General features: G+C 62.1%; 52 protein-coding genes and 1 tRNA gene (1 of these 53 only partly in view). 33 read left to right on the top strand and 20 right to left on the bottom strand.

What is annotated here, in order from left to right; genetic code table 11:
- The first annotated feature begins 137 nt into the window (after nucleotides 1-137).
- From ACI7M0_RS03310 to ACI7M0_RS03320, 3 genes are all read left to right on the top strand, one after another.
- The gene (locus tag ACI7M0_RS03310) at nucleotides 138-593 is read left to right on the top strand and encodes a GFA family protein (RefSeq protein ID WP_010951906.1); all 456 of its coding nucleotides are present in this window, start codon (nucleotides 138-140) and stop codon (nucleotides 591-593) included.
- Nucleotides 594-680: 87 nt separating this feature from the next.
- Complete coding sequence (locus ACI7M0_RS03315; RefSeq protein WP_010951907.1) at nucleotides 681-1,091, top strand: NUDIX domain-containing protein; 411 nt, start codon at nucleotides 681-683, stop codon at nucleotides 1,089-1,091.
- Nucleotides 1,092-1,569: 478 nt separating this feature from the next.
- Nucleotides 1,570-1,797, top strand: coding sequence for a hypothetical protein (locus tag ACI7M0_RS03320; RefSeq protein WP_014755271.1), 228 nt, complete (start codon nucleotides 1,570-1,572; stop codon nucleotides 1,795-1,797).
- A 64-nt stretch (nucleotides 1,798-1,861) separates the two neighbouring features.
- Here the strand turns inward: ACI7M0_RS03320 and ACI7M0_RS03325 are convergent, their stop codons facing one another.
- Nucleotides 1,862-3,247, bottom strand: coding sequence for a GntP family permease (locus ACI7M0_RS03325; RefSeq protein ID WP_129932810.1), 1,386 nt, complete (start codon nucleotides 3,245-3,247; stop codon nucleotides 1,862-1,864).
- 433 nt (nucleotides 3,248-3,680) lie between these two features.
- Here ACI7M0_RS03325 and ACI7M0_RS03330 point away from each other — a divergent pair, with 433 nt between their 5' ends.
- The gene (locus ACI7M0_RS03330; protein WP_060538640.1) at nucleotides 3,681-4,610 is read left to right on the top strand and encodes a malate dehydrogenase; all 930 of its coding nucleotides are present in this window, start codon (nucleotides 3,681-3,683) and stop codon (nucleotides 4,608-4,610) included.
- Between the two features lie 105 nt (nucleotides 4,611-4,715).
- On the opposite strand, the gene ACI7M0_RS03335 is transcribed toward ACI7M0_RS03330, so the two are convergent.
- Together ACI7M0_RS03335 and ACI7M0_RS03340 are read right to left on the bottom strand one after the other, a co-directional pair.
- The gene (locus tag ACI7M0_RS03335) at nucleotides 4,716-5,537 is read right to left on the bottom strand and encodes an amino acid ABC transporter permease (protein ID WP_019437930.1); all 822 of its coding nucleotides are present in this window, start codon (nucleotides 5,535-5,537) and stop codon (nucleotides 4,716-4,718) included.
- Nucleotides 5,534-6,355, bottom strand: coding sequence for an ABC transporter substrate-binding protein (locus ACI7M0_RS03340; protein WP_003247511.1), 822 nt, complete (start codon nucleotides 6,353-6,355; stop codon nucleotides 5,534-5,536). The genes ACI7M0_RS03335 and ACI7M0_RS03340 overlap by 4 nt, the downstream gene beginning before the upstream one ends.
- A gap of 118 nt (nucleotides 6,356-6,473) precedes the next feature.
- Between ACI7M0_RS03340 and ACI7M0_RS03345 the strand changes: the two genes are divergently transcribed.
- The 9 genes from ACI7M0_RS03345 (at nucleotide 6,474) to ACI7M0_RS03385 (ending at nucleotide 16,193) form a co-directional block, all read left to right on the top strand.
- Nucleotides 6,474-7,358, top strand: a complete 885-nt coding sequence (locus ACI7M0_RS03345) for a homocysteine S-methyltransferase family protein (protein ID WP_177413603.1) — start codon at nucleotides 6,474-6,476, stop codon at nucleotides 7,356-7,358.
- 167 nt (nucleotides 7,359-7,525) lie between these two features.
- On the top strand, nucleotides 7,526-8,797 hold the full coding sequence (locus ACI7M0_RS03350; protein WP_129932807.1) for a cystathionine gamma-synthase family protein: 1,272 nt from the start codon (nucleotides 7,526-7,528) through the stop codon (nucleotides 8,795-8,797).
- 142 nt (nucleotides 8,798-8,939) lie between these two features.
- Nucleotides 8,940-10,379: an amino acid permease gene (locus ACI7M0_RS03355; protein ID WP_014589617.1), complete on the top strand. Its 1,440-nt coding sequence runs from the start codon at nucleotides 8,940-8,942 to the stop codon at nucleotides 10,377-10,379.
- A gap of 45 nt (nucleotides 10,380-10,424) precedes the next feature.
- Nucleotides 10,425-11,309: a LysR substrate-binding domain-containing protein gene (locus tag ACI7M0_RS03360; protein WP_129932806.1), complete on the top strand. Its 885-nt coding sequence runs from the start codon at nucleotides 10,425-10,427 to the stop codon at nucleotides 11,307-11,309.
- Between the two features lie 24 nt (nucleotides 11,310-11,333).
- Nucleotides 11,334-12,722, top strand: a complete 1,389-nt coding sequence (locus tag ACI7M0_RS03365; protein ID WP_129932805.1) for a threonine synthase — start codon at nucleotides 11,334-11,336, stop codon at nucleotides 12,720-12,722.
- The gene (locus tag ACI7M0_RS03370; protein ID WP_014589620.1) at nucleotides 12,719-13,156 is read left to right on the top strand and encodes an Lrp/AsnC family transcriptional regulator; all 438 of its coding nucleotides are present in this window, start codon (nucleotides 12,719-12,721) and stop codon (nucleotides 13,154-13,156) included. Before ACI7M0_RS03365 ends, ACI7M0_RS03370 begins: the two co-directional genes overlap by 4 nt.
- A 198-nt stretch (nucleotides 13,157-13,354) precedes the next feature.
- Nucleotides 13,355-14,398 (top strand): homoserine dehydrogenase, encoded by a 1,044-nt coding sequence (locus ACI7M0_RS03375; RefSeq protein ID WP_064492828.1) that lies wholly within the window; start codon nucleotides 13,355-13,357, stop codon nucleotides 14,396-14,398.
- A gap of 12 nt (nucleotides 14,399-14,410) precedes the next feature.
- Nucleotides 14,411-15,829, top strand: a complete 1,419-nt coding sequence (locus tag ACI7M0_RS03380; RefSeq protein WP_129932804.1) for an aldehyde dehydrogenase family protein — start codon at nucleotides 14,411-14,413, stop codon at nucleotides 15,827-15,829.
- A gap of 46 nt (nucleotides 15,830-15,875) precedes the next feature.
- Nucleotides 15,876-16,193, top strand: a complete 318-nt coding sequence (locus ACI7M0_RS03385; RefSeq protein WP_129932827.1) for a RidA family protein — start codon at nucleotides 15,876-15,878, stop codon at nucleotides 16,191-16,193.
- A gap of 28 nt (nucleotides 16,194-16,221) precedes the next feature.
- On the opposite strand, the gene ACI7M0_RS03390 is transcribed toward ACI7M0_RS03385, so the two are convergent.
- From ACI7M0_RS03390 to ACI7M0_RS03400, 3 genes are all read right to left on the bottom strand, one after another.
- Nucleotides 16,222-17,175: an arsenic resistance protein gene (locus ACI7M0_RS03390; RefSeq protein WP_129932803.1), complete on the bottom strand. Its 954-nt coding sequence runs from the start codon at nucleotides 17,173-17,175 to the stop codon at nucleotides 16,222-16,224.
- A 248-nt stretch (nucleotides 17,176-17,423) separates the two neighbouring features.
- Nucleotides 17,424-18,677 (bottom strand): serine hydroxymethyltransferase, encoded by a 1,254-nt coding sequence (gene glyA / locus ACI7M0_RS03395; protein WP_003247505.1) that lies wholly within the window; start codon nucleotides 18,675-18,677, stop codon nucleotides 17,424-17,426.
- 249 nt (nucleotides 18,678-18,926) lie between these two features.
- Complete coding sequence (locus ACI7M0_RS03400) at nucleotides 18,927-22,757, bottom strand: EAL domain-containing protein (protein ID WP_129932802.1); 3,831 nt, start codon at nucleotides 22,755-22,757, stop codon at nucleotides 18,927-18,929.
- A 248-nt stretch (nucleotides 22,758-23,005) separates the two neighbouring features.
- Here ACI7M0_RS03400 and ACI7M0_RS03405 point away from each other — a divergent pair, with 248 nt between their 5' ends.
- From ACI7M0_RS03405 to gdhA, 3 genes are all read left to right on the top strand, one after another.
- Nucleotides 23,006-23,410, top strand: a complete 405-nt coding sequence (locus tag ACI7M0_RS03405) for a hypothetical protein (RefSeq protein ID WP_047605096.1) — start codon at nucleotides 23,006-23,008, stop codon at nucleotides 23,408-23,410.
- Between the two features lie 304 nt (nucleotides 23,411-23,714).
- Nucleotides 23,715-25,382, top strand: a complete 1,668-nt coding sequence (gene ettA / locus ACI7M0_RS03410) for an energy-dependent translational throttle protein EttA (RefSeq protein WP_010951931.1) — start codon at nucleotides 23,715-23,717, stop codon at nucleotides 25,380-25,382.
- A gap of 221 nt (nucleotides 25,383-25,603) precedes the next feature.
- Nucleotides 25,604-26,944: an NADP-specific glutamate dehydrogenase gene (gdhA, locus tag ACI7M0_RS03415; RefSeq protein ID WP_003247498.1), complete on the top strand. Its 1,341-nt coding sequence runs from the start codon at nucleotides 25,604-25,606 to the stop codon at nucleotides 26,942-26,944.
- A 135-nt stretch (nucleotides 26,945-27,079) separates the two neighbouring features.
- Here gdhA and ACI7M0_RS03420 read toward each other — a convergent pair whose 3' ends face one another.
- The 5 genes from ACI7M0_RS03420 to ACI7M0_RS03440 form a co-directional block, all read right to left on the bottom strand.
- Nucleotides 27,080-28,033, bottom strand: a complete 954-nt coding sequence (locus tag ACI7M0_RS03420) for an IS110 family transposase (RefSeq protein WP_392523497.1) — start codon at nucleotides 28,031-28,033, stop codon at nucleotides 27,080-27,082.
- Between the two features lie 248 nt (nucleotides 28,034-28,281).
- Nucleotides 28,282-28,779 (bottom strand): GreA/GreB family elongation factor, encoded by a 498-nt coding sequence (locus tag ACI7M0_RS03425; protein ID WP_060538637.1) that lies wholly within the window; start codon nucleotides 28,777-28,779, stop codon nucleotides 28,282-28,284.
- Nucleotides 28,780-28,846: 67 nt separating this feature from the next.
- Nucleotides 28,847-29,203 carry a hypothetical protein gene (locus ACI7M0_RS03430; protein ID WP_121160999.1) on the bottom strand — a complete coding sequence of 119 codons (357 nt, stop codon included), beginning with the start codon at nucleotides 29,201-29,203 and terminating at the stop codon, nucleotides 28,847-28,849.
- A 215-nt stretch (nucleotides 29,204-29,418) separates the two neighbouring features.
- Nucleotides 29,419-31,272, bottom strand: coding sequence for a DUF4105 domain-containing protein (locus tag ACI7M0_RS03435; RefSeq protein WP_049586363.1), 1,854 nt, complete (start codon nucleotides 31,270-31,272; stop codon nucleotides 29,419-29,421).
- Between the two features lie 71 nt (nucleotides 31,273-31,343).
- Nucleotides 31,344-31,832, bottom strand: a complete 489-nt coding sequence (locus ACI7M0_RS03440) for a DUF3015 domain-containing protein (protein WP_003247492.1) — start codon at nucleotides 31,830-31,832, stop codon at nucleotides 31,344-31,346.
- Between the two features lie 250 nt (nucleotides 31,833-32,082).
- Between ACI7M0_RS03440 and ACI7M0_RS03445 the strand changes: the two genes are divergently transcribed.
- From ACI7M0_RS03445 to ACI7M0_RS03465, 5 genes are all read left to right on the top strand, one after another.
- Entirely contained in the window at nucleotides 32,083-34,521 is a 2,439-nt protein-coding gene (locus ACI7M0_RS03445; protein WP_004575710.1) for a Lon protease family protein, read from the top strand.
- A 162-nt stretch (nucleotides 34,522-34,683) separates the two neighbouring features.
- Nucleotides 34,684-35,022: a hypothetical protein gene (locus ACI7M0_RS03450; protein WP_010951936.1), complete on the top strand. Its 339-nt coding sequence runs from the start codon at nucleotides 34,684-34,686 to the stop codon at nucleotides 35,020-35,022.
- Between the two features lie 189 nt (nucleotides 35,023-35,211).
- The gene (locus ACI7M0_RS03455; protein ID WP_003247486.1) at nucleotides 35,212-35,700 is read left to right on the top strand and encodes a TIGR00645 family protein; all 489 of its coding nucleotides are present in this window, start codon (nucleotides 35,212-35,214) and stop codon (nucleotides 35,698-35,700) included.
- A 264-nt stretch (nucleotides 35,701-35,964) separates the two neighbouring features.
- A complete protein-coding gene (locus tag ACI7M0_RS03460; RefSeq protein ID WP_014589631.1) occupies nucleotides 35,965-36,270 on the top strand; it encodes a DUF6482 family protein in 306 nt (101 codons plus the stop codon).
- Nucleotides 36,271-36,355: 85 nt separating this feature from the next.
- Entirely contained in the window at nucleotides 36,356-36,973 is a 618-nt protein-coding gene (locus ACI7M0_RS03465; RefSeq protein WP_003247482.1) for an FKBP-type peptidyl-prolyl cis-trans isomerase, read from the top strand.
- A gap of 26 nt (nucleotides 36,974-36,999) precedes the next feature.
- Here the strand turns inward: ACI7M0_RS03465 and ACI7M0_RS03470 are convergent, their stop codons facing one another.
- From ACI7M0_RS03470 to ACI7M0_RS03480, 3 genes are all read right to left on the bottom strand, one after another.
- Entirely contained in the window at nucleotides 37,000-37,245 is a 246-nt protein-coding gene (locus tag ACI7M0_RS03470; protein ID WP_010951938.1) for a hypothetical protein, read from the bottom strand.
- 84 nt (nucleotides 37,246-37,329) lie between these two features.
- Nucleotides 37,330-37,671 (bottom strand): zinc ribbon domain-containing protein YjdM, encoded by a 342-nt coding sequence (locus tag ACI7M0_RS03475; RefSeq protein WP_010951939.1) that lies wholly within the window; start codon nucleotides 37,669-37,671, stop codon nucleotides 37,330-37,332.
- 160 nt (nucleotides 37,672-37,831) lie between these two features.
- On the bottom strand, nucleotides 37,832-38,800 hold the full coding sequence (locus ACI7M0_RS03480; RefSeq protein WP_129933898.1) for a polyprenyl synthetase family protein: 969 nt from the start codon (nucleotides 38,798-38,800) through the stop codon (nucleotides 37,832-37,834).
- Nucleotides 38,801-39,044: 244 nt separating this feature from the next.
- Between ACI7M0_RS03480 and rplU the strand changes: the two genes are divergently transcribed.
- From rplU to ACI7M0_RS03505, 5 genes are all read left to right on the top strand, one after another.
- Nucleotides 39,045-39,359, top strand: a complete 315-nt coding sequence (rplU, locus tag ACI7M0_RS03485) for a 50S ribosomal protein L21 (RefSeq protein WP_003247466.1) — start codon at nucleotides 39,045-39,047, stop codon at nucleotides 39,357-39,359.
- Between the two features lie 38 nt (nucleotides 39,360-39,397).
- Nucleotides 39,398-39,655: a 50S ribosomal protein L27 gene (gene rpmA, locus ACI7M0_RS03490; RefSeq protein WP_003247464.1), complete on the top strand. Its 258-nt coding sequence runs from the start codon at nucleotides 39,398-39,400 to the stop codon at nucleotides 39,653-39,655.
- Nucleotides 39,656-39,843: 188 nt separating this feature from the next.
- Nucleotides 39,844-41,070 carry an Obg family GTPase CgtA gene (gene cgtA, locus ACI7M0_RS03495; RefSeq protein WP_003247460.1) on the top strand — a complete coding sequence of 409 codons (1,227 nt, stop codon included), beginning with the start codon at nucleotides 39,844-39,846 and terminating at the stop codon, nucleotides 41,068-41,070.
- 85 nt (nucleotides 41,071-41,155) lie between these two features.
- The gene (gene proB / locus ACI7M0_RS03500) at nucleotides 41,156-42,274 is read left to right on the top strand and encodes a glutamate 5-kinase (RefSeq protein WP_003247458.1); all 1,119 of its coding nucleotides are present in this window, start codon (nucleotides 41,156-41,158) and stop codon (nucleotides 42,272-42,274) included.
- Nucleotides 42,271-42,732, top strand: coding sequence for a CreA family protein (locus tag ACI7M0_RS03505; protein WP_010951941.1), 462 nt, complete (start codon nucleotides 42,271-42,273; stop codon nucleotides 42,730-42,732). Before proB ends, ACI7M0_RS03505 begins: the two co-directional genes overlap by 4 nt.
- Nucleotides 42,733-42,989: 257 nt before the next feature.
- Here the strand turns inward: ACI7M0_RS03505 and mksF are convergent, their stop codons facing one another.
- From mksF to mksB, 3 genes are read right to left on the bottom strand one after another with little or no spacing between them, the layout of a single operon-like run.
- On the bottom strand, nucleotides 42,990-45,821 hold the full coding sequence (gene mksF, locus ACI7M0_RS03510; RefSeq protein WP_041168289.1) for an Mks condensin complex protein MksF: 2,832 nt from the start codon (nucleotides 45,819-45,821) through the stop codon (nucleotides 42,990-42,992).
- Complete coding sequence (mksE, locus tag ACI7M0_RS03515; protein ID WP_003247452.1) at nucleotides 45,818-46,525, bottom strand: Mks condensin complex protein MksE; 708 nt, start codon at nucleotides 46,523-46,525, stop codon at nucleotides 45,818-45,820. The genes mksF and mksE overlap by 4 nt, the downstream gene beginning before the upstream one ends.
- Nucleotides 46,515-47,804 carry an Mks condensin complex protein MksB gene (gene mksB / locus ACI7M0_RS03520; protein ID WP_003247449.1) on the bottom strand — a complete coding sequence of 430 codons (1,290 nt, stop codon included), beginning with the start codon at nucleotides 47,802-47,804 and terminating at the stop codon, nucleotides 46,515-46,517. Before mksB ends, mksE begins: the two co-directional genes overlap by 11 nt.
- A 211-nt stretch (nucleotides 47,805-48,015) precedes the next feature.
- Between mksB and ACI7M0_RS03525 the strand changes: the two genes are divergently transcribed.
- Genes ACI7M0_RS03525 through ACI7M0_RS03535 form a run of 3 tightly spaced genes read left to right on the top strand, consistent with a single transcriptional unit; the run spans nucleotide 48,016 to nucleotide 49,886 of the window.
- Nucleotides 48,016-48,801, top strand: a complete 786-nt coding sequence (locus ACI7M0_RS03525) for a hypothetical protein (RefSeq protein ID WP_064491211.1) — start codon at nucleotides 48,016-48,018, stop codon at nucleotides 48,799-48,801.
- A complete protein-coding gene (rimI, locus tag ACI7M0_RS03530) occupies nucleotides 48,798-49,253 on the top strand; it encodes a ribosomal protein S18-alanine N-acetyltransferase (RefSeq protein ID WP_010951945.1) in 456 nt (151 codons plus the stop codon). Before ACI7M0_RS03525 ends, rimI begins: the two co-directional genes overlap by 4 nt.
- A gap of 57 nt (nucleotides 49,254-49,310) precedes the next feature.
- Nucleotides 49,311-49,886, top strand: coding sequence for a D-Ala-D-Ala carboxypeptidase family metallohydrolase (locus tag ACI7M0_RS03535; protein ID WP_177413616.1), 576 nt, complete (start codon nucleotides 49,311-49,313; stop codon nucleotides 49,884-49,886).
- On the opposite strand, the gene ACI7M0_RS03540 is transcribed toward ACI7M0_RS03535, so the two are convergent.
- Entirely contained in the window at nucleotides 49,826-50,743 is a 918-nt protein-coding gene (locus ACI7M0_RS03540) for a LysR substrate-binding domain-containing protein (RefSeq protein ID WP_129933723.1), read from the bottom strand. The genes ACI7M0_RS03535 and ACI7M0_RS03540 overlap by 61 nt on opposite strands.
- Nucleotides 50,744-50,970: 227 nt before the next feature.
- Here ACI7M0_RS03540 and ACI7M0_RS03545 point away from each other — a divergent pair, with 227 nt between their 5' ends.
- Nucleotides 50,971-51,585: a LysE family translocator gene (locus tag ACI7M0_RS03545; protein ID WP_014589638.1), complete on the top strand. Its 615-nt coding sequence runs from the start codon at nucleotides 50,971-50,973 to the stop codon at nucleotides 51,583-51,585.
- Between the two features lie 130 nt (nucleotides 51,586-51,715).
- Here ACI7M0_RS03545 and ACI7M0_RS03550 read toward each other — a convergent pair.
- A tRNA-Met gene (locus tag ACI7M0_RS03550) sits at nucleotides 51,716-51,792 on the bottom strand.
- A gap of 95 nt (nucleotides 51,793-51,887) precedes the next feature.
- The gene (locus tag ACI7M0_RS03555) at nucleotides 51,888-52,811 is read right to left on the bottom strand and encodes a FecR domain-containing protein (RefSeq protein WP_104886696.1); all 924 of its coding nucleotides are present in this window, start codon (nucleotides 52,809-52,811) and stop codon (nucleotides 51,888-51,890) included.
- Nucleotides 52,812-53,004: 193 nt separating this feature from the next.
- On the opposite strand from ACI7M0_RS03555, the gene ACI7M0_RS03560 reads away from it, so the two are divergent.
- The 3 genes from ACI7M0_RS03560 to ACI7M0_RS03570 form a co-directional block, all read left to right on the top strand.
- On the top strand, nucleotides 53,005-54,219 hold the full coding sequence (locus tag ACI7M0_RS03560) for an MFS transporter (protein ID WP_129933724.1): 1,215 nt from the start codon (nucleotides 53,005-53,007) through the stop codon (nucleotides 54,217-54,219).
- A 103-nt stretch (nucleotides 54,220-54,322) separates the two neighbouring features.
- A complete protein-coding gene (locus ACI7M0_RS03565; RefSeq protein WP_003247435.1) occupies nucleotides 54,323-54,460 on the top strand; it encodes a hypothetical protein in 138 nt (45 codons plus the stop codon).
- Between the two features lie 83 nt (nucleotides 54,461-54,543).
- Nucleotides 54,544-55,697: the 5' portion of an MFS transporter gene (locus ACI7M0_RS03570; RefSeq protein WP_129933725.1), read on the top strand. It continues 4 nt past the right edge of the window; the window shows 1,154 of its 1,158 coding nt (coding positions 1-1,154); it begins with the start codon at nucleotides 54,544-54,546; its stop codon lies beyond the right edge, outside the window.

Consider the following 55,697-nt stretch of genomic DNA (forward strand, 5'->3'; position numbering starts at 1 on the left):
CGATTCCACTGAAAGCCATAAGTCTGGTTCAGTTACACCACTTCCCGGGAGGCAATCATAGTGTCAGGCTAAAGTACATAGATTTGGGCCTTTGTCTCGTGGATATCCAGGTTGCCTTCTCAGGCCAGGGAAACGTTATGACTGATGAAAAAAAGGATGATCGCCCTGTTTACCAAGCAGCCTGCCATTGCGGGACTGTACGGTTTGAACTGCGTTTGACCGATGGTCTGCGTACCGCGCGCAGGTGCAACTGTTCGCTCTGCCGCATGCGCGGGGCCGTGGCCGTGTCAGCCAATCTAGGCGATATCACTGTGACGCAAGGGGAGGAGGCACTGACCCTTTATCAGTTCCATACACGGGAAGCTAAGCATTACTTCTGCTCGAGGTGCGGCATCTATACCTTCCACCAGCGGCGTTCTGCGCCGGATCAGTATGGTGTGAATGTTGCGTGTATTGAGGGGATGAGTCCGTTTGATTTTGCAGATGTGCCGGTTAGTGAAGGGCGTGTTCATCCTAAGGATCGGGTAGATGGGGGAGTGGGGGTTGCGGGGTGGCTGCGGTATGAAGGTAACCCGGAGTGGGGTCAAGGGTGAGGTCAAGATGAAGGCGGGCTCATCGGTCAGGCAGCTTGCTTCGCTTATGCTTCCCAACTCACGTGTAAGGATCGGAGGTGTGACGGCATGGAAGCAGAAAAATCTTGTCCTGTAGTCCTGCGAGGCCGAGAAACGCTGGAAATTTTAGCGTTCGAGCATCCATTAGCAGGCTTTCAGCTGGTCAAAGGCAGTGTCGAGCCAGGTGAGGCAACCGACCTGGCTGCGGTTCGAGAGCTGAAAGAAGAAGCAGGTATTCCGTCGACAGTTGGGCGACATTTGGGGGAGCGGCGTTTCATCGTAACTGGACACACATGGGCATTTCATGAATGTCATGTTGCCCAAGACCTTCCTGATACTTGGGTGCATTTTGCAGAAGATGATGGAGGCCATGAATTCAGATTCTTTTGGCATCCTCTCATGAGCGAGCCCTCTGAAAATTGGCATCAGGTTTTCAAGGATGCTTTGAGCTTTATTCGGAAAAGGCTCACTGAAGCCTAAGTGCGCTTCAACTAGATCTTGATACCAATCCGTTTTGGCCGACTTTTCCTACAACTCCCAGCGTCCATTCACATCCCCCCAAACCTTGCATTGCAGCCCCCACGACGCTACCGTGCTCCAGTCGCGGCCAACTCCGCGACCGGGTTTGGCGACCCGAACGAAAAGGCGCATCGGCGCCCCCGACCACGATTGCAGGCGGTTTTTTTGCGTCCGCAGTTTCGTGTAATGGCGGCTGTGCGTGGGAGACCTTCGGGTCTGCCGAGTTCCTTTTCCTCGGTTCGCCAACCTGCGTACAGCTGCCACCCTAATCGTTTGGCGACGGTCAGCGTGGTGCTTCAATCGAAAAGGACCGCATGCATGCTCATCTCAAGTCCATACAGGATCCTCGCATCCGTTCTCCTCCGCCGTTCCGCAACGGCCCTCAGCTATTTCACCCTCAACCAACCCCGCTGCGTCTCCACCCAACCGGAGGCCCGCCATGTCTGACCAAGAACGCCTCTCCACCATCCAAAGCTACGCCTGGACCCTCGAACTGCTAGGCGAGGCCCTGGTCCAGCACGACGAAATGCTGGAATGCGAACACAACCCGCGGCTGAGTTTTCGCAACACGGCCGGTATCCATCAGGCGATCCGGATCATCAGCCGGTTGGCCAGTGAGCAGTGTGGGAAGGTAATGGAACGAAGCGAGCAGGATCTGCAGCGTTAGGCCAGATCGTTGCTCGAGGGGGGGGCCAGATTGGGGCTGCTGCGCAGCCCCCGTTGACTCGAGTTCAACCTATGGTGATGGCCGCATTCAACATCAACACCACCATCAGCCCGACCACCGCCACAATCGACTGCACCACCGAAATGGTCTTGGTGGCTTCGCCCATGGTCATGCCAAACGACTCCTTCACCATCCAGAAGCCCGCATGGTTCGCATAGTTGAAAAACAGCGAACCGCAGCCGATGGACAAGGCCAGCAAAGGCAGGTTGAGGCTGGGGTCTGCACCTGCCAGCGGTGCCAGCAAGCCGGCAGCCCCTACGATACCGACCGTGGCGGAACCGGTAGACACCGAGAGCAACATCGCGATCAGCCACCCCAGGATCAGGGGGGGGAAGGCAGATTGCTGGGTCAGGTGCACAATGGCATCGCCAACCTTGGCGCTGGTCAGCATTTCCTGAAAGGCACCGCCACCGGCAATGATCATGATGATCGAGGCAATCGGCTTGAGGCTTTTGCCCAGTGCATCGCGCAGCTGTTCGGCGTCGCCGCCGCGCGCAAGCACCAGGCTGGCGCCGGCGAACAGCACGCCCAGCAGCATGGCGATCAGCGGGTTGCCCAGGAAGCTGGCCATCTCCAGCAGCGCATTGCCTTTGGGCAGCAGCATCTCGGCGACGGCATGCACCAGCATCAGGATGGCCGGCAGCAATGCGGCCAGCATGCCGACCATTACCCCGGGGCGGGGTTGGCCGTCGGCTTTTTCAGCCAGTGTGAACTGGTCCAGCAATGCCTGATCGGGCCGCGTGGTCATGCGCGGTGAAATGAACATGCCGTACAGCGGGCCGCCCAGGATCATTGCCGGAATGGCGGCAAGGAAGCCATAGAGCATGGTGGGCCCAACCGAGGTCTTGAGCACGGCGATGGCGGTCAGGGGGCCTGGGTGCGGCGGTACCATGCCGTGCATGGCGGCAAGCGCCGAAATGACCGGCACACCTACATACACATACGCCGAGCCTTTGAAGCGCGCCTTGCTTTCCAGTTTGCGCGCCACGCTGAATATCAGCGGCAGCATGATCACCAGGCCGACTTCGAAAAACATGGGGATGCCAATGACGAAGGCAACCAGCATCATGGCCCAAGGGATCATGCGGTCGGAGGTGCGCTTGAGGATGACATCCGCGACCTGTTCCGTGACGCCAGCGTCAGCCAGGATCTTGCCGAGCATCGCACCCAGCGCAATCACCACCCCCACTGCGCCCAGTGTCTTGCCGGCGCCGGTGAGCAGGTGGGAGACGATGCTGCCTGGCGCCATATGCGTCGCGAAGCCCACACCAATGGACACCACCAGCAAGGCCAACAGCGGGTGCATTTTCAGGCGCGAAACGATGAGCGCCACCAGCACCAGAACACTGGCCAGTGCTGTCAGTAATAGCTGTATATCTAAGGGAGTCATTCAAGGAGTCTCGGTTGGGCTGGCGCTCGGGCTGCACTCAGGGTTTGAAGGCGTGACGGGTGTTTCCACGGGGCATGCCCAGGTGGCTGCCGTTGCGGCTGCTGCTGCGGTTTCGAGGAAGGGAACGCGGCTTTGCGCTAGCTGCCGCTCACAGGCGGCCGCCTGGCAACGGAAGATGGGCAGCAGGGAGGCGTGGCGCTGAGGCCGGTGGGCGGCGGTGTGGCGACGGGGCGCTTGGGCAGCATGGTCATCGGTTGATTCACCTTGTTGTATGGTCATATATATGAATCTGGCCAAAGTATTTGCGCTCCCGTGGAATACTGTCAAGTGAAGGTAGTCGCATCATCTTGGGTGGCCATTTAGCCCCGGCAGGCAATACTTCTCTCTATACGCAGGCGTGTTCCTGGTGGCGCGCGCCGCTGGGAGGTGTCTGGTGAACAAATTAACGATTGTGGGTGCCGGCCTGGTCGGCGAGGCGGCGGCGCAGATCATCGCCCGGGATGAGTTGTGCCGTGAGCTGGTGTTGATGGACGTGCAGGGTGAACTGGCGCAGGGCAAGGCGCTGGACGTTTGGCAGGCGGCTGTGGATTCAGGGTCCGATACCCATGTTCACGGCGGGGCCAAAGCCGAGATGCTGGAGGGGTCCGAGCTGGTGGTGATCACGGCGGGCGTGCCGCGCAAGCCCGGCCAGTCGCGCCAGGATGTATTGAGTACCAACCTGCCAATCCTCGACAGCATCATGGCGGATATCAAGCACCACGCGCCGACAGCGACGGTGCTGGTGGTGTCCAACCCGGTCGATGTGCTCACCTACCGCGCCTGGAGCGTGAGCGGTCAGGGGCGCGACAAGGTGTTCGGGCAGGCGGGGGTGCTGGATACCGCGCGCATGAAGTGCTTCATCGCCGAGCAAACCGGGTTTTCTGCACGGGATATCACGGCGTTGGTGCTGGGCGGGCATGGCGACAGCATGGTGCCGCTGATGCGCTACTGCCAGATTGGCTCGGTGCCATTGTCGCACTTCCTGTCCAGCGAGCAGATCGAACAGATTGTCGAGCGCACCCGTAAGGGCGGCGGCGAGATTCTGGGGTTGAAGAAGACGGGGAGCGCCTGCGATGCACCGGGCGTGGCCATTGCGCAGATGGTCGATGCGATCGCCAATGGGCGGAACCGTATTTTGCCGGCGGTGGCGATTCTTGAGGGCGAGTATGGGCGAACGGATATCGCCATGGGGGTGCCCTGCGTACTGGCAGAGAAGGGGCTTGAGCGGATTATCGAGTTGCCGCTGGATGCGCAGGAACAGGCGATGTTCGACCACTCGGCAGACCAGGTGGCGCGGGATATTGCCGAGATGAAAGCTTTGTGAGCAGCAAAGCGGCTTCAGTTGACGCGGTCGATGCAGGAGCGCCCTGGTGGCGCTCCTGCACGTCGTGCCTGCATAGATGATTCTGCAAGGGGCCGGGTGCAGCCCTCAGCGCTGATAAGCCTTGCCAAAATGCCGTTCCAGGCGCGCCTGCAGCAGTTCCAGCAGTATCGACAGCACCCAGTAGATCACGGCGGCGGTGGTCAGCATTTCCAGGTAGCGATAGCTCGAACGCCCATACGACTGCGCCAGAAACATCACCTCCCAAACCCCCATCACGGATATCAGCGACGAGTCCTTGAGCATCGAAATAAACTGGTTGGCGGTGGGCGGAATGATCACCCGCATGGCTTGGGGCAGGATGATGTGGCAGAAGATCTGCGGCGTGCGCATGCCCAGCGCCAATGCTGCTTCACGCTGCCCACGGGCCACGCCGAGGATGCCGGCGCGGAAGATCTCGCTCAGGTAGGCCCCGTAGTTCAGCGACAAGGCAATGATGCCGGCGCTGATGGCGCCGGGTACCAGGCCCACCTGCGGCAGCCCCAGGTAGATCAGCAGAATCTGGATCAGCAGCGGTGTGCCACGGAAGAACGAGGTGTAGAAGCTGGCCACACCTACCAGCACCGCGCTGTTGGATAACCGTGCCAGCGCGGCGGCAAAGCCGAGCAGCACGGATACCACCATCGAGCACAGGCACAGGAACAGGGTCAGTGCGGCGCCTTGCAGAAAACCATTGGGCCCCAGCTTGAAACCGGCCAGGTTGGGAAACTTCTCCAGAATGATGGCGAACTTCAGGTCAAAGCTGAGGAAGAAGGCGACAAACAGCCCGAACAGCGCCAGCCAGGTCAGCAGTAACCGGGTGCGAAAGCCGAACAGGCCGGTGCCCGCAGGCTTTGCCACGGGCTTGGGGGAGGGGGGGAAGGTGCTCATTTGCTGATGTCGGCGCCAATCCATTTCTGCGACAGCTTGGCCAGGGTGCCATCAGCCTTCAGCTCGGCGAACACCTGGCGTACCTTGGCATCCCACTCAGGGTCGCCTTTTTCGATGGCCACCGCGTTGGGCTCTTCATACAGCGGCGCACCGGCCAGCTTGAAGCGCTTGTCTTGCTGCAGGCGCGGCTGCGCGGTCACCAGGTTGGTAATGATGGCGTCCAGGCGCACGCCAGTGCCCAGGCCCAAGTCCTGGAAGGCGACGTTTTCAGTGTCGTAGGGCGCAGCCTGCACGAAGTCGAACGGGTAATCGATCTTCTGGTCTTCCTTGCCTTCAATGACCAGGTTCTTGTTCAGGTAGCTTTCGTAGCTCGATGCACTGATCGAACCCACCTTGCGGCCTTCCAGGTCTTTGGCGCCATGGATGCGCTCATCCGAGGCATTGACCACGATCACGGCGGGCGATGCGTAGTACTCCACGGGGAAGTCGAACACTTCGGCTCGCGCCTTGCTCGGGGTCATCGAGCAAATGCAGATGTCGTAGCGCCCGCTCCAGCGGCCAGCGGCAATCACGTCCCAGGACGGTGTTTCCAGGCGCAGTTTGACGCCGAGTTTGTCGGCCACTGCCTTGGCCACGTCCACGTCGTAACCGTCGAGCTGGTTGTGGTCATTGAGGAAGGAAAACGGCGGGTAGCTTTCCATCAGCACGTTGACCATTTCCTTGCGCGATTCAACCCGCTCCAACGTGGCGCCAGCAAAGGCTTGGGTGGCAGTTGCGAGCAGTACAAGGCCCGCACCCAGCAGAGAAGAAAATCGCATGTACATACCTGATATGTTGGGCAAATGGGTGATAGGGTATTTAATAGTTATAACCCTAATCCCCATAATGAATTTTATTCATAAGAACCTTCAGAGAAGTTATATGGCAGAGCGAACGATGGTAATTCTGGACGGTGGCATGGGCCGAGAGCTGCAGCGCAGCGGTGCACCGTTTCGCCAGCCCGAGTGGTCGGCGCTGGCGCTGAGCGAGGCGCCGGAGGCGGTCGTGGGCGTGCACGCAGCCTTCATCGATGCGGGTGCGCAGGTCATCACCAGCAACAGCTATGCAGTAGTGCCGTTCCACATCGGTGAAGAACGCTTTGCCGCCGAAGGGCGACAGCTGGCCCATATCGCAGGCCAGCTTGCGCGGCATGCGGCAGATAGCGGCGCGCACCCGGTCAGGGTGGCAGGTTCGTTGCCGCCGCTGTTCGGGTCCTACCGCCCCGACCTGTTCCAGCCCGAGCGTGTGGCAGAGGTGCTGTCCCCGCTGCTCCAGGGCCTGGCCCCGCATGTTGACCTGTGGCTGGCCGAAACCCAGAGTTCCGTGGCCGAAGTGCGGGCCATTCAGAGCCATTTGCCGGTAGACGGCAGGCCGTTCTGGGTGTCCTTCACCCTGCAGGACGAGGACGTTGACGAGGTTCCGCGCCTGCGTTCCGGTGAACCGGTGGCCGAAGCCATCGAGGCCGCAGTCAGCCTGGGGGTGGCTGCGGTGTTGTTCAACTGCAGTCAGCCTGAGGTGATCGGCGCCGCCATTGATGTCGCGCGCTCGGTCATTGAGCGACACAACGCCGAGATTGCCATCGGTGCCTATGCCAACGCCTTCCCGCCGCAACCCAAGGAAGCCACTGCCAACGATGGCCTGGACGAACTGCGCGAAGACCTCGATCCGCCGGGTTACCTGGCATGGGCCAAGGACTGGCGTGCGCGGGGTGCCAGCATGGTCGGCGGTTGCTGTGGCATCGGCCCGGAGCACATCGCCGAGCTGAAGCGCAACCTGGCCTAAGCGCCCACGTGACCGGGCGGCTTTTGCAGCGCCCGGTCCGCAGCCATTAAAAAAAACGCCAGTCAGACCCGGATTCCATCGTTTTTCAGGCCCCCGCCATCTCCCTATAGTCCGCTGAAGGCCGATGCTGCATCGGTGTACACAACTCAGCTGGGCGGGAAGCGGATATGAACAACAACGAAAAATTCGAGGGCAATGCTGCGGCCGGTGTGGGGACGCGGGTCGTGTGGAGCGGGGAGCAGGTACAGCACCCGTACAACGCCACGCAGACCCCGATCGTGGTCAGCGCCGCTTATGGCTACAACGATATCGATGCCTGGTACGACGTGGCGCAGGGCAAGCAGCCTGGCTTCATCTACAGCCGCATGAGCAACCCCACGGTCGCCACGCTGGAAGCAAAACTGGCCGAGCTGGAGCAAGCCGAGTCGGCAGTCGCCTTCAGCAGCGGCATGGCGGCCATCAGTGCCGTGCTGCACACCTTCCTGTCCAACGGCAAACGCGTGGTGTCGACCCGCGACAGCTATGGCGGCACCAACAAGATCTTCGAAGAGTTCCTGCCGCGCATGGGCGTGCAAGTGTGCCTGTGCGATACCCTGGACACTGAAGCGCTGGAGCGCGAGATTGCCGCCGGTTGCGACCTGCTGTACCTGGAAACGCCCACCAACCCGACACTGAAGGTGCTGGACATTCGTCGGCTGAGCGCCGCTGCGCACAAGGTGGGGGCGCTGGTGGTGGCTGACAACACCTTTGCCACGCCACTGAACCAGAACCCGCTGGCGCTGGGCGTGGATGTGGTGGTTCACAGCGCAACAAAGTTTCTGTCCGGGCATGGTGACGTGCTGGGTGGCGTGGTGTGCGGTGCGGAGGCGTTGATGGCCCAGGTGCGGCACTACCGGGAAATCAACGGTGCGGCGCTGGACCCGTTCTCGGCCTACCTGATCATCCGCGGTATCAAGACCCTGGCAGTGCGCCTGCGCCAGCAGCAAGCCAGTGCCATGGCGTTGGCCCTTTACCTGAGCACCGAGCCGCTGGTTGAAGCGGTGAACTACCCAGGTTTGCCGGCGCATGCCGGGCATGCCATTGCCAAGGCGCAAATGCGCGGGTTTGGCGCCATTGTCAGCTTCGTGCTGAAGGGCGGCATGCCGACCGTGGCCCGTTTGCTGCCGCGGCTGAAGTATGCCCACCGGGCCGGCAACCTCGGCGCGGTAGAGACCATCTATGGCCCGGCGCGCACCACCAGCCATGTCGAGAACACTTTGGAAGAGCGCCTGGCGCTGGGCATTTCCGAAGGGCTGGTGCGCATTTCAGTGGGTATCGAGGAAACCGATGACCTGCTGGCGGACCTGGCACAGGCCTGTGCGTCGGTGCGTGAGGAACTGGCCGCAGCAAAGGAATTGCACGCTGACGCAGACGCCTGCCAGAGCCCGGTGCAGGCCTGAGGCTGGCGCGTAGCACCCACCTGTGTGGTGGGTGCCACTTCATGAAGTCGAACAAAAACAATATGCAAGGCAACTCGATTCGCTCTGCCAAGACGAGGTCGTTGCTACGTCCTTGCCCGCCAACTTTCATGAGTAACCCACAATGTCCGTGCAGACAACCACAACTAGAAATGCCTCGGCGCATACCTTCAAGCAGGATATGCAAACCCGCCACATCGTCATGCTGGCACTGGGCGGTGTGATAGGCACCGGCCTGTTTCTCACGTCGGGCTACACCGTTAACCAGGCTGGCCCGTTGGGCGCGGTCATCGCCTACATACTCGGCGCAATCATGGTGTACCTGGTCATGATGTGCCTGGGTGAGCTGGCGGTACACATGCCGGAAGTCGGCTCGTTCAGCAGTTACGCCACGCGTTACCTCGGCCCTGGCACCGGTTACATGGTGGCCTGGATGTACTGGCTGACCTGGACGGTGGCCATCGGCTCCGAATTCACCGCCGCGGGCATCCTGATGGTGCGCTGGTTCCCCGACACGCCGGTATGGATGTGGAGTGCGCTGTTCGGCGCTGCGGTGTTCATCAGCAATATCATTTCGGTGCGATCGTTCGCCGAAACCGAATTCTGGTTGTCACTGGTCAAGGTGTTGGCCGTCATCGCCTTTCTGGTGGTGGGCGGCGGGGCCATTCTGGGTGGCTTCGAGATCCAGCAGGCGCACAGTGCAGGGCTGGGCAATTTCACCCGTGAAGGGTTGTTCCCCACCGGTTTCTGGTCCATTGCAATGACCCTGCTGGCAGTGGCCTTCGCGTTCTCGGGTACCGAGCTGATCGGCATCGCTGCCGGCGAAACCAAAGACCCGGAAAAGAACGTGCCCAAGGCCATTCGCACCACGGTCCTGCGCCTGGCGCTGTTCTTCATCGGCACCATCTTTGTACTGGCCACCTTGCTGCCGCGTGAACAGGCCGGGGTTATTGAAAGCCCGTTCGTGATGGTCTTTGCGATGATTGGTATCCCGTACGCGGCCGATATCATGAACTTCGTCATCATCACCGCGCTGCTGTCTGCCGCCAACTCCGGCCTCTACGCCGCTTCGCGCATGCTCTGGACCCTCAGCGACCAAGGCAACATGCCCCGCCGTTACGCCACGCTGTCGCGCCGCGGCACTCCCTTCAATGCGATCGTGCTGAGCATGGCTGGCGGCATGGCTTCGCTGTTGAGCAGTGTGTTTGCCCCCGACACCATCTACCTGGCGCTGGTGTCGATTTCAGGGTTGGCCGTGGTAGTGGTGTGGATCAGCATCGCGGCCAGCCAGATCGCATTCCGCCGTCATTACATCGCCAGCGGCGGCAAGCTCGAGGACCTCAAGTTCCGGGTGCGTGGCTACCCGTTCGTACCACTGGGGGCCATTTTCTGCTGCGTACTGGCCTGCGTCGGCATTGCCTTCGACCCAGCTCAGCGGGTTGCCCTGTACTTCGGCTTGCCCTTCATTGCCTGGTGCTACCTGGCCTATTGGCTGACGTGCAAGTACCGCAGCCGCCGTACGGGCCCGGTGGAAATTGTCGCCCCAGGTTCCGAGGCTGCCTGAGCAGGTGATACTAGGCCACCGGAACCTAGCCACGAGAAGCCGCCGATGACTCAGAAAACCTTGCCCCCCCTGAACTGGCTGAGAGCCTTCGAAGTGTCGGCGCGTTACTTGAACTTCACCCATGCGGCAGAAGAGCTGCACCTTACCCAAGGGGCCGTGAGCCAGCAGATTCGTCACCTGGAAAGCCAATTGGGTGTGGCGCTGTTCAAGCGCCTGCCGCGCGGGTTGGGGCTGACCGAAGAAGGGCAGTCCTACCTGCCGGTGGTGCAGGACGCCATCAGCCGCCTTGCCGTTGGCACCAATGAAATCTTCGGGCAACGCCAGCGTCGGCCCCTGAAGGTACGGGGCAGCCTGTCGTTCCTGCACTTCTGGCTGGCCCCTCGGCTGGCCGATTTTCGGCGTTCGCACCCGCAGGTGGACATCCGCTACATCAGCAACCTGTGGGTCAAGGAGCTGGATGCCGAAGATGATCTGGAAATCCGCTGGGGCAGCGGGCAGTGGGCTGGCGTAGAGGCGCAGCGCCTGACCCGCGACGTGCTGGTGCCGGTGTGCGCACCCGCGCTGCTGGCCAGCTGCCCGCTGCGAGATCCGCGCGACCTGGCCCGTGTGCCGTTGCTGCATGTGCTGGGTTACGAGGAGGGGTGGGGCTACTGGCTGGAGCGGGTCGGTGCCGATCAGGTCGATTCTTCCAGCGGCCTGCAGTTCGACACGCTGGTGTCGACCCTGCGCATGGCGGAGCTGGGGCTGGGGGTGGCGCTGGCACGCTCGTCGCTGGTAGAGGACCTGCTGCAGGAAGGGCGGCTGGTTGCTCCCTTTACCCAGCGCATCGAAGCAAGCGAGTCGTTTTTCCTGGTACGCGGCCTGGGTGAAGCGTTGTCCCCCGATGCCCAGGCGTTCAGCCATTGGCTGGTGGCCATGGCGCATCGTTAATTTACGTAGCTATCTGGAGCACCGATGCAGTACACATCCACGCGCGGCAACGAGACACGGGTCGATTTCCGCACGGCATTGCTTTCTGGCCTGGCCGACGATGGCGGGCTTTATGTGCCCACCTCGGTGCCGGTGTTCAGCCCACAGGAAATTGCCAGCTGGTCGTGGTTGCCCTTCGACGAACTGGCCTGGCGGGTAGTGGCACCGTTTGTCGGCGATACCCTCGACGAGCCTACCCTCAGGGCGCTGGTCAGCGACAGCTATCGCGGGTTCCGCCACCGCGGCATTGCGCCGTTGCAGCAGCTTGGCCATAACGAATGGATCCTGCAGCTTTTCCATGGGCCTACCCGGTCCTCCAAGGACTTTGCCGCGCAGTTGCAGGCGCGTTTTGTCCGGCACTTTCTGGGGGCGGAGTGCGAGCGGGTCATGCTGGTCGGTGCCAGCAACGGCGATACCGCAGTAGCGGCTATCGAAGCGTTGCGGCATTGCCCTGCAGCAGGCTTGCTGGCGCTATACCCCAGCGCAGGCACGCCCGCCGACCGCGCGGCAGTGATGCGCAGCGCCGCGTCCGACAGCGTGAGCTGCGTGGCCGTGGATGGCAGCTTTGACGATTGCCAGTCGCTGGTGTCGGCGCTGCTGCGTGACTGGCCATGCCCCGGGCTGATTCCGGTCAGCTTCAACTCCACCAACTGGGTCGGTGTGCTGGCGCAGATCGTGTTCTATTTCCATGCGGCGCTGCAGCTCGGTGGCGGCATACGCCCGGTCGGGTTCAGCATCCCCACGGCCAGTTTTGCCGAGATCTACGCGGGGTTCATTGCCCAGAAAATGGGCCTGCCGATCAACCAGATCATCGTCTCCACCAACCGCAACGATGCCTTGCACCGGTTCATCCACTGCAACCGCTACAGCCGTGGCTCAACCAGCCAGACCTTGTCACCGGTCATGGACTTTTCGCTGTTCTCCAACCTGGAGCGCTTCGTCTGGGAACTGTATGACCGCGATGGTGGGGCGACCCGGGCACTGATGGAGCACTTCGAGGCGTGCGGCGAGCTGAGCATCGGCAACCGCCAGTGGTTGCATGCGCGCATGCTGTTCGACTCCTATGCCGTGGACGACGCGCTGATTCGCGAAGAAATTGTCACGCTGTTCCACGAAACGGGCAGCGCAGTAGACCCTCATGCCGCGACAGGGGTATTCGCCGGGCGCCTGCACCGGCGCAACATCGGTGCGCCCATCGTCACGCTGGGGCAGTTTGCCCCCGAAAAGTCTGCCGGGCTGCTGGCGGAGCTGGGGGCCTGGCACGGTGAGGTGCCCGCCGGCGCGGTCGGCACAGCGGGCGATGGGCCGCTGTTGGCAGCTGACGACCTGGCCGGTGTTCATGCCTTGTTGACCCGGTTGCAGGCTGGGCGATGAAGCGCATCCTCGACCCCCTGGACGAGCGCATTCTCGCCGAGCTCACCGCCAATGCGCGTATCGCCCACGCCGAATTGGGGTTGAAGGTGAACCTGTCGCGCAATGCGGTACGCCAGCGCATCGAGCGCCTGGAGCGCGACGGCGCCATTCAGGGTTATACCCTGCGCATCGGTGAGGGCAGACGGCCGGCGTCGTTGATCAACGCGGTGATCTTCGTCTACCGCTATGACCGCATGCGCGGTGACGCGGTACTCGATGCACTGCGCCAGATCCCCGAGGTCATCCAGTGTGAAGTGCTCAGCGGCGAGTTCGACCTGATGTTGCGCGTCGAGGCCTCCAGCCCGGAGCGGGTGCACCATGTGTGGAAGGAAATCGCTGCCATGCCCGGGGTGGAGAACACGGTGACTTCGTTCGTCCTGGCCGCGGTGGTCTGAACCGCGTCTTTGCATTGGCTAGCACAACGCCGCCTGGGTTCGCGCCCAGGCGGCGTTGTGCGTTTTGCCCTGGCGCAGGTGCGCGCTTTGCACTGGCCAGATTGGCCAATAAATACAGCGGATTGCCATATTCAACTGGCAGTGCACGGCTCTTACGCTAGTCCTCATCGACCCACTGCCTGGACAGGACAGCAAACCATGACCGAATACAAAATTGCACTCGTTGGCTTTGGTGGCGTTAACCGCGCGCTTGCCCAACTGATCGCCGAACGCAATGCGCGCTGGCAGCAAGAGTTGGGCTTTGGCCTGAAAATCGTTGGTGTCACCGACTTGTTCCTGGGGTCGGTGATCGACCGCGACGGCCTGGATGCCGCCATGCTGGCCGCGCTGCCGGCCCAGAAGGGCGCGCTGGCGCAAATCCCTCAAGGTTCGGCCGAGGCGTTCAATGAGGCGGTGATCAAGCAATCAGGCGCCGACATCATCGCCGAGGCGACATTCACCAACCCCAAGGACGGTGAGCCGGCGGCAACCTTCTGCCGCTGGGCGCTGGAGGCGGGCAAGCACGTGGTCACCACCAACAAGGGGCCGATTGCCTTGCATGCCCAGGCGCTCAAGGCCTTGGCCAAGGCCAACAATGTGTCGTTCGAATACGAAGGCGCCGTGATGAGCGGCACACCGGTGCTGCGCATGGCGCGCCAGACCCTGGCGGGCGCGGGCCTGGTGGGTTTCGAGGGCATTCTCAACGGGACTTCGAACTATGTGCTCACGCGCATGGAGGAAGGGCTTGGCTTCAACGAGGCAGTGGCCCAGGCACAAGCGCTTGGCTTTGCCGAGGCTGACCCGACCGCCGATGTGGAAGGCCATGACGTACGCCTGAAGGTGGTGATCCTCGCCAATGAGTTGCTCGGCGCCTGTCTGCAGGTGGGTGATGTGGCCTGCAGCGGTATCAGTGCCATCGACAGCGCGGCTATCGAGCGGGCACGGGCGGCGGGCGAGCGCTGGAAGCTGATCGGCAGCGCCCGCCGTGAAGCCGATGGTTCGGTGCGAGCCAGCGTCGAAGCGAAGCTGCTGCCTGGCCATCACCCCTTGGCGGGTATTTCGGGCGCCACCAATGCGCTGGCGTTCGACACCGAGTTGCTGGGGGCTGTAACCGTGTCCGGCCCGGGGGCGGGGCGCATCGAAACGGCTTTTGCCCTGCTGTCGGACATTGTCGCCATTCACGCGGCCGGCCATTCGGCCTGAGGAGCAACGTTCATGAGCCTGACTTCCATATCGCGGGCGCTTGTTCAGCAACCCGCCTTGATCGATGTGTACAACCCCTTCGATGGCAGCCTGGTTGGCAGCGTCGACAACCTCGGCGCAGAAGCGGTGCCTGCCTTGCTCGCCCTTGCCCGTCAGGGTATGCGTGAAAGTGCGGCGCTGCCCCGGCACCGTCGGGCAGCTATTTTGGAACACGCCGCTCAGCTCATTGAACGGGATGCGGCAGACTTTGCCGGCCTGATCGTCGATGAAGCGGGCAAGACCCTGCGCCAGGCCGAAAAAGAGGTCAAACGCTGCATCAACACGCTCAAGCTGTCTGCCGAAGAGGCGCGGCGCAACGCCGGTGAGGTGGTGCCGTTCGATGCCTATGAAGGCTCCGAATCGCGTCAGGGCTGGTTCACCCGCGAGCCGTTGGGGTTGATCCTGGCCATTACCCCGTACAACGACCCGCTCAACCTTGTGGCGCACAAGCTGGGGCCAGCACTTGCAGGGGGCAATGCGGTCATTCTGAAACCTTCGGAACTGGCCCCGCTTTCTGCCCTGAAACTGGTGCAGTACCTGGTGGAGGCAGGGTTGCCGGAGGCCGTCGTCACCGTAGCCACAGGGGGCGCCGAACTGGGCAAGGCGCTGGTGGCTGTGCGTGAGGTGCGCATGGTTTCCTTTACGGGCGGTTTCGCGACGGGCGAACAGATTGCGCACGGGGCTGGCTTGAAAAAGCTTGCCATGGACCTTGGCGGCAATGCCCCGGTGCTGGTGCTCAAGGACTGCGACCTTGAGGCCACGGTCGAGTCGTGTGTGTCGGGCGCGTTCTGGGCGGCCGGGCAGAACTGCATCGGCACCCAGCGCATTCTCGTAGATGCCTCGATCTATGAGGCGTTCCGCGAACGCTTCGTGGCATTGACCCAGGCGATGGTCTGGGGCGATCCGGGCCGGCGCGAAACGGATATGGGGCCGATGATCACCGAAGCGGCTGCCCGGCAGATCGAAGAACGCGTCAACCAGGCGCTTGAGGGCGGTGCCCGCCTGCTCTGCGGCCACCAGCGTCAGGGGGCGGTCTATGCGCCGACAGTGCTCGAAAGCGTGGACCACGTCAGCCGGCTGTGGCTTGAGGAGGTTTTTGCACCGGTGGTGATGCTGGCGCCCTTCGAGACTGTCGAGCAGGCGATAGCGCTGGCCAATGCCCCGGAGTACAGCTTGCATGCCGGTGTGTTCACCCGCGACCTGTCGCTGGCGTTGAGCCTGGCCCGGCGTATCGAGGCCGGCGGTGTAATGATCAACGACTCTTCCGACTACCGCTTCGATGCCATGCCATTTGGTGGCGCCAAGTATGGGAGTCTTGGGCGTGAGGGAGTGCGGTTCGCCTACGAGGACATGACCCAACCCAAAGTCGTCTGCTTCAACCAGATGGGTTGAGGGGGAGGGTACCTCGATGATCACTCGCTACGGATCAAGCGCGCGGATGTCACTGGCGGTCAGTTACAGGGGCCTGTTCGAAACGGCAGGCATCGTGGCCGATGACCTGCAACAGGATGTGCAGGGGCAGTTGCGTCAGGCGCTGAGCGTGATCGACGGCCTGATGGTGCAGGCCAACGTCGGCAAGGCGCAGCTGACGCGGGTTCAGATGTGGCTTGCCGACTACCGCCACTTCGACCAGGTCAACGAAGTGTACGACGCCTGGTTGCAAGGCTGTGCAAAACCGGTGCGGGCCTGCGTGGGTGCCGACCTGGGGGCTGGCTACCTGGTAGAGGTGCAGGTGTTCGCCGTTTGCCCCGAATAGTCCTTTTCTCTATGACGAGTACCACGGGTCAACGCACAAACCGTGGTATCGCCCGTACATAGATCAGTTCGCTCACCAGCTCTACCAGGGTTTGCGTGATCACGGCTGCCGCCGCCAACCCGCGCATCTCTTCTGGCAACGCCAGCGCCAGCGGCAGCACCACCAGCGAGTTGCGCGTGGCTGCACTGAAGGTTACCGAGCGTGCCTCGCTGGCCGGCAGGCGCAGCAGGCGCGCACAGATGAAGCCGAGCACCGGGGCCAGCAGCATGAAGCCGATGTATACCGGAACCACCGGCAGCAGACGGTCGAAATCACGCAGTACCACGACAATCTGCGAAGCGATCACCACCATCAGCACCAAGGCCATCGCCGGCACCGGCAACCACGCCCAGGCGTCGTTCCAGGTCGCGACTGCGCGCGAGCGCCGGGCACCGGCGCTGGTGAGCACCGCGAGGGCCATCGGCAACACGATCAACAGCACGAAGGCTTCCACGAACGGGGTGATGGAGATTGCCACCTGGCTGCTGCCACCCAGCATCAGGGCCAGGTACACCGGCAGCAGCACCAGTTGCGCCAGCAATAACACGGGGGTTGCGGCCAGGGTCAGGCGTGAGTCGCCTTTGCCAATGTGGGTGAACACCACCACGTAGTCGATGCAGGGCGTAAGCAGCACCAGCAAGGCACCGACGATGATCGCCGGGTGTTCCACCAGCCCGCGGGTGATGGCCCAGACAAGCAGCGGAACGAGAATGAAATTGGCCAGTAGCAGGGCCGTGATGAAGCGGCGGTTACCCAGGCCCTGGCGCAGGTCGAGGAAGGGTATTTGCAGGAACATCGCGTACATCAGCACGGCGATGGCGGGGGTGATCAGGGCTTCAAGCTGGCGCGCAGTGTCGCTGGCCAGCAGGCCGAAAACGATCGCGGCCAGTACGGCGGCGAAGTAGATGGGGATCTGCCGGGTTTCGAGTTGCTCTCTGGTCAAGGTGTGGCCTGTGGTTGGTGGTGTCAAACAGGGTAATACGTGATGGCACGTGGCTGCTCGAAATCATTCCCTGTGGGAGCGGGCGTGCCCGCGAACACCGGCGCAGCCGGTGCCATCCACCGCGTAGCCTTCTTCGCGGGTCCGCCCGCTCCCACAGGATGTGTATCAGGCCTGCGAACGTGTTTCATGGTCCGTTCACGAAAAAGCCCGGCACTGGGCCGGGCTCTTTCACTTCAGGCAAGCGCCAATCAGTTGCCGTAAACCGGCAGCTTCTTGCAGATGGCCTTGACCTTCTCACGGACGGCGTCGATCACCGCTTCGTTGTTCAGGTCGGCCAGGATGTCGCAGATCCAGCCGGCCAGTTCCTTGCACTCGGCTTCCTTGAAACCACGGGTGGTAACGGCTGGGGTGCCGAAACGCAGGCCCGAAGTGACGAACGGCGAACGCGGGTCGTTCGGTACCGAGTTCTTGTTGACGGTGATGAAGGCTTTGCCCAGGGCGGCGTCAGCATCCTTACCGGAGATTTCCTGCTTGATCAGCGACAGCAGGAACAGGTGGTTCTGGGTGCCACCGGAAACCACGTCGAAACCGCGCTCGATGAACACGCTGGCCATGGCCTGGGCGTTCTTCACGACCTGCTGCTGGTAAGCCTTGAACTCTGGCTGCAGGGCTTCCTTGAAGCAGATGGCCTTGGCCGCGATGACGTGCTCCAGCGGGCCGCCCTGGGCGCCCGGGAAGACGGCGGAGTTCAGCTTCTTCTCGATGTCGGCGTTGGCACGGGCCAGGATCAGGCCGCCGCGCGGGCCGCGCAGGGTCTTGTGGGTGGTGGTGGTGACCACGTCGGCGAACGGAACAGGGTTCGGATACACGCCAGCGGCAACCAGGCCGGCAACGTGGGCCATGTCGACGAACAGGTAGGCACCGACCTTGTCGGCGATGGCGCGGAAGCGGGCGAAGTCCAGAACCTGCGAGTAGGCCGAGAAGCCGGCAACGATCATCTTGGGCTTGTGCTCGACAGCCAGGCGCTCGACTTCGTCGTAGTCGATCAGGCCATTGCCGTCGATGCCGTACTGGATGGCGTTGTACAGCTTGCCCGAGGAGCTTACCGAAGCACCGTGGGTCAGGTGGCCACCGTGGGCCAGGCTCATGCCCAGGATGGTGTCACCGGCCGACAGCAGGGCCAGGTAGACGGCAGCGTTGGCCTGGGAGCCAGCGTGCGGCTGTACGTTGGCGTAGTCGGCGCCGAACAGCTCCTTGGCACGGTCGATGGCCAGTTGCTCGACGACGTCGACGTACTCGCAACCGCCGTAGTAGCGCTTGCCTGGGTAGCCTTCGGCGTACTTGTTGGTCAGGACCGAGCCCTGGGCTTCCATGACTGCCGGGCTGGTGTAGTTTTCCGAAGCGATCAGCTCGATATGCTCTTCCTGGCGCAGAGCTTCTTGCTGCATGGCTTCGAAGAGCTCGGCGTCGTACTTGGCAATGGTCAAATCACGGCTGAACATGGCGGTCCTCAAGGATCGGGGTAATTTGGGTGTGCATTCTAACCGATTGATTCGCGGCTGGCATATGAAGTGGCGTCAAGTCGCAGACCAATGGGCTTCATCTTGCATCCCGCGCCGTTTCTGGGCTGGGCGGGGGCGGGAGTTGACCTGGAAGTCCGCTTTTTTATGCAGGAATGCGGCGCGGTGGATGGCACCGGCTTGGCCGGTGTTCGCGGGTAAACCCGCTCCTACGGGGACCTTGTGTGCGGGTCAATGGAACATGAACAAGGTCTCGTTGGAGAATTGCGCCTCGAACTGATGCGCCGGCATCGGCCGCCCGAACAGATAGCCCTGCACCTCGTCGCAACCATGCTCGCGCAGAAACTCCAGCTGTTCGTGGGTTTCCACGCCCTCGGCGATGACTGCCAGGTTGAGGCTGTGGGCCATGGCGATGATCGCCCGGGCAATCTGCGCGTCCTGCTCGCCTTCGGGCAGGCCGTCGACGAAGGTCCGGTCGATCTTCAGGACGTCGATGGGGAACTGCTTGAGGTAGTTGAGCGACGAGTAGCCGGTGCCGAAGTCGTCTACCGCAATGCTCAGGCCGAGGTTCTTCAGGCTGGCAAGAATCTGCAGCGCCTCGTTCACCTCGCGCATCAGGATGCTTTCAGTCAACTCCAGTTCCAGGCATGCCGGCGGCAGGCCGCTTTCTTCCAGGATGTTGGCAATCCGCGTGCCTAGCTGGCCGTCGGAGAACTGCCGCGCCGAAATATTCACCGACACTTTCGGCACCCGCACCTTGGCCTTGTGCCAGGCCTTGAGCTGGCGGCTGGCCTCACGCAGCACCCAGTCGCCCACGTCCACCACCAGGCCCAGTTCCTCGATCACCGGGATGAAGTCGCCCGGCGGCACCAGGCCTCGGGTCGGGTGACGCCAGCGCAGCAGCGCCTCGGCGCCGGTCAGGCGCTTGCCGTCGCCGCTGAACTGCGGCTGGTAATAGAGGATGAATTCGTTCTGCTCCATGGCGTGGCGCAGGTCGCTTTCCAGCTCCAGGCGCTCCAGGGCGCTGGCGTTCATTTCGGCCTGGTAGAACTGGAAGTTGTTCTTGCCGCGTTCCTTGGCGTGGTACATGGCGGTGTCGGCGTTCTTCATCAGCTGGCTCAGCTCACTGCCATCCTGCGGGCTGAGGGCGATGCCGATGCTGGCGGTAACGAAGAACTCGCGGTTTTCCAGCACGAACGGCCGCACCAGGCTGCCGAGGATGTTCTCGGCCACGTGGATGGCGCGGTTCAGGGCCATTTCGCGGGTGGGGCGCGGTTGCAGCAACAGGGTGAACTCGTCGCCGCCCATGCGTGCCACCGTGTCGTCGTCATCCACGCAGGCCAGCAGGCGCAGGGCCATGTCCTTGAGCATGCGGTCGCCGGCCGCATGGCCGAGGGAGTCGTTGATCGGTTTGAAGCGGTCGAGGTCGAGGAACATCAGCACCACCCAGGCCTTCTGCCGCTCGGCCTGCTGCAGGGCGTTGTACAAACGGTCCTGGAACAGTGTGCGGTTGGGCAGGTGGGTAAGGGCATCGTAGTAGGCCAGGCGGTGGATGCGCTGTTCGCTGGCCTTGCGTTCGCTGATGTCGGTGAAGAAGCACACGTAGCTGGCCAGGTCGCCTTCGTCGTCCAGTACCGCGGTGATGCCGACCCAGGCCGGGTAGTGGTCGCCGTCACGGCGCTTGAGCCACACCTCACCTTCCCAGCTGCCGCGCTGGTGCAGTTGCTTGACCACATAGCGCAGGTGGCCTTCCTGCTGTTCGTCGACAGTGAGCATGCCCGGCAGTTGGTCGAGCACTTCACTGACGGCGTAACCGCTGACGCGGCTGAACGCCTCGTTGGCCTGGACGATATAGCCGGCCGGGTCGGTGATGAGGATCGCCGACGTGGAATGTTCGAATACGGTCGCGGCCATGCGCAGGTCTTTTTCGGCACGGCGTTGCTGGCTGATGTCGCGGCCCACCCCGAGTACGCCTTCGAAGCGCTGGTCATCGTCCCACACCAGCACCAGGCGCAGCTCGATCGGGATCTTGCGGCCATCGGCACGCAGGCAGTCGAACAGGAACAGTTGGGTGGGTAACTGGCTGCACAGTTGCGCCATCTGCGCCGGATCGCCCATGGCCTTGCTGACACGCTCCATCAGGCTGTAGATGCCGGTGAGCTGAGCCGGGTTGGCGACGATCGACTGCCAGCCGTTGGCGAAGATCCAGTCGGCCTGGTAGCCCAGCACGCTCTGTACCGAGGGGCTGACATAATTGAGCTTGAGCTGGTTGTCGGTGGAAAAGATCACGTCGCTGATGCTTTCGGCGAGCATGCGGTAGCGTTGCTCGCTGTCACGAAGCGACTGGCTGGCCTCGATCTGAACGGTCACATCCTTGCCCACACCGATGATGCGCGTCACCAGGCCTTCGGCGTTGCGGGTCAGCACCTGCTCGCGGATGTCGTAGCAGCGCCAGCTTCCGTCGCGGTGGCGGAAGCGCAGCTGGCAGTGCAGCGGTTGGTCATGACAGTTGTCGCGCTGTTGGCGGCGCAGTGCCTGGTAGTGTGCGGCGTCCTCGGGGTGCAGCAGCAGCTCCCAGAAGCGGTCGCCCATCTGTGCCAGCTCGGTGCGGTCGTAGCCCAGGGTCTGGCCGAGGTGGCGGTTGCTGAAGATCATCCGCTGGCTCGGCACATCCTGCACATACAACTGGTCGGGTACGGTGCGTACCACGTCCGACCAGAAGCTTTCGCGTTCCAGTAGCGACAGCTCCACCTGTTTGCGGCTGGTGATATCGCTGATGCTGAGGATCACCGCCTGATAATCACGACGCTGCAGCGGCAGGCGCGCCATCAGCCACAGGTGCAGCTCGGTGCCCTGCGGTGTCGGCAAGCGCACTTCCAGCTCCAGCAACGGGCGTTGTTCGATCAGTGCGTCGATCAGTTGCATGCCAACGCTGTCTCGGCTGTCGCCGGTGCCATCGATCAGCCGCTGCCAGGCACCTTCGTGGCAGTCGATGTTCAGCAGCTGGCGCGCCACTTGGTTGACCTCGGTGATCTTCAGCTCCAGCAGCAGCGAGCGGCGCAGGTTCGGGTCCAGCGCCAGGCTGTGCTTGAGCGCGGCCCGGTTACGCAGGTGGTAGCGGTCGAGCTGGCCGGGCAGGCTGGAGAGGTCGAGCACGCACAGGGCAACGCCGGTGCCTTCAAAAATTTCCTGATAGCGCCGGCGGTCTTCCTGCAGCGCCCGTTGGCGGCGACGCATGTTGATCAGCGCCAGCACTGGCAGCAGGGCGCAGAACAGCACCAGCAGGCATTTGCCGAGCAGCGCCGGCAATAATTTTTGCTGGGCCAGTTTGGCGTCGAACAGACCGCGTAGCTGCCAGGTGCTGTTTTCGATAAAGGCCAGCATCACGCTTTGCAGCGGCTCGTCGCTGGTGTCGGCTGCGGCATGGCGCTGCAGCACCTCGCCGCTGCGGCTGTTTTCCAGCAGCCACTGCGGGTGGCCACTGCCCTCGAGGTGGAGGGTGAGCTCGCGGTAATAGTCCGGTGACAGGCGCAGTAGCCAGTAGCCGCTACCCTGTGCGGCATCCTGGCGCAGCAAAAGGTACAGGATGTGGTTGTCGGCCGAATTGGTGAAGAAGTACGGGCGACCCTGGCTCAGTACGAGCAACTCGTCAAGCGACTGGCGGTCGGGGCTGCCGGCCTGGCTGTCGGCGCGTAGCTGCCCGACGTTGTCCAGCCAGGCCACGCTCTGCAGGGCGGGGAGGCGCTCGCGCAGGGTACCGAGCAGGCTGGGCAGGGCGGCAGGTGTCGGTGCATCAGGGTAGGGTTGCACCACGTTCACGGCCTGTTGCGCCTTGAGCGCCATGTTCAGGCTCAGGTGGTCGGCCAGTTCCGCGGAGGCGTCCAGGCTCTGTTTGCGCAATTCGGCCTGGGTATGATTGAACTGGGCGAACAGCTGCCACAGCAGCAGGCCCAGCAGGATCAGGGCCAGCAGCGCCAGCGCACCCTTGATCGACCCGCGCAGGAGAGTCGCGGGTGCTTGTGGGGCGGAACGCAATGACGACGGATGAGTAAGGTTGGTCAAGCGTTGATCCTGCGATTGGGCTGGCGATGGCAGGGAATGATCGTGCACGGTGCGTGCCGGCGCCCGGCTTGCGCACCGCGGTGGCGCACTATAAGGCCGGACACCCGAAACCGGCTAGCATGCCTCGGATTATGGCGAAGTGCCAGCCATGTTGACCGATGGTGGCTGCCCGGTGGTTCGGCAAGCCCCTGTAACCTGTGCGAGAATAGCGCCCGCTTCACATGACAACGCATCGGAGATGTTCGGTTTTGGTTACTCACTTTTCCTCCAATGGCCTCGATTCCGCCTGCGGGCGCAGCAGTCAGACCCTTGTCAGCACTGCCGTGACCGAGGACGTATCCTGCAAGTCTTGCCAGCGTTCGCTGGGCAAACCCGAGGCGGCCGCTGCCGCAAAAAGCAAGGCCCCATCGCTGGCTGAACTGCGCAAGACCGCCAAGGTGGCAGCAGAGCCGGCTGTTGCAGTACCGGCGGTCAAGCCGGCAGCCAAGGTAGTCAGCACTGCGCCTGCACCTGGCAAACCGGCAAAGGCGGCCGAGCAGCAACCTGCCCGCAGCGGCGGCTTCAGCGTGAAGTCCGCCTGGGCCGCGCGCCTGGCCGAGCAGGGCGACCGTTGCCGCCTGCCACGGGGCAAGGCCAAACAGCGTCACGTCTGAGCCTCTTCGGCTGCTGTGCCGGCCCTTTCGCGGGCTCGCCCGCTCCCACAGGAATCGCGGATTCTTCAGACTCTGTGGTGACACTGTGGGAGCGGGCATGCCCGCGAAGAGGCCGGCACAGGCAATGAATTCATCCCAGTGACCGCACTGATCACACCCCACCATCGGCCCCTCCTATGCAACGCCGCGCGTTGGCGTAGAATGGTCGACTTTGTTCAATGACACCCCGTAAACACATCCCACTGGCCACCGCGTGCCGGGGCGATCGGCGATGTCTTTACCTATCTGATTAGAGGGCTTGGTTTTGGCTCAATACGTCTACACCATGCATCGGCTGAGCAAGGTCGTGCCGCCGAAGCGGGAAATTCTCAAGAACATTTCCCTGTCGTTCTTCCCAGGCGCCAAGATTGGCGTACTTGGCCTGAACGGCGCCGGTAAATCGACCCTGCTGCGGATCATGGCGGGCGTCGACAAGGAATTCGACGGCGAAGCCCGTCCGATGCCCGACATCAACGTGGGTTACCTGCCACAGGAACCGCAACTGGACCCAACCAAGACCGTGCGTGAAGTGGTCGAGGAAGCGGTCAGCGTAATCAAGGACGCCCAGGCCCGCCTGGACGAGGTCTACGCGGCCTATGCCGAGCCGGATGCCGACTTCGACAAGCTGGCCGCCGAGCAGGCCAAGCTGGAAGCCATCCTGCAGGCCGCCGATGGCCACAACCTGGAGCGCCAGCTGGACGTCGCTGCCGACGCCCTGCGCCTGCCGGCCTGGGATGCGCGCATCGAACACCTGTCCGGTGGTGAGAAACGCCGTGTGGCCCTGTGCCGCCTGCTGCTGTCGGCACCCGACATGCTGCTGCTCGACGAACCGACCAACCACCTGGACGCCGACTCGGTGGCCTGGCTGGAGCGCTTCCTGCACGACTTCCCGGGCACCGTGGTAGCCATTACCCACGACCGTTACTTCCTCGACAACGTCGCCGGCTGGATCCTGGAGCTGGACCGCGGCGCCGGCATCCCGTACGAAGGCAACTACTCGGGCTGGCTGGAAGCCAAGTCGGAGCGTCTGGCGCAGGAATCCAAGCAGCAGAGCGCCCACGAGAAGGCCATGAAAGAGGAACTGGAGTGGGTGCGCAAAGGCGCCAAAGCCCGCCAGTCCAAGTCCAAGGCCCGTCTGCAGCGCTTTGAAGAAATGCAGTCGCAGGAATTCCAGAAGCGCAGCGAAACCAACGAAATCTACATCCCGGCCGGTCCGCGCCTGGGTGACAAGGTTATCGAGTTCAAGAACGTCACCAAGGGCTACGGCGACCGTGTGCTGATCGACAACCTGTCGTTCTCCATGCCCAAAGGCGCCATCGTTGGCGTGATCGGTGGTAACGGTGCCGGTAAGTCGACCCTGTTCCGCATGTTGATGGGCAAGGAGCAGCCGGACTCGGGCAGCATCGAGATCGGTGAAACCGTACAGTTGGCCTGTGTTGACCAGAGCCGTGAGGACCTGGACGGCGCCAAGACCGTGTTCCAGCAGATCTCCGACGGTTCCGACCAGATCCGCATCGGCAACTACGAGATCCCTTCGCGTACCTACGTTGGCCGCTTCAACTTCAAAGGTGGCGATCAGCAGAAGTTCGTCAAGGACCTGTCCGGTGGTGAGCGTGGCCGCCTGCACCTGGCCCTGACCCTGAAGGAAGGCGGTAACGTTCTGCTGCTCGACGAACCGTCCAACGACCTCGACGTCGAAACCTTGCGTTCGCTGGAAGAAGCCCTGCTGGACTTCCCGGGCGCCGCGATCGTGATTTCCCACGACCGTTGGTTCCTGGACCGTGTGGCTACCCACATCCTGGCGTACGAAGACGACTCGAACGTGGTGTTCTTCGAAGGTAACTACACCGAGTACGAAGCCGACCGCAAGAAGCGTCTGGGTGATGCTGCTGCCCAGCCGCACCGTGTACGGCACAAGAAACTGGCCCAGTAAGCCGGTTTTCTGATGCACGAGAATGGGGCCCAAAGGGGCCCCATTTTTGTGCCTGGCGTTCCGCTGAGAATGGGAAATCAAAGGTGCGTTTTGTATACACTTATATAAAACGCACCAAATAATTTCATAAAAACGACATCTCGCCCTATTCCGGTGCGATTGCTTCTTGGTACATTCCTGAAAAAACCAATAAGTCCAATCCTCTTGGTGAGATGTCTACCATGATCGAATCTGTCGACAATTTCCTTGCACGCCTGAAGCAGCGTGACCCAGGCCAGCCGGAATTCCACCAGGCGGTGGAAGAAGTGCTACGCACCCTGTGGCCATTCCTTGAAGCCAACCCCCACTATCTGCAGTCCGGCATCCTCGAGCGCATGGTCGAGCCCGAGCGCGCCGTACTGTTCCGCGTTTCCTGGGTCGATGACCAGGGCAAGGTGCAGGTCAACCGCGGTTACCGCATTCAGATGAGCAGTGCCATTGGCCCGTACAAGGGCGGGCTGCGTTTCCACCCGTCGGTGAACCTCAGCGTGCTGAAGTTCCTGGCGTTCGAGCAGGTGTTCAAGAACTCGCTGACCTCGCTGCCCATGGGCGGCGGCAAGGGCGGCTCGGACTTTGACCCGAAAGGCAAGAGCGACGCCGAAGTGATGCGCTTCTGCCAGGCGTTCATGAGCGAGCTGTATCGCCACATCGGCGCTGACTGCGACGTACCGGCCGGTGACATCGGCGTGGGTGCCCGCGAAATCGGCTTCATGTTCGGCCAGTACAAGCGCCTGGCCAACCAGTTCACCTCGGTGTTGACCGGCAAGGGCATGACCTATGGCGGCAGCCTGATCCGCCCGGAAGCCACCGGCTATGGCTGCGTTTACTTCGCCGAAGAAATGCTCAAGCGTCAGGACAAGCGTATCGACGGCCGCCGCGTGGCGGTGTCTGGTTCGGGCAACGTCGCCCAGTATGCTGCGCGTAAGGTCATGGACCTGGGCGGCAAGGTGATCTCGCTGTCTGACTCTGAAGGTACCCTGTATGCAGAAGCCGGGCTGACCGACGCCCAGTGGGACGCCTTGATGGAGCTGAAAAACGTCAAGCGCGGACGTATCAGCGAGCTGGCCGGGCAATTCGGCCTGGAGTTCCGCAAGGGCCAGACCCCGTGGAGCCTGCCGTGCGACATCGCCCTGCCATGCGCCACCCAGAACGAGCTGGGCGCCGAAGATGCCCGCACCTTGCTGCGTAACGGCTGTATCTGTGTGGCCGAAGGCGCCAACATGCCGACTACCCTAGAGGCTGTGGATATCTTCCTGGACGCCGGCATTCTGTACGCCCCGGGCAAGGCCTCCAATGCGGGCGGCGTAGCCGTGTCGGGCCTGGAAATGTCGCAGAACGCCATGCGCCTGCTGTGGACGGCCGGTGAAGTGGACAGCAAGCTGCACAACATCATGCAGTCGATTCACCATGCATGCGTGCACTACGGTGAAGAGGCTGATGGCCGGATCAACTACGTCAAGGGGGCGAACATTGCGGGCTTTGTGAAAGTGGCCGATGCGATGCTGGCTCAGGGCGTGGTCTGATCTGAGACCGTAGGGGGCCGCTTTGCGGCCCATCGCGACACAAGGCCGCTCCCACAGGCTGGACTGCACCCGAGAAGTTGGACACCCATCCAACCCTTGGGGGCAGTCAAGGCCCTGTGGGAGATTCTATGGTTTTCAGCAAGCCAATTTTCGGCTTTTGGTGACGTATTCGCCCTGATCTCGCATCAGGGCGAATGCGACGCGAGCGAGCTTGCGAGCCAAGATCACTAATGCCTGAGTCGTTGCTTTACCGTTGCTCCGATACTGCTCATACACGTCTTTCCAGGTAGCTGACCTACTGGCCGACATCGCTGCGTTATGCAACAAACGACGGATCTCCGAACAGCCTCGCTTTGTAAGGCGGCGGCGTCCATTCTTTTGCCCGGAGTCATTCACTCGCAGATCCATCCCCAAGAAGGCGATGTAAGCGTCACTGCTTTTGAATTCGCCTCTGATAAATGCCATTACCAGTGCTGACGCTGTGAGAAAACCAATACCTTCCACGGCTTGGCAGCGAATAACCTGTTCAAGCAGCCCTGCCTCTCGCAATACTTCTTTGATCTTCTTTTGTATCAGCAAGTCCAGCCGTTCTATCGACTTGACGAAGGTTTCGAAGGCCGCTTTCAACAGGCCCTCGTTAGCCCAGCTCTGCGTCATTGCAGTACGTGCCGATACCAGCGCAGCCCTGCGCCGCAGAAGGCTCTGCAGCTTGCCGTAGACGGCGGGAGGCGGGGTCCAAGGGCGAAGATCCTCACCCTCGTTTTTCAGAAAACGGGACAGTAACCGCGCATCGGACGGGTCAGTTTTGACTCGGCCGCCAACACTCTTGCGATAGTTACTCAGTTGAAATCCATCAATGACATAAACATCGAAGCCCATGCCATGGGCTAGCTCGACCAGATCCAAGTGATAGATGTTGGTCGCTTCAACGGCGATAGCCGTGTTCAGTGGCTGCTGCCTGAGCCACTTATTGATTTCAGATTTAGAGTTTTTCAGCTTGATGATCTCATCACGCTCCTCGTGATGGATCACCAATTCAGCTTTTGCAACGTCCGCTCCGATGATCGACTTCACTACCTGCATTGCCATCGGCGGCTCTCCACGTTATGGTTTTTCGGCTTGAGGGGCTTTCACCAAGAGGCGCTGGCTTGCTTCTATCGTCGCTTGCAAACGATGCATTCTTTATCGGCGCTTTGGTGGAAGGGGTGGGGCGATGTCTCCCACGGTCTGTACTGCTCGTAACAGTCAGAATCGGGCATTTAGTCCCACCACCCCTTCAAGTCTAACCATACAAGCGGCCTTGCGTCGCGATGGGCTGCAAAGCAGCCCCAGGGCCCTCAACCCTCACCCAGAATCTCAACCACCTCTATCACCTGTTCCCCCACCGGCCGCCGCCAGACCACCTCATCACCCGGCCCAGCCCCGAGCAACGCCCGCCCCAATGGCGAACCCCAGTTGATCAACCCCCGCCCGGCATCCGCCTCATCCTCGCCCACCAGCTGCACCACTTGCTCCTGGTCCTGCGCGTCGACAAACCGCACCCGGCTACCAATCTGTACCTTGCTATGGGAAGTCGCCGCGGGTACCACCTGGGCGCTTTGCACCCGCGCGCTGAAGTAGCGCAGATCCCGCTCGGTATCGGCCAGCCGTTGTTTGTCACCCCGTTCGCCCTGCGCCTGCAGTTCGCTGCGCAAGGCATTCAGCTCGGCCACACGCGTTTGCAGCTGGCGCAGGCCGCTGGCCGTCACATAGTTGGGCTGTTCGCTGATGCGCCGCTCGACCGGCTGGTCGGCCTGGTCGGCGGCTTGGTCTTCGTTGACGAATGCTCGGCTCATGTAGGGCCTCCTTGTGCATGAGACCATCATGGCAGGCCGCCGGTTTAAAGGAATGTCCGTTTGCGACTCAATTGTGGCGATAGGCCTTGGCAGCGCCGAGGTCCTTTTCCTGCTCCCACTCGCGGTCACGCTGGTCCCAGAAGCGCTCGTGGTATTGGCGCTGTTCTTCGCTGTTCTGCATGGCATGACACTGGTGGAAGCCATCGTCCCAGCCGGTTTCGTACTGACGATCGTGCAGGTAGCGCGGTACGTTCTTGCGGAAGTTGCCCACCATCAGCCCGGCCGCCTGGCGGCCACTGCTGCAGCCGTCCTGGAAGCCATCCGCATAGGCAGGAGGGTAACCGTGGTTGACCATCTGCTCGTGGGTGGTTTCGCAACCCGACAGCAACAACGCAATGCACATGCCGAACCAGTACCGCGACATAGCCACAAAGCCCTCCAGTTGATGGTGGAGAGTCTAGGTGGCGATTTGTCGGGTAGGTGTCAAAACAGTGTCAAAGAGTTGGTTCAGTCACACTGCTTTACTAGCCTGACTGGCCGATTCGCGGGCAAGCCCTCTCCCACAGGTACTTGCACAGGCCACGGATCTTGTGGGGGCTTGTGGGAGCGGGCGTGCCCGCGAAAGGCCGCAGAGCGGCCTCAGTAGTGATACCACTTCAGCTCCAGCATCACCTCGTTTTGCGCCGTAGCCAGGTGGCTGAACTCCCGCGAGGCACTCAACCGAAGCCCAAGGTTCTGGCTGATCTCCCACTGCTGGTTCAGGCTTACACTGCGACGTACTTCGCCGTTGGTGAAGTAATCGCCCTTGGCCTCCAGCGTCATGTTGCCTAGCCCATTGCGCCACAGCAGCCCGCCATTGAAGCCAGCCGCTGGGGCAATGAACTGAGCGAAGTCGTTGTGATGCTCGACCCGCACCGTGCCCAAGGCAAACCCCAGCAAACCGTCGGCCAGCTGCCAGGTGCCGCCAGCACCGCCATTCACATGGCTCACCAGCACTTCGTCATCATGCTTGCCCGGCACCCGCTCCAGCCCGCCGGCCACTTGCCATGACCAAGGCTTGAGCAGCTCGTTACGGGGTGTCAGTGAACGGATGGTGGCCAGGTCCAGGCGCTGCACCTGCCAATCGTTGCCTTCGTACTGGCGCAGCTTCAATTGCAGGATTTCGATCTGTGCGCCCAGCGGGAAGCCATAGGCGTTGTCATTCAGGTCGTGGTAGGCCATGCGCAAGCCATATTCGGCGTAGGCGCGGTCTTCACGGGTGCCCACGCCCAGTTGCCAGGTGCGCGAGTCATGGCCATCTTCGGGCAGGCCGGGGCGCTCGATCTGCAGGGGCGGCGGCGGGTTGCTGTTGATCGCCCGCAGCAACTCGAAGCTGCGTTTGGCCTGCCCTGGGTCGCGTTCCTGGCCATTGGCCCGATAGCGTTCAAGGCGATACGCGGCATCTTGCACCAACGCTTGGCGTTCGCGAGGCAGGGCCTGGAATTCTGGGCTTTGCAGTTGCGCAGTGTCGGCGCTTACAGCCAGCACCTGGCGCTTTTCGTCGTGGTCGAGTGGCTCGGCCCTGGCCAGCAATTCACGTTCGCGAGAAGGGCGGTAAGTTTCGCTGGCGACCAGGCCGGACTGCTTCACGGCTTTCACCGTGTCGGTGGGAATGGCGGTCAGCGGGAACTGAGACGTCAGGTCCAGGCTCGGCCGGGCCACTTGCAGCAGCTCCAGCAGGCGATACGAGCAGTTTTCGTCGAAGAAGAAGTAGTCGAACTGGATCTGCTTCAGCTCCCACACATGCTCGACCATACGTCCGGTTTCTTCGGGGGTCAGGTCCAGCTGGTATTCCCACAGGTCGCGGTTTTCCAGGCTGCGGTATTCGGAGAGTTTTTCCTGGTAGGGCATCAGCGCGAACAGCCCCGGGTAGCCGCCCATCAGGCCTTTCCAGGCGTACAGGATGCTGTTGTCGCTGCCTTCGATATAGGCACCGAAGTTGATGGCGTAGCTCAGCAGCGTGGTGTCGTCGCTGCGGGTGTTGGACTGGTCGATGCGCAGCAGGGTGTGCCCGAACATCGACGACGGGCTGTTCAGGTAGGCTGCCGGGAAGATCAACGCGGCGCTGTGCGGGTCGATCGACTGGTACCAGGTCTTGAATTCCTGGCAGTCCGGTTGTGGCAAGTCTTGCAGGTCGAGCTGTTCGCGCAGCCAGCGGGTGCGAGCGGGGAATACGCACTGGGCGTGCTTGTCACCGAGGCTGGCCGGGGCATACAGCGCAGCGACCGTAGCCTTGAGTTCCTGGTCCGGATGGTGCGCGCCATCTTCGGCGAGGAAGAACGCATCATCATCCACATAGCTGCGCCAGCCGCCGAGCTTGGCGGTTTCGTAATGTCCAATGGCGAGCCAGTAGGGGGTATTGGCCAATTGCTGGAGACGGCCTGGATCCAGCATGGGGGCGGCATGAACAGGGGCGCAGGCACACAGCGCCAGGGCAGCGAGGCGTTTGAGCATATCGGGCAACTACTTCTTGACGATGCCGAAAAAGGCGAAACCCGCCCCGGGTGGGGCGGGAGCAGCTGTGCTTAGGCCTCGGTAGCGTATTTGGCCAGGCGTGGGTCGCTCTTCAGAACGGCCAGGGTGTTGCTGTGGACAGTTTCGGCAGTGACGTCGGCGCTGCTGAAGATCTGGTTGAAGTGCTGGTGGGTGACCGAGTTGAAGTAGCTGCGGTCCTCCGGTGCTACGCCGAGAACGACGGCATAGGTGGTCAGTGCTTCGCCCTGGCCCATGGCCATGTCTTCGGAAAGCTCGTTCATCATGCCGTTCATGGCGAACCAGGACTTGCCGCCGTAGGTCAGCGAAGCCTTGGTCGAGCAGCCGTTGGTGCCGGAGGTCATGCCGAAGGTGGCGTTACCGGAGGTGCCGTTGGTGGTAGAAGCCAGGAAGTGTGCCGGTGTGCCGCGCTGGCCTTCGAACAGCATGTTGCCCCAGCCGCAGTTCGGGCCGCCTGGCGCTTCGGCCATGGCGTTCAGCGAGACCACGGTGAACAGAGTACCCAGAAGAATCCGTTTCATAGCATTTGTTCTCTTTGTCTTAACCAAGGGTCAGGGTTTCTGGCAACTCGGTTGCCAGGTCGGGAAAGCTTTTCACCCACCCGCGCAGCTTGGAGTTTAGGCACGATCTAAAGGTTGCGTTGTTGATTGCGAAAAATTTGCTGTCACAAGACTGCACCGGCTGCGACATAAAGTCCCGTGGAGCCTTGCAAGGCGCGCGCGGGCAGCGCCAGAATGCTGCGTATCTGCCCCGCCGAAGTAAGGAAACCCAATGCCCGATCCTGTCGCTGCGCGCCTGCGTCTTGCGCCTGAAGCCCTGACCCGGCGTTTCTCCCCCGAGCAGTTTGCTTTTACCCATACCGACGATCTGGAGCCGTTTCGCGGAGTTCTGGGCCAGGAACGTGCTGTCGAGGCCCTGCAGTTTGGCGTGGCCATGCCGCGTCCTGGTTACAATGTGTATGTGATGGGCGAGCCCGGCACCGGGCGCTTCTCGTTCGTCAAGCGCTACCTCAAGGCCGAGGGCAAGCGCCAGCAGACCCCGGCCGACTGGGTCTACGTCAACCACTTCGACGACACCCGTGAACCACGTGCACTGGAGCTGCCGTCCGGAAGCGCCGCCGAGTTCATCAGCGACATGGGCGGATTGATCGACAACCTGCTGTCGACGTTCCCGGCGGTGTTCGAACACCCGTCCTACCAGCAGAAGAAGGGCGCCATCGACCGCGCTTTCAACCAGCGTTATGACCGCGCTCTGGATGTGATCGAGCGCGCGTCGCTGGAAAAGGACGTGGCCTTGTACCGCGATGCCAGCAACGTCGCCTTCACGCCAATGGCGGATGGCAAGGCGCTGGATGAAGCTGAATTTGCCCAATTGCCGGAGGAGGTGCGCGAGCAGTTCCACGAGGACATTGCCCTGCTTGAGGAGCGCCTCAACGAAGAGCTGGCCAGCCTGCCGCAATGGAAGCGCGAATCGAACAACCAGCTGCGCCAGCTCAACGAAGAAACCATCACCCTGGCGCTGCAGCCGTTGCTGGCGCCGCTGTCGGAAAAGTACGCCGAAAACGCGGCGGTTTGCGCCTACCTGCAATCGGTGCAATTGAACCTGTTGCGTACGTTGGTCGAGCAACTGGTCGATGACAGCAAGTCCGACGCCGTGGCCCGCAAGCTGCTCGAAGAGCAGTACGCGCCCAGCCTGGTAGTGGGCCATCACGCTGACGGTGGGGCGCCGGTGGTGTTCGAGCCGCACCCGACCTACGACAACCTGTTTGGCCGTATCGAATACAGCACCGACCAAGGTGCGCTGTATACCTCCTATCGCCAACTGCGCCCAGGTGCGCTGCACCGTGCCAACGGCGGCTTCCTGATTCTGGAAGCCGAGAAAATGCTGGGCGAGCCGTTCGTATGGGACGCGCTCAAGCGTGCGCTGCAGTCGCGCAAGCTGAAGATGGAGTCGCCGATCGGTGAGCTGGGCCGTGTTGCCACTGTCAGCCTGCAGCCGCAGGTGATTCCGCTGAACGTCAAGCTGGTGATCATCGGCTCGCGCCAGCTGTACTACGCACTGCAGGACCACGACCCGGACTTCCAGGAGATGTTCCGCGTGCTGGTGGACTTCGATGAAGACATGCCGATGGTCGACGAGAACCTGGAGCAGTTCGCCCAGCTGTTGCGCACCCGCACCAACGAAGAGGGCATGGCGCCGCTGACCAGTGACGCGGTGGCGCGTCTGGCCACCTACAGTGCGCGTCTGGCTGAAAACCAGTCACGCCTGTCGGCGCGTATCGGCGACCTGTTCCAGCTGGTCAGCGAGGCTGATTTCATTCGCCAGCTGGCCAGTGACGAAATGACCGACGCAGGCCACATCGAGCGTGCGCTGAAGGCCAAGGCCACCCGTACCGGCCGTGTGTCGCAACGGGTGCTGGACGACATGCTCGCCGGCATCATCCTGATCGACACGGAAGGCGCGGCCATCGGCAAGTGCAACGGGCTGACCGTGCTTGAAGTGGGTGACTCGGCGTTCGGCATGCCCGCGCGTATTTCGGCCACCGTCTACCCCGGCGGCAGCGGTATTGTCGATATCGAGCGTGAGGTCAACCTTGGCCAGCCGATCCACTCCAAAGGGGTGATGATCCTCACCGGTTACCTGGGCAGCCGCTATGCCCAGGAGTTCCCGCTGGCGATCTCCGCGAGCATCGCCCTGGAGCAGTCCTACGGCTACGTGGACGGCGACAGCGCCTCGCTGGGCGAAGCCTGCACGCTGATCTCGGCCTTGTCGCGCACGCCGCTCAAGCAGTGCTTCGCCATCACAGGCTCCATCAACCAGTTTGGTGAAGTGCAGGCGGTGGGTGGAGTGAACGAGAAGATCGAGGGCTTCTTCCGCCTTTGCGAGGCGCGTGGCCTGACCGGTGAGCAGGGGGTGATCATTCCGCGTGCCAACGTCGCCACCCTGATGCTTGACGAGCGTGTGTTGCAGGCGGTGGAGAACGGCATGTTCCACGTCTACGCGGTCAGCCAGGCTGATGAGGCACTGAGCCTGCTGGTGGGGGAGGAGGCCGGTGTACTCGACGACAAGGGGCTGTTCACCGAGGGCAGCGTCAATGCTCGGGTGGTGGAACGCCTGCGTGAAATTGCCGAGATGATCAGCGAGGAAGACATCGAGAAGGCAGAAAAGGAACGCCTGGAAGAGGTGATTGCCCAGGCCAAACCGGCCTGAGTCAATAAACTGGCGCTGGCGGCGATGTGCTACCGTTCAGCGCCAGTTTTCCATCTTTCTGTACTGTTCCTCTATGCTGGAACTTAAGGACGGTACAGCGTTCAGGATGGAAACAGCCTGAGGGTTTCGGGCTGAACAAGGCTCATTGGAGGGGACGCGGCCATGCGCAACCTCAGCCTCACACGCCAGTGCCTGGGCCTGGTGACCCGTATCGAATGCAGCATTCGTCCACTGGCCGGGGATAACGGCATGTGGACCCTGCTGTTCGCCGCCGGCATGGCCGGTGAACAACCCTCCGCGATCAAGGCGCAGGGCCCGTTTCATGGGCCACTGGTGGCCGAGTCGGTGCTCAATGCCATCGTCGACAGCCTGACCATGCATGGTTATCAGGTGGCCGATGACCCGCAGATCTGGTGTCTGCATTTGCAGGCGCAGTTGCGGCGGATCAATGGTGAGCGGTGTCGCAACCTGGGGGATTACCAGTTTCATCCTGAGACGTGAAGAATGCCGGGGCCGCTTTGCGGCCCATCGCGACACAAGGCCGCTCCCACAGGTACAGCATCGGCTTGCTGTGGGAGTGTGGCCTTGTGTCGCGATCAGGCTGCGGAGCAGCCCCCGGGCTTTTGCTGTAACAGGTGGCTGGCTATACTCGCCGTCGCTTTTTTAGTCACCTGATGAGTCCTGAACTTCATGGAACGTATCCTCGAAAACGCGATGTATGCCTCGCGCTGGCTGCTCGCACCGATCTACTTCGGCTTGTCCCTCGGCCTGCTGGCCCTGGCGCTGAAATTTTTCCAGGAAGTGGTCCACGTCCTGCCCAATGTCTTTGCGCTGAGCGAAGCTGACCTGATCCTGGTGATCCTGTCACTGATCGACATGTCGCTGGTTGGTGGCCTGCTGGTGATGGTGATGATTTCCGGCTACGAGAACTTCGTCTCGCAACTGGACATCGATGAAAGCAAGGAAAAGCTCAACTGGCTGGGCAAGATGGATTCCTCGTCGCTGAAGATGAAGGTTGCCGCGTCGATCGTGGCGATTTCCTCCATTCACCTGCTGCGGGTGTTCATGGATGCGCAGAACATCTCCACCGATTACCTGATGTGGTACGTGATCATCCACATGACCTTCGTGGTCTCGGCGTTCTGCATGGGTTACCTGGACAAGCTGACCAAGCACTGAGTCCCGCCAGGCCTCACTGCAACTCCTGTGGGGGCAAGTGTCTTGCTCAATTTCTGAAAGCTGGCGTGATCCCTGTGGGAGCGGGCTTGCCCGCGAACACCGGCAAAGCCGGTGCCAGCCATCGCGTGGCCTGCTTCGCGGGCACGCCCGCTCCCACAGAGATCTAGGCTCAACTGACGAGTGGCGTCAGTCATGCCTTGCGCATTCTCACTTCCTGTACAAAAAATGAGCTCTCATGCGTGGTTCCCATCGCGAGGTGCTCTCATGAACCTGCATCAGCTCAATACCGAGGCCAGGGCTGGCCATGTCGACGAACTGAACCTGATCGCCATCGAAGGCGGTGACTACCTGCTCGAGGCCCGGGTCAAAGGCCATCCTCACCCCCTGTCCGATACCCGTGGTGAACGCTTGCGCGTGCACTCGGTGGAGGATGCGCGCAAGTTGCTGCAAACCATCCCCATGGTCTCGATGAACCTGGTGCACTGGTCGGTGCAGGACGAAATGTGCGGCATGGGTACGCACCCGGAAGAAGACCTGAAGGTGCCGATTTCCCAGCGTTCGGCCTGGTAGCTGCTCGCAGCGCCCCAGTGTGCTAGGCTGCTCGCCCTTTTTATCAAGGGCGCGGCTGCATTGCGCCCTGCAGTGGAGCACGACAATGTCCGAACTCAACCTGTCTACCGACGAAACGCGCGTCAGCTACGGTATCGGCCGTCAGCTGGGCGGCCAGCTGCGCGACAACCCGCCACCAGGCGTTAGCCTGGAAGCCATCCTGGCCGGCCTGACCGACGCCTTCAACGGTGCCGACAGCCGCGTCAGCGAAGCCGACCTGTCGGCCAGCTTCAAGGTCATCCGCGAGGTGATGCAAGCCGAAGCTGCAGCCAAGGCCGAAGCCGCTGCTGCTGCTGGCAAGGAGTTCCTGGTCGAGAACGCCAAGCGTGAAGGCATCACCACGCTGGCTTCGGGCCTGCAGTTCGAAGTGCTGACCGCTGGTGAAGGCGCCAAGCCGACCCGCGAAGACAACGTGCGTACGCACTACCACGGCACCCTGATCGACGGCACCGTGTTCGACAGCTCCTACGAGCGTGGCCAGCCGGCTGAATTCCCGGTAGGCGGCGTGATCGCTGGCTGGACCGAAGCCCTGCAGCTGATGAACGCTGGCAGCAAATGGCGCCTGTACGTGCCAAGCGAGCTGGCTTACGGCGCCCAAGGCGTTGGCAGCATCCCGCCGCACAGCGTTCTGGTGTTCGACGTCGAGCTGCTCGACGTTCTGTAATGCCCTGGAGGCCGGCCCTGCCGGCCTCAATTCCAGTCTGTCCCCCCAGGGCGCAACGCCCGCGCATAGCAGAACAGAAACAGATTCCGTACCAGTTCCTTGAGCACCCCCGGTTCACTCGAATTCAGCCCGCTCATGTCCAGGTCACCCTGGTCACGCAGTTCGTCGAGGGCTTCTTCTTCAAGCACCGCGCACACTTCGCCGGTTTCCCGATGAAGAATGCGCAGGTAGGGGTGAGGGCGTTCCAGCCAGGCGTCGATCAGATAAGTCATGGCTATTCTCCTTGGAAAGCAATTCCAATGAGAATAATTCTTATTACCAGAATAGCAAGCGCCAATTGGCGTTTTTTTGCCTGATCAGACTTTGCGGACGAACTCGGACTTCAGCTTCATGGCGCCGATGCCGTCGATTTTGCAGTCGATGTCGTGGTCGCCGTCGCACAGGCGGATGTTCTTGACCTTGGTGCCAACCTTGACCACCAGGGACGAACCCTTGACCTTGAGGTCCTTGATCACAGTGACGGTGTCACCGTCTTGCAGGATGTTGCCGACCGAATCTTTCTTCACCACATCGTCGCTGGCCGCCTCGGCATCGCCGCTGGCCGACCACTCATGGGCGCATTCAGGGCAGATAAGCTGAGTGCCATCCTCATAGGTGTATTCGGAGTTGCATTTTGGGCAGGGTGGCAGAGTGCTCACTTCGGTTCCTCAAACAAACAGACGGGCGGTTAAAAGCCCACATTGTAAAAGGTATTTTTCCGGAAGTGATTATGTCCGGACAAAAAGCACCACGGGCAAGCGCGCTCCCCACAGATGGTGCAGGAGCGGGCTTGCCCGCGAATGAAGTCGACTCGGTCTGTCAGTGCGTACGCGCGACCGCAAACTCGCTCAGTTCAACCAGCGCATTCCGGTATTCACTGGCAGGCAGCACTTCGAGGCGGGCGATGGCGCGTTTCACGTAATCGCGCGCCAGCTCGGCGGTGTATTTCAGTGCGCCCGATTCTTCGACCGCAACGCGAATCTGTTCCAGATCTTCCAGGCCACCCTTCTGGATCGCCTGGCGTACCAGCGCCGCCTGCTCGGCAGTGCCTTCGCGCATGGTGTAGATCAGCGGCAGGGTAGGTTTGCCCTCGGCCAGGTCGTCACCGACGTTCTTGCCCAGGGTCTGCGAGTCACCCTTGTAGTCCAGCAGGTCGTCGACCAGCTGGAAGGCCACGCCCAGATGGTCGCCAAAGGTACGCAGGGCTTCGCGCTGCTCGTCGGTGGCCTGGGCCAGCGCCGCAGCACTGTGGGTAGAAGCTTCGAACAGCATCGCCGTCTTGCCCCGAATGACCTCCATGTAGACTTCCTCGGTGGTGCTGGCGTCGCGTACGCGCGACAGTTGCAGCACTTCACCTTCGGCAATCACCCGGGTGGCCTTGGACAGGATCTGCATGACCGGCATCGAGCCCAGCTCGACCATCATTTCGAACGAGCGCGAATAAAGGAAGTCGCCCACCAGTACGCTCGGCGCGTTGCCCCACAGGGCATTGGCGGTAGAGCGGCCACGGCGCATGCCGGACATGTCGACCACGTCGTCGTGCAGCAGGGTGGCGGTGTGCAGGAATTCGATGGTGGCGGCCAGCAGGCGCAGGTCGTCGCCTTCGCGGCCCAGGGCCTTGCCACACAGCAGTACCAGCAGGGGACGCAGGCGCTTGCCACCGGCGGACGTGATATAGTCGCCGATCTTCGATACCAGCGGCACGCGCGAGGTCAGCTGCTTCTTGATGATCTCGTCGACGGCGCTGAAATCATCAGCCACCGCGCGGTAGAAGGTTTGGGGTTGCATCGGCTGCTCCAGTGAGGTTGCGCGGCATGCTAGGTCGCGGGTCCCGGTGTGTCAAGGCGCGGTGCCCGCAGGCCGGGGGCGGCACTTGCAAGCAAAACCGCGGTTGCGTACAATCGCGCACCCTAACTTCCTGGGCAGCACCTGCCTTACGCAATTGCGCCGGGCCGTTCCAGCCCTGTGCAGCCATGCCAGCCAATACTCATCATATAAAGCGCTGGGTGAGCAGGATTATCGGAGAAATACCATGTCTTACGCAGTAATCGTTACCGGCGGCAAGCAGTACAAAGTCGCTGAAGGTGAATTCCTCAAGATCGAAAAACTGGAAGTCGCCACTGGCGAATCCGTGACCTTCGATCGCGTTCTGCTGGTCGCCAACGGTGAAGAAGTCACCATCGGTGCTCCAGTTGTTGCTGGCGCTAAAGTAGTGGCCGAAGTCGTTTCGCAAGGCCGCCACGACAAGGTTCGCATCATCAAGTTCCGTCGTCGTAAGCACCACATGAAGCGTATGGGCCACCGCCAGTGGTTCACCGAGATCAAAATCACCGGCATCCAGGCTTAATCCCCTAGATCCCCTGAATTTATTTGGAGAATTGAACCATGGCTCACAAGAAGGCTGGTGGTAGTACTCGTAACGGTCGCGACTCAGAATCGAAACGCCTTGGCGTGAAGATGTATGGCGGCCAGGTTATCAAGCCAGGCAACATCATCGTCCGTCAGCGCGGTACCGAATTCCACGCTGGCTACGGCGTTGGCATGGGCAAGGACCACACCTTGTTCGCCAAGATCGAAGGCGTGATCAAGTTCGAGAAGAAAGGCGAGTTCATGCGCCGTTACGTGAGCATCGTCGCCGCTTAATCGCGACGTCGCTCCAGAAGCCCCGTCATGCGACGGGGCTTTTTCGTTTGTGGTGAGCCTCTTGCAAAGCTGTTTGTCTGGGTTGCCGGCGTTGGTTTCTACGGTCGTACGGGGCCGCCGCGCTCATTTTTGCAAGAGCCTCATGTTTTTGAGTCATTCAGCTCGTCTGCCGACGAGAGGCGGTTTTAATGAAGTTTGTTGACGAAGTATCCATTCGGGTCAAGGCCGGTGACGGTGGCAACGGTTGCATGAGCTTCCGTCGCGAGAAGTTCATCGAGAACGGCGGCCCTAACGGCGGTGACGGTGGTGACGGCGGCTCGGTGTACATGATTGCCGACGAAAACCTGAACACCCTGGTCGACTATCGCTACACCCGTCACCATGAAGCCCAGCGTGGCTCCAACGGCGGTAGCACCGACTGCACCGGCAAGAAGGGTGAAGACCTGTTCCTGCGCGTGCCGGTCGGCACCACCGTGATCGATGCTTCCACGCAGGAAGTGATCGGTGACCTGGTCACCCCCGGCCAGAAGCTGATGGTCGCGCAAGGTGGCTGGCACGGGCTGGGCAACACCCGTTTCAAGTCGAGCACCAACCGTGCACCGCGCCAGACCACCCCAGGCAAACCGGGTGAGCAGCGTGACCTGAAGATGGAAATGAAGGTGTTGGCCGACGTCGGCCTGCTGGGCTTGCCGAACGCCGGCAAGAGTACCTTCATCCGTTCGGTCTCGGCCGCCAAGCCGAAAGTCGCCGACTACCCGTTCACTACCCTGGTGCCAAACCTGGGCGTGGTCAGCGTCGACCGCTGGAAGAGCTTCGTCATCGCCGACATCCCCGGCCTGATCGAAGGCGCTTCCGAAGGTGCCGGCCTGGGTATCCGCTTCCTCAAGCACCTGGCGCGTACGCGCGTGCTGCTGCACCTGGTGGACATCGCGCCGCTGGACGAAAGCAGCCCGGCCGATGCCGCCGAAGTCATCGTCAACGAGCTGACCCGCTTCAGCCCGTCGCTGGCCGAGCGTGAGCGCTGGCTGGTGCTGAACAAGGCCGATATGGTCATGGACGACGAGCGCGACGAGCGTGTGCAGGAAGTGATCGACCGTCTGGAGTGGGAAGGGCCGGTCTACGTGATCTCGGCTATTTCCAAGCAGGGCACCGACAAGCTCAGCCACGACCTGATGCGCTACCTCGAAGACCGCGCCGACCGCCTGGCCAACGACCCGGCCTACGCCGAAGAGCTGGCCGACCTTGACCAGCGCATCGAAGATGAAGCCCGTGCCCAGCTGCAGGCCCTGGACGACGCCCGTACCCTGCGTCGTACTGGCGTCAAGAGCGTGCATGACATCGGCGACGACGATGGTTGGGACGATGATTTCGAGGACGACGAAGACGGTCCGGAAATCATTTACGTGCGCGACTGATCGGTTGCAGTACACTAAACGCCGCTCTCTGGAGCGGCGTTTTTGTATCCACGGTATCTACAGATTCGACATAGGTTGGAAGAAGATGCGAAGCAAGGTGACGGGCGCCAAGCGCTGGGTCGTTAAGATTGGCAGTGCTCTGCTGACCGCCGATGGCAAGGGCCTCGACCGCGGTGCAATGGCCGTTTGGGTCGAGCAGATGGTCGCGCTGCGTGAGGCAGGCGTGGAGTTGGTACTGGTCTCCTCCGGGGCCGTGGCTGCCGGCATGAGCCAGCTGGGCTGGACCAAGCGACCGAGTGCGATGAACGAGCTGCAGGCGGCTGCCTCGCTCGGCCAGATGCGTCTGGTGCAGGCCTGGGAGTCGAGCTTCGGGGAGCACGGGAAGCACACCGCGCAGATCCTGCTGACCCATGACGACCTGTCCGACCGCAAGCGTTACCTGAATGCCCGCAGCACCCTGCGCACCTTGGTCGATCTGGGCGTGGTGCCGGTGATCAACGAAAACGACACTGTGGTCACCGACGAGATCCGCTTCGGCGACAACGACACCCTGGCGGCGCTGGTGGCCAACCTGGTCGAGGCCGACCTGCTGGTGATCCTCACCGACCGCGATGGTATGTTCGATGCCGACCCGCGCAACAACCCCGAAGCGCAGTTGATCTACGAAGCCCGCGCCGACGACCCCTCACTGGATGCCGTGGCCGGTGGTACCGGTGGTGCCCTGGGCCGTGGCGGCATGCAGACCAAGCTGCGTGCGGCGCGCCTGGCTGCCCGTTCCGGTGCTCACACCATCATTATCGGTGGCCGCATCGAGCGCGTGCTGGACCGCCTGAAGGCGGGCGAGCGCCTGGGCACCTTGCTGTCCCCTGAGCGCGGCATGCTCGCGGCGCGCAAGCAGTGGTTGGCCGGTCACCTGCAAACCCGTGGCACCCTGGTGCTGGATGCTGGTGCCGTGCAAGCGCTGCGTCAGGCCAACAAGAGCTTGCTGCCGGTTGGCGTGAAGACTGTGCAGGGCAGCTTCCGTCGTGGCGAGATGGTGGTGTGCGTCGGCCCGGACGGTGTTGAAGTGGCTCGCGGCCTAGCCAACTACAGCGCCCTGGAGGCGCAGAAGATCATTGGTCAGTCGTCCGAAGCCATCGAGTCGATCCTTGGCTACAGCGCCGAGCCGGAACTTGTACACCGCGACAACCTGGTGCTGGTATGAGCCTGCTGAAGAACGTAATCGCTGTGGCAGCGTGCGTGCTGCCGATGTTGGCCGGCGCCGAAGAGGTCGGCCAGGTGTCCACCGTGTTCAAGTTCGTCGGGCCGAACGACCGCATTGTGGTCGAGGCCTTCGACGACCCTAAGGTAGAGGGCGTGACGTGCTACCTGTCCCGGGCCAAGACTGGCGGGGTGAAGGGGGGCTTGGGGCTGGCCGAGGACCGGGCGGAGGCATCGATTGCCTGTCGTCAGGTCGGGCCGATCAACTTCAAGGGTGAGCTCAAGGATGGCGAGGAAGTGTTCAAGGAACGCACCTCGCTGGTGTTCAAGACCATGCAGGTGGTGCGTTTTCTAGACAAGAAGCGCAACACGCTGGTGTACCTGGTGTACAGCGACCGCATGATCGAAGGCAGCCCGCAGAATGCGGTGACTGCCATTCCGATCCTGCCTTGGGCTCATTGATAGCCCGCTCCTGCATACGCATCGGTGGTTGGACACAGGCCGTCGTACGCATCGGTGGTTGGGCGCGGGTCGTCGTAGGAGCGGGTTCACCTGCGAAAGGGCCGGACCTGCTGGCCAATTTCCACCCGCCGTTCACCGTTGCCGCCGCCACCGTATTCGCGGGTAAACCCGCTCCTACATACGCATCGGTGGTTGGGCGTAGGTCGTTGTAGGAGCGGGTTTACCCGCGAATGGGCCGCAACGCGGCCCCGGCTATCTCAGGCCAGTTCCTCTGCCTGATCCTCACGCACAACCGCCTTCACTTCATCCAGCCGGCTGATGAACTTCCAGTCCGCCTCGTCGATGTAGATGCCGTTCGGCCCGCTGCCACCTTCCAGGTCGATCGCAACGTGCGCCGAGACCTGTGGTTTCACACTCGCCAGGATCGGCACGAAGCCCAGTTGCTGGCTGGTCTCCAGCAGTGCCGCCTGGTTGCGTTCGTCGATGTCTGCCGCTTCGTCCAGGTAGTACGGCAGGCGAATGCGCCCGGCCAGGTCACGGTCCATCAGGTGCAGCAACAGGTACATGTTGGTCAGCGCCTTGATGGTCATGGTGGTGCCGTTGGACGCCGCACCGTCGATGTCGGCGTGGATGATCGGCTGGCCATTGACCTTGGTGATCTCGAACGCCAGCTCGAACAGGTCCTTCAGGCCCAGCTGGTTGTGGTTGGCCGCCACCAGCCGTGCCAGGTACTCCTTGGCCTCTTCGTTCTTGTTGTCCTGGTCTGCACTTTGGGTCAGGTCGAAGACCGACAGGGTTTCGCCTTCTTCGTACTGGCCGGCACTGTGGATAATCTGGTCGATGTGCTTGAGCGCTTCCTTGTTCGGCGCCAGTACCACGCGGAAGCTTTCCAGGTTGGACACCTGGCGCTTGTTGATCTCGCGGTTGAACAGGGCCAGCTGGTGCTCGAGGCTGTCGTAGTCGCTGCGGATGTTGCGCAGGGTTCGGGCGATGTCGGTGACCGCAGCGCGGCGTGCCTTGGCCAAGGTCAGGGCTTCGTCGGTACGGTGCGCGTAGGCGTTCACCAGCAGTTGCAGGCGGCGTTCCATGTCGTCTTCGCTGTCGAACTTGGCAACGCCTTTCAGGCGCACCTGGGCGTACAGCGCCTCGATCTGGTTGTCCACCCGCTGAAGGCTTTGCCAGCTGTCCTGGTAGTCATTGAGCAGCGGCAGCAGGTTGTCCATCGAGTCGTCGATGGCTTCCATGTAAGGCGTGCCGTAGGGCAGGTCGGCCGGCAGCAGCTGGCGACGGCGCAGGGCGTCTTCCAGGGTGCGCTGCTTGGACTCGAGGTCGCCGAGCTGGCGGCCGACCAGTTGCAACTTGGCTGACAGCTGCTGGACGCGCTCGGTGAAGGCGTCGCTGGAGCGCTTGAGTTCGTCCTGGGCCGCTTCCAGCTGCGAGAGCTGTTCCAGCTTCTCGGGCTCTTCGGCGGTGAGGGTTTGGCTACGGCGGAAGTCTTCCAACGCCTTCTGCGCGTCCAGCACTTCCTGGTACAGGGTTTCGGTCTGCGCTTTGGACGCGGAGCGGTCGGCGGCCACGGCCTGCTGGGTCTTGAGCTGCTTGAGTTCTTTTTCCAGGCGCTCTTTCTGGTCGCGCAGGGCGGCGCGGTCGGCCAGGGCCTGCAGGGCCGGAGGGTCGATGTGGGTCAGGTCGATGGCCAGGCCTGGGGCCTCGAAGCGCTCGCCCTTGAAGCCGTCCAGCACCGCTTCCAGCGATTTTACCCACAGGTCGCTGTCGTCCAGCTCGATGCCGCGGTCGCCCAGCGGCAGGCTGAACAGCGCACCGTTGAACAGGCGCATCAGGCGGTCGACGTCCTGCTGCGAGAACTCCTCGCGCAGGCGGGCATAGCTGTTGTTGTCAGCGTGATCCAGCTGCTGCTTGACCTGCTTCAGGCGTTTTTCCAGGTCGCGTACGCGCTCGTCGAGGTCTTCGGCACTGAACTGCCGTGACTGGGCCAGCGCGCCGGCCAGCTCGTCGTGGGCATCTTTGGCTGCCAGCAGTTGCTGCTCCAGTACCTTGACGTCATCGACCAGCGCAAAGCGGTGCTTGAGCACCGACAGCTCGCCTAGCCAGCGCTGGATACCGGTAATTTCACGCTCCAGGCGCATCAGCTCCTGGGTGCCGCCGCGCTGGTCGTTCTGCAGGCGGTCCTGCTCGCCACGGTAGTGCTCGGACTGGATGACCAGCTCTTCCTTGCGCGCCATGGCGTATTCCTGCCAGGTGCCCAGCAGGGTGTCGAGCACAGGCGAAATGCGGTGCAGCTTGCCACGCAGGATGTCGCGCTGGGCCACGCCACCGGCCAGGGCCTCGACCAACGGGCCGGCAGCCACCAGGGCGTTGTAGTCCTGCTCCATCCGGCGTACGTCGCGGAAGGCTTCCTCGCACGCAGCGATGTAGTCGACGCTGCCCGAGCGCAGGCTGTGCTCGAAGGCGTCGAGGAACAGCTGCTTGAGCTTGGCGGCGGTGATCTCACGCATGTGCAGCAGGTTGATGAACAGCGCGCGGAAGGTTTTCAGGCTTTGCTCGCTGGTGGAGCGCAGCGGGATCATGGTCAGGTCCAGCGGCACCGAAGTGTGTCCGCCCACCAGCAGCCGGCGCAGTTCGTCCGGCTTCAGTTCGTAAGCCTTGATCCCCAGGCGTTCAAGATTGGTGAACAGCTCTTTCTGACGCAGGCAGGTGTCGTTCTTCTGATAGTGGGCCAGGTCCAGTTCGCCCTTGTAGGCGAAGAACTGGTGGCCGAAACCGCCACCCGGGCCGCGGCCGACCACACCGATCACGTGCGTGCCGTGGGGCAGGCTCAGTTCGCAAAGAATGTACGACGTGTCGCTGGCGAAGTAGAAGCGGCGCGATTGCTCAAGGCTGTACTTGCCGAAACTCATGTCCGACATACGTGCCAGGATCGGGAACTGCAGGGCATTGATCGAAGCCGATTTACCCAGGTTGTTGGCGCCGTATACCGACAGCGGGTGCTCCAGCGGGAACAGGCCAAGGCTGTAGCCGGCGGTGTTGAGCAATGCGAAGCGGCGGATGCCGTAGCGTTCCTGGCTCATGCGTCAATCTCCTGTTGCTCTTCGCGGATGGCCCGGGCCAAGGCGTCCTCTTCGCTTTCCTCGCCCTGGAAAGGCGTGAGGTCGAGCGGGTCGTCGGTACGGTTGAGTTCTTCGGCGCTTTCTTCCTCGACCAGTACCGGGGTCGGCAGCGGCAGGGCGCTGTGCAGGGTGGCGGCCAGGTCGCGGTCCTGCTGCACCGACAGGCACACATCGAGGAAGCGGTGCATGGGCGGCAGGAAGCGGTAGATGCCGCCTTCCTCATGGGCGAAGCCGAGCTGGGTCATGCGCCGCAGGATTTTTTCTTCCAGCTCGTCCACGGTCTGCACTTCGGCCTGCAGGAACAGGTCGCGGTACTTGTCCAGCAGCGAGGGCAGTTCGTCGCGGCCGATGCTGCCACCGTCGAGCACGGCCATCGGGTCGCGGCCCTGGTCAGCAAGGTGCTCGACCAGGATGAAGGTGAACAGCGACAGGCGCTGCGCGGTCTTGTTGACCTGCGCGGCGGTCATGTCCGGCACGAAGTAGTAGAAACCACGGGTATCGCACACCAGTTCGAAGCCCAGGGCCTTGAACAGGGTGCGGTACTGGTCCTGGAAGTTCGACAGCTGGGCGTACAGCTCAGGGTCGCGCCGGCTGACGTGGAAGCCTTTGAACAGCTCGCGGAAGATCGGCGCGAGCTGGGACAGTTCGGAAAGATCAAGATGCATGGGCTGGGCTCGCGTTGGGTTCGGTAGGCGCGCTGGGGGCGTCTTCGCGGCTGGAGGTCAGGGCGAACGAATGCAGGCTGACCAAATGTTCCTGGGTGGTGTATTCGCGGCGGTCGAGGCGTTCGCGCTTGAAGCGCTTTTCCCGCGACAGGCGCGAGAACCAGTACAGTAGCTCGTCGGTGGCGCCTTCGGGCTCCTGCTCCAGCAGCCAGACCATCAAGTCGGGCAGTGGCAGGGCCTGTTCGCAGCGTTCGGCCATTTCCTTGACCGTGCGCGGGGCGCGGGGCAGGGCGCCGGACTGGGTCTTGTGGGCTTTGGGGAAGCGCGCCGGTTTGGGCTCGAAGCGGGCCAGTGCGTAAACGTAGGCCTCGACCTGGCTGGCACTGCCAAGGAAGGTGCTTTGCGGGCGGGTGAACATCGGCATGGCCGCCTGCGGCACGGCATCGATGCCTTTGCGCCGGATCACCGACAGGGCCAGTGCGGCGCCGCGGGTCACGGCGTTGTGCCGGCGGGCTTCTTCGCGCAGCGGCAGCAGCAGTTCGCGGGCGTGGCGCAGGGTCAACTGGGCGCTGGTCTGCATTTCCAGGATGCGCGCGTGGGTGCGCAGCAGCATGTCGTCGTCGACCAAGTGGCCCAGGCGCGCTTGTTCGCCCAGCAGTTTCAGCAGCACGGTCTCGACCTTGCGTACACCCTGCTCGAAGGCGCCGTCGGCGTTGACCAGCTGGATCATCGGCTCGACGTATTCGTCCCAGGTGGCCAGCACTTCGGCATAACGCTGACGCAGCGGAATCTGGCGGTTGCTGGTCTTGGCCCGTTCGGCCACGGCCACCAGTGCCTGCTCGTCGTTGTCGAGTTTTTTCAGCACATCGCGCACGCGCATGTCGAGCAGGCGCAACTGGCGTGCCAGGTCGTCACTGTCGCGGTTGTCGAAGGCATCCTGGATGTGCCCGGCCAGGCGCTCCAGGTGGCGCAAGTAGGCTTCGATCTCCAGGCACAGGCCCAGCCGGTGTTCGCGGCGCAGGTAGGCGAGGAAGTCGTGGATCTGCGCGTTGAGCTCGAAACGGTTCGGGCTCTTGGCCACCGGGACCAGGATATCCAGGCGGATCCACACGTCGAGTAGCTGGGTGATGTCCTGCGGGGTGCTTTCGAGCTGCTGGCGGGCCACATGCTGGCGCAGTTCGACCAGGCTCAGGGTGCCCTGGTCGAAACGCTCGCACAGCGGCTCGATCAGGGCCCAGTGTTCGGCTAGGGCGCGCAGGACGCGCTTGGGTTCGATCATTGGCTTCGACTCGTTGCCAAGAAAAAGGGGGCGATTGTACTGCATTCGCGGGGGTGGTTTTTACCCCTTGGTCTGTAATGAGAGATAACCATGGGATTTGCAGGTGTAAGGCGTTGTTCATGTGACGGCGCTCGGTCTGATAGGCGCTGCAAAAACCACGGCGTACACGTTAGAATGCCCAATTGCCTTCACCCCCTCGGATATCCGCCCCTTGCTGACCGAACCCCGTCGCCGCGCCTACCTTTCCGCCATGCAAGTGGTGCACTGGCTGCCGCGCGCCGAGCTGCCGTTCGCCGCACCGTCGCGGCCCGAGCTGCTGCTGCCGGTTGTGCCAGTCGAGGACATCGATTTTGAGGTCAGGCCGGCATCGGTAACCAGCGAAGCGCCTGTCACCCCCCAGGCTCGCTCCGGCGAGCGGCCGAAAATCGAGATCCCGCGCCCGGGCAGTGTGTCTAAACCCGCCGTCAAGCCTGTCGAGGCACAAGAGCAGCCCGCTGCTCCGCGCCCGGCGCCGGTGCCGCCACCGCGCTTTTCGCTGCAGTTGTTGCGCGCCGGCAGTTGCCTGCTGCTGGTTGAACTGGCCACCGGTCAGCCGTTCCAGAGCCGCGATCCCTCCTATCTGCTGCTCAAGGACATGCTGCGCGCCGCTGGCCTGCCCGATGCCCCGCAGATCATCGGCGAGCCGGTGCGCTGGCCACTGCTGGTGCGCGGCAACATGGACCAGGGGCCGGAGGCTGCGCGCGATTTCGTCCAGGGCTTCGTTCAGGCGCGCCTGGAAGACGCCCCGTGTACCTGTCTGTGGCTGGTCGGCCTGCCGGCACTGCGTTTTGCCGCCAATGCCGACGCCGATGCCTATTACCAAACCCTGACGCTCGACAGCCTGGGCGACGCCTGGGCATTGCCGGGCCTTGAACTGTTGATGGACGAGCCGCAACGCAAGGCGGACGTCTGGAAAGCCATGCGCCAGCTGATGGCGCGCTGGAAGAGCGTTGAATGAGTGACTCGATCAGCTTCCGCCCGATGACCGAGGCGGATCTGGATGCCGTACTTAAGATCGAATATGCCGCATTCAGTCACCCCTGGACCCGTGGAATCTTTCAGGATGCGCTCAAGTCGTACGAAGTCTGGCTGATGTTCGATGGCCAGCAGCAAGTGGGCCATGGTGTGATCAACGTGATCATCGACGAAGCGCACCTGCTCAACATCACCGTAAAACCGGAAAACCAAGGCTGCGGCCTGGGCTTGCGCCTGCTCAAGCACCTGATGGCCCGGGCCTATCAGCTCAATGGCCGCGAATGCTTTCTGGAAGTGCGCGCCAGCAACCAGTCGGCCTATCGTTTGTACGAGCGTTATGGTTTCAACGAAATTGGCCGCCGCCGCGACTATTATCCGATTGCCGGCGGCCGTGAAGACGCCCTGGTGATGGCCTGTACCCTGTTCGAAGACTGACTTTGCAGGGGCGTACCCGGGCGCGCAGGCTTTGTTCTCGGCAGGGGCGGATAAAGAATGAGACAACTGCTTTTGGCAGCGAGCCTGTGTATCGCAAGCGCTGCTCACGCTGACGAGCGCGACGTGTGGATGTTCGCCCAGTGGGCGGGTGATCATCAAACCCGCCCTTTCCGTGAAATGCTGGTAGATGCCCGGCTTTACGGTGTAGTGCCAATTCACCAGTTGCTGCGCTCGGCATCGGACTGGAAACTGTGCCACGCATCGCCTTTCGCTGTACCACCCCCCGGCAATTGGGCGGCTGTACGCTCGACCCTCGCGTTGATCAAGGCACTCGACGATCAAGGCATCCTGCGCCAGTTCGAGGTGGTTTCGGCCTACCGTGAGCCGCGCCTGAACGCCTGTGCGGGCGGGGCGGTCAACAGTGCGCATACCCGCGCTTTCGCCGTCGATATACTGCTGCCGGCCTGGGCCGACCCCAATCCGCTGTGCCGTTTCTGGCAGCAACACGGCCAAGCCTGGAACATGGGGCTGGGCCGCTACCCATCAGGCCGTATCCATTTGGATACGGCCGGTTATCGCACCTGGGGTGGTGATGGCGGTGCGGGGGCGTCGTTCTGTATCAACCCCAAATGAGCCAGGCACTTCCGGCATTCGTCCATTAGCCACTCGGCGAAGCGCTGGCGCTTGCCGCTGTCGGCCAGAGGCTGCGGGCTGAGCAGGTGGTAGGCCGAGCCATCGCGCACAAAACCGAACGGCGCCTGCAGCTGCCCGCTGTCGAGTTCGTCGCGCACCATCAGGGCTGAGGCAATGGCCAGGCCCAGTCCGGCGCTGGCGGCCTGAATCGACAGGTAGAAATGTTCGTAGTCGCTGCGTTCGCAGTGCCGCGCCTGCTGGCCGCTCAGGCGCAGCCAGGTGGGCCAGGCAGCAGGGCGTGTGGTGCTGTGCAGCAGCCGTTGGCCATCGAGTCTGGTGCTGGCGGCGGAGTGGCACACCGGTCCGATCCATTCATCGCAGATTTTCTGGCTGTACAGCTGGTTGTCCCAGTGGAAGTCGTCGCGGCGAATTGCCAGGTCGACACCGCTGCGGGCGAAGTCCAGCGGGCCGCCTGCGGCTACCAGGTGCAACTGAAGGTCGGGGTGGGTGGCATGGAAGCGCGGCAGGCGCGGGATCAGCCAGCGCATGGCGATGGTCGGCTCGCAAGACAGCACCAGCACATTGTCGCGGACCTGGTGTTGCAAACGCTGCACGGCGCCTTCGAGTTGTTCGAAGATCGCCTGGGTGGTGCTTTGCAGGGCACGACCGGCGGTGGTGAGGAAAATGGCCCGGTTGCGGCGTTCGAACAGTTCCACGCCAAGGCTTTCTTCCAGCAGGCGTATTTGGCGGCTGACCGCGCCGTGAGTGACGTGCAAGTGCTCGGCGGCGCGCACGAAGCTCTCGGTCTGGGCGGCAATGTCGAAGTAGCGGAAGGCGTTGAGTGGCGGCAGTTTCATGATATCCCTGTTCAGCTGTGCCGGCCTCTTCGCGGGTAAACCCGCTCCTACATGGCCACATATTTCCCTGTAGGGGCGGGTTTACCCGCGAAGAGGCCAAGGCAGGCTGTACATATCTGTGAGCAAAACTATCAGATTCATCTCAGCATAAATCGATTTTTCCGCATCTGTAAGCGCTCGATAATCGGCGGTCTGTGCATTTCCATCGCCTATCGAGAGCCCTCAGCATGACCGAACTCATCGCCGTCGCCCTGTTCACCTTGCTCGCCGTCATCAGCCCTGGCGCCGATTTCGCCATGGTCACCCGCAGCAGTTATGCGCAGGGCCGCAAGGCCGGGCTGGCTGCTGCTGTGGGCATCGCCCTGGGGGTGCAGGTGCATGTGTTGTACACGGTGTTGGGCATTGCCGTGATCATCAGCCAGAGCCCGACGCTGTTCTTCGTCATGAAGGTGCTGGGTGCAGGCTACCTGATCTACCTCGGGTACAAGTCATTGACCAACACCCGACGCATCAGCCTGGACGGGGTTGGCCAGTCTGCTGCCAGCGTACTGCAAGCGCTGCGCACCGGCTTTTTGACCAACGCCCTCAACCCCAAGACCATGTTGTTTGTCATCAGTGCCTTCACCCAGGTGGTGCAGCCTGGCAGCCCGTTGGCGCTGAACTTCGCCTACGGTGCGTTCATGTCCGTTGCCCATTGGCTATGGTTCAGCCTGGTGGCGGTATTTTTCTCCAGTACGGCATTGCGCAGGGCGATGATCGAGCGGCAAGTGCTGGTGGACCGGGCCATTGGTCTGGCACTGATCGGGCTTGGCCTGGCTGTGGCGGTGACCGGAATACGTTGAGGCGACGATAGCAGCGCCGAAACCTGTGATTCGGCGCCCAGCTGCTGCGGGATTGGTTGGCGCGGGCATAAGCAACTTTTTCGCAGGCAAAGAAAAAGGGCTTACCTTGCGGTAAGCCCTTCGTCTTGTTTGGTGGCTACACAGGGACTTGAACCCCGGACCCCAGCATTATGAATGCTATGCTCTAACCAACTGAGCTATGTAGCCGATGGCGCGCATTATTCTCTTGAACGCCCCCTCTGTCAACACTCATTTCAAAAAAAATTTGCACGCTTTCAAAAACTTAGCGGCCAGCCCCGGTTTCAGCGCACCACAAGCCAGTGCCCGAGCACGCCCAGCAACTGCAACTGCTGGGCTGCAGCCAGGGATTGCAGGCTTTGGCCAGGCTGGTCGAGGTTGAAGTCGCCGCTTACACGGCGATGAGCCACTTGTTCATCCATCATCCACAGACGCTGCCCTTGGTAACCGGCAAGGCGCTCCAGCACCTGCCTCAATGGCATGTCTGTGGCTTTCAGGCGGCCATTGCGCCAACTGTCAGCGGTTTTCAGATCAACCTTACGCACCGGGTCGATGCGTGTGTCATCGAAGGTTACCCGCTCACCCGCCGAGACCATCCGCTGCTCACCCCCCTGGGTGACCATGGCCTTGCCACTGAATACCACGAGTTCGTCGCGCCCTGCATGGCGGGCTATCTGCAAGCGAGTGCCGTATACCTGGATGCGTGCGTTGCCCACTTCCACGTCCATGGCGCGCCCGTCGAGCACGACTTCCAGATGCACCTGGCCCTGCACCAGGTGCAGTTGGCGGGTGCGGCCGCGCAGGTCGACGTTCATCGCGCTGGCGCTGTCCAGGTTCAATGTCGTGCCATCCGCCAAGCGTATGCTGCGGCGCTCTCCCACATCGGTGTGCAGCTCGCTGGCCAGACGCTGCATCAGCGGCCAGTACAGGTAAGCTGCAGCGGCTAACCCTAGCAAAAACGCAAGCGCCAACCCTTTACCCAGGTGACTGCGACGGACAGTGACATGCCGTGGGCGAGGGCGGGCAGGTGCGGGTTGCAGCTGTTGCCAGAACGTCTCCAGCTCGGCGTAGGCGTGGGCGTTCTCTTGTACCTGGCACCAGGCTGCAAATGCCTGGCGCTGGGTTTCGTCGCAACCGGGCTGGCGCAGCAACGAAAACCACGCCAGCGCTTCCTGTTGTGGATCGGGCTGCAGCTGCTTGGCGGACATCGGGCTCATGGGGGCGGTCTGCTCACGATAGGGGCCGTTTGGCCTAACGATGACAGGAGTCATTGGCAGAGGATGCTAATTATATTGAGAACCATTTTCAAGTACGTGGCGACAGGGGGATAAAAAAGGTAGCTATGTATCTATTTGATTCCTGATAATCGGATCCCAAACCAGAGGACGGAGATTCAGGCAAATGGCCATCAGTAGTGCCTCCACCGCATCCACCCCGGCAGCGGCAAGCCAAGCCTCGCCGATGGTGATGCGTATCATCGGTTTCTGCGCCTTGGCGCACTTGATCAACGACCTGATCCAGTCGGTGCTGCCCGCGATCTACCCGATGCTCAAGGCCAACTACGACCTGAGCTTCGCCCAGATCGGCATGATCACGCTCACGTTCCAGATCACCGCCTCGCTGTTGCAGCCTTGGGTCGGCTTCTTCACCGACCGCCGGCCCACGCCAAATCTGTTGCCGCTAGGCACCCTGTGTACGTTGGTGGGGATCGTGATGCTGGCCTTCGTTGGCAGTTTCCCGATGATCCTGCTGGCGTCGGCTTTGGTGGGCATTGGCTCGTCGACCTTCCACCCGGAAACCTCGCGTATTGCACGGCTGGCCTCGGGCGGGCGCTTCGGCCTGGCCCAATCGACCTTCCAGGTCGGTGGCAACACCGGCTCTGCTCTGGGCCCGCTGCTGGCAGCGGCCATCGTCATTCCGTTTGGCCAGACCCATGTGGCCTGGTTCGGCCTGGCCGGGCTGTTCTTCCTCGGCGTTACCCTGATGTTGCGCGGCTGGTACAAGGAACACCTCAATCAGGCCAAGGCGCGCAAGGCGGTGCAGGCCACCCACGGCATTTCGCGCAATCGGGTAATCGCGGCGCTGATCGTGCTGGGCTTGCTGGTGTTCTCCAAGTACTTCTACATGGCCAGCTTCACCAGCTACTTTACCTTCTACCTGATCGAGAAGTTCGGTGTGTCGGTGGCCAGCTCGCAGCTGCACCTGTTCCTGTTCCTCGGCGCGGTGGCGGCGGGCACCTTCTTTGGCGGGCCGATCGGTGACCGTATCGGACGCAAGGCTGTGATCTGGTTTTCGATACTGGGCGTGGCGCCGTTCACGCTGGCGCTGCCGTATGCCGACTTGTTCTGGACCACAGTGCTGAGCGTGGTGATCGGCTTTATCCTGGCTTCGGCGTTTTCCGCGATCGTGGTGTATGCGCAGGAACTGGTGCCGGGCAGCGTGGGCATGATTGCCGGGATCTTCTTCGGCCTGATGTTCGGATTTGGCGGCATTGGCGCTGCGCTGTTGGGGTACGTAGCAGACCTGCGTGGTATCGAATACGTGTATGGGTTGTGCTCGTTCCTGCCATTGTTCGGGTTGTTGGCGGTGTTGCTGCCAAGTACAGGTAAACGCTGAACGCGCCGGGGGCCTGGCAGAGGCCCCTGGGCAATTGACGAGCCCCCCGGAGGTGGCTAGAGTGCCGCCTCTTTTTTCAATCACCTGCGTAGTAGCCAAAGCAATGCGCCGTACCCAGTCCCTCCCACACGCCCGCCAGCCTGCCTTTCAGGCACTGCGTCGTGCATGGCCGAGTGACACGGTGCTCAAGCGCCGCCGCAGCGTGCTGTTTGCCTTCACCTTCTCGCCACACCTCGCCTGAACTGATCTGCGCTATCGCGTCGCTCGCCATTCTGGCGTGCGCGCCTGTTTCTGCACGTCTTTTCGGTTTGCCAGGAGTGGTACATGAACATGCGTTTGTTGGCGGGCTTATTGTTCGCCGTTTCTGTCGTGGGTTTCAGTTTGGGGGCCAGCTTGCCGCTGGTGTCGTTGCGCCTGCATGAAGCGGGGGCGAGCACACTGGAAATCGGCATCATCTCGGCCATCCCTGCCGCCGGCATGATGCTCTCGGCTTTTCTGGTCGACGCCTGCTGCCGCCATCTCACCCGGCGCACTATCTATCTTCTGTGTTTCAGCCTGTGCACGGTCAGCATCGCCTTGCTCGAGTCCGCGTTCGGCTCGTTGTGGCTGCTGGCGTTGCTGCGACTGGGCCTGGGGCTCGGCATGGGGATCGCCATCATCCTCGGCGAGTCGTGGGTCAACGAACTGTGCCCCGAACATAACCGCGGCAAGATCATGGCCCTGTACGCCACCAGCTTTACGGGCTTTCAGGTGCTGGGCCCGGCCATGCTGGCAGCGTTGGGCGCCGATAGCCCGTGGATCACGGGTGTCGTCACGGTCTGTTATGGGCTGGCGTTGCTGTGCATTGTGCTGACGGTGCCTAACGACCATGTCGAGCACGAAGAGGGCGAAAAAAGCTTCGGCCTGGCCGGGTTCTTCCGTGTGGCACCGGCGTTGTGCATGGCGGTGCTGTTCTTCTCGTTCTTCGATGCCGTGGTGCTGTCGCTGCTGCCGGTGTACGCCACCAGCCATGGCTTTGCCGTTGGCGTGGCGGCGTTGATGGTGACGGTGGTGTTTGCCGGCGACATGCTGTTCCAGCTGCCGCTGGGCTGGCTGGCTGATCGGGTTGAGCGCACAGGGCTGCACCTGGCGTGCGGGCTGGTGGCGATGGTGATCGGCATCGGTTTGCCTTGGCTGCTGAGTCTGACCTGGCTGCTGTGGCCGCTGCTGGTGGTGCTGGGCGCGGTGGCGGGGGGGATCTATACCTTGGCGCTGGTGCTGATCGGGCAGCGCTTCAAGGGCCAGGACCTGGTCACTGCCAACGCCAGTGTGGGCTTGCTGTGGGGCGTAGGCAGCCTGGTCGGGCCGCTGGTCAGTGGGGCGGCCATGAATGTCGCGCCGCATGGTTTGCCCATGGCGCTGGCACTGATGGCCGGGCTGTTCGTGTGCTTTGCCAGGCAGTCATACCGGCGCCGTGGGCGGATGCGGGCTGTGGCGCA

The organism is Pseudomonas sp. 10(2024), assembly GCF_045164175.1.
GTDB classification, from domain to species: Bacteria; Pseudomonadota; Gammaproteobacteria; order Pseudomonadales; family Pseudomonadaceae; genus Aquipseudomonas; species Aquipseudomonas alloputida.

Excerpts from the sequence above, each read along its gene's own strand:
- ACI7M0_RS03310 (WP_010951906.1), top strand. The coding sequence starts at position 138 with ATGACTGATGAAAAAAAGGATGATCGCCCTGTTTACCAAGCAGCCTGC.
- ACI7M0_RS03315 (WP_010951907.1), top strand. The coding sequence starts at position 681 with ATGGAAGCAGAAAAATCTTGTCCTGTAGTCCTGCGAGGCCGAGAAACG.
- ACI7M0_RS03320 (WP_014755271.1), top strand. The coding sequence starts at position 1,570 with ATGTCTGACCAAGAACGCCTCTCCACCATCCAAAGCTACGCCTGGACC.
- ACI7M0_RS03325 (WP_129932810.1), bottom strand. The coding sequence starts at position 3,247 with ATGACTCCCTTAGATATACAGCTATTACTGACAGCACTGGCCAGTGTT.
- ACI7M0_RS03335 (WP_019437930.1), bottom strand. The coding sequence starts at position 5,537 with ATGAGCACCTTCCCCCCCTCCCCCAAGCCCGTGGCAAAGCCTGCGGGC.
- ACI7M0_RS03340 (WP_003247511.1), bottom strand. The coding sequence starts at position 6,355 with ATGCGATTTTCTTCTCTGCTGGGTGCGGGCCTTGTACTGCTCGCAACT.
- ACI7M0_RS03345 (WP_177413603.1), top strand. The coding sequence starts at position 6,474 with ATGGTAATTCTGGACGGTGGCATGGGCCGAGAGCTGCAGCGCAGCGGT.
- ACI7M0_RS03350 (WP_129932807.1), top strand. The coding sequence starts at position 7,526 with ATGAACAACAACGAAAAATTCGAGGGCAATGCTGCGGCCGGTGTGGGG.
- ACI7M0_RS03355 (WP_014589617.1), top strand. The coding sequence starts at position 8,940 with ATGTCCGTGCAGACAACCACAACTAGAAATGCCTCGGCGCATACCTTC.
- ACI7M0_RS03360 (WP_129932806.1), top strand. The coding sequence starts at position 10,425 with ATGACTCAGAAAACCTTGCCCCCCCTGAACTGGCTGAGAGCCTTCGAA.
- ACI7M0_RS03365 (WP_129932805.1), top strand. The coding sequence starts at position 11,334 with ATGCAGTACACATCCACGCGCGGCAACGAGACACGGGTCGATTTCCGC.
- ACI7M0_RS03370 (WP_014589620.1), top strand. The coding sequence starts at position 12,719 with ATGAAGCGCATCCTCGACCCCCTGGACGAGCGCATTCTCGCCGAGCTC.
- ACI7M0_RS03375 (WP_064492828.1), top strand. The coding sequence starts at position 13,355 with ATGACCGAATACAAAATTGCACTCGTTGGCTTTGGTGGCGTTAACCGC.
- ACI7M0_RS03380 (WP_129932804.1), top strand. The coding sequence starts at position 14,411 with ATGAGCCTGACTTCCATATCGCGGGCGCTTGTTCAGCAACCCGCCTTG.
- ACI7M0_RS03385 (WP_129932827.1), top strand. The coding sequence starts at position 15,876 with ATGTCACTGGCGGTCAGTTACAGGGGCCTGTTCGAAACGGCAGGCATC.
- glyA (WP_003247505.1), bottom strand. The coding sequence starts at position 18,677 with ATGTTCAGCCGTGATTTGACCATTGCCAAGTACGACGCCGAGCTCTTC.
- gdhA (WP_003247498.1), top strand. The coding sequence starts at position 25,604 with ATGATCGAATCTGTCGACAATTTCCTTGCACGCCTGAAGCAGCGTGAC.
- ACI7M0_RS03420 (WP_392523497.1), bottom strand. The coding sequence starts at position 28,033 with ATGGCAATGCAGGTAGTGAAGTCGATCATCGGAGCGGACGTTGCAAAA.
- ACI7M0_RS03425 (WP_060538637.1), bottom strand. The coding sequence starts at position 28,779 with ATGAGCCGAGCATTCGTCAACGAAGACCAAGCCGCCGACCAGGCCGAC.
- ACI7M0_RS03430 (WP_121160999.1), bottom strand. The coding sequence starts at position 29,203 with ATGTCGCGGTACTGGTTCGGCATGTGCATTGCGTTGTTGCTGTCGGGT.
- ACI7M0_RS03435 (WP_049586363.1), bottom strand. The coding sequence starts at position 31,272 with ATGCTCAAACGCCTCGCTGCCCTGGCGCTGTGTGCCTGCGCCCCTGTT.
- ACI7M0_RS03440 (WP_003247492.1), bottom strand. The coding sequence starts at position 31,832 with ATGAAACGGATTCTTCTGGGTACTCTGTTCACCGTGGTCTCGCTGAAC.
- ACI7M0_RS03445 (WP_004575710.1), top strand. The coding sequence starts at position 32,083 with ATGCCCGATCCTGTCGCTGCGCGCCTGCGTCTTGCGCCTGAAGCCCTG.
- ACI7M0_RS03450 (WP_010951936.1), top strand. The coding sequence starts at position 34,684 with ATGCGCAACCTCAGCCTCACACGCCAGTGCCTGGGCCTGGTGACCCGT.
- ACI7M0_RS03455 (WP_003247486.1), top strand. The coding sequence starts at position 35,212 with ATGGAACGTATCCTCGAAAACGCGATGTATGCCTCGCGCTGGCTGCTC.
- ACI7M0_RS03460 (WP_014589631.1), top strand. The coding sequence starts at position 35,965 with ATGAACCTGCATCAGCTCAATACCGAGGCCAGGGCTGGCCATGTCGAC.
- ACI7M0_RS03465 (WP_003247482.1), top strand. The coding sequence starts at position 36,356 with ATGTCCGAACTCAACCTGTCTACCGACGAAACGCGCGTCAGCTACGGT.
- ACI7M0_RS03470 (WP_010951938.1), bottom strand. The coding sequence starts at position 37,245 with ATGACTTATCTGATCGACGCCTGGCTGGAACGCCCTCACCCCTACCTG.
- ACI7M0_RS03480 (WP_129933898.1), bottom strand. The coding sequence starts at position 38,800 with ATGCAACCCCAAACCTTCTACCGCGCGGTGGCTGATGATTTCAGCGCC.
- rplU (WP_003247466.1), top strand. The coding sequence starts at position 39,045 with ATGTCTTACGCAGTAATCGTTACCGGCGGCAAGCAGTACAAAGTCGCT.
- rpmA (WP_003247464.1), top strand. The coding sequence starts at position 39,398 with ATGGCTCACAAGAAGGCTGGTGGTAGTACTCGTAACGGTCGCGACTCA.
- cgtA (WP_003247460.1), top strand. The coding sequence starts at position 39,844 with ATGAAGTTTGTTGACGAAGTATCCATTCGGGTCAAGGCCGGTGACGGT.
- proB (WP_003247458.1), top strand. The coding sequence starts at position 41,156 with ATGCGAAGCAAGGTGACGGGCGCCAAGCGCTGGGTCGTTAAGATTGGC.
- ACI7M0_RS03505 (WP_010951941.1), top strand. The coding sequence starts at position 42,271 with ATGAGCCTGCTGAAGAACGTAATCGCTGTGGCAGCGTGCGTGCTGCCG.
- mksF (WP_041168289.1), bottom strand. The coding sequence starts at position 45,821 with ATGAGCCAGGAACGCTACGGCATCCGCCGCTTCGCATTGCTCAACACC.
- mksE (WP_003247452.1), bottom strand. The coding sequence starts at position 46,525 with ATGCATCTTGATCTTTCCGAACTGTCCCAGCTCGCGCCGATCTTCCGC.
- mksB (WP_003247449.1), bottom strand. The coding sequence starts at position 47,804 with ATGATCGAACCCAAGCGCGTCCTGCGCGCCCTAGCCGAACACTGGGCC.
- rimI (WP_010951945.1), top strand. The coding sequence starts at position 48,798 with ATGAGTGACTCGATCAGCTTCCGCCCGATGACCGAGGCGGATCTGGAT.
- ACI7M0_RS03535 (WP_177413616.1), top strand. The coding sequence starts at position 49,311 with ATGAGACAACTGCTTTTGGCAGCGAGCCTGTGTATCGCAAGCGCTGCT.
- ACI7M0_RS03540 (WP_129933723.1), bottom strand. The coding sequence starts at position 50,743 with ATGAAACTGCCGCCACTCAACGCCTTCCGCTACTTCGACATTGCCGCC.
- ACI7M0_RS03545 (WP_014589638.1), top strand. The coding sequence starts at position 50,971 with ATGACCGAACTCATCGCCGTCGCCCTGTTCACCTTGCTCGCCGTCATC.
- ACI7M0_RS03555 (WP_104886696.1), bottom strand. The coding sequence starts at position 52,811 with ATGTCCGCCAAGCAGCTGCAGCCCGATCCACAACAGGAAGCGCTGGCG.
- ACI7M0_RS03560 (WP_129933724.1), top strand. The coding sequence starts at position 53,005 with ATGGCCATCAGTAGTGCCTCCACCGCATCCACCCCGGCAGCGGCAAGC.
- ACI7M0_RS03565 (WP_003247435.1), top strand. The coding sequence starts at position 54,323 with ATGCGCCGTACCCAGTCCCTCCCACACGCCCGCCAGCCTGCCTTTCAG.